Source organism: Micromonospora parastrephiae (assembly GCF_016802865.1).
Taxonomy (GTDB): Bacteria; Actinomycetota; Actinomycetes; order Mycobacteriales; family Micromonosporaceae; genus Micromonospora; species Micromonospora parastrephiae.
Window position 1 is genome coordinate 1 of the sequence record NZ_JAEVHM010000007.1, and the last position, 55,636, is coordinate 55,636.

The window sequence follows — 55,636 nt, forward strand, 5'->3', positions numbered from 1 at the left end:
CCGGTCCGGGCCGCCGCCGGCGCCGCTGGGCGCGGCGCGGCGCACCGGTTGCCGTCGCGGCGGTCGCCGTCGTCGCGGTCGCGTTGGGCATCAACCAACAGTCGATGAACACGGACACCGGCACCAGCGCCCTGAACCGGCCGGCGAGCGCGCCCGAGGGCGCGGCGGCGCCGGAGCGGTCCGCACCACCGGACCGGCACAACGCAGCGGTACGGACTACAGCCCGCAGACTCTCGGCGAAGCGGGCCGGCCGGCACCGTACCAGGCCACCGGCGCCCCCGGTGACGCCCCCGCCAACCAGCCCGGGACGGACACCGGTGGCGGCCGACGACCCGCGCCGGACGGCCGGAACCAGCTGCTCCGCCTGACCGACGAGGCCGCGCTGACCACCTGCCTGGCCGACGTGGCGACGGAGCACGGTTCCGCCCCACTGGTGGTCGAGGTGATCGACTACGCCGAGTTCCAGGGCGAGCAGGCACTGGTCATCCGGTTCACCGACTCGACCGGGGCCCGCTGGGCCTGGGTGAGCGGCCCGGAATGCGGTGTCCCCGGGTCCGGCTCGGACAGGCGGTATTCGACGCGGGTAGGGTGAATCCACGGTCACCGGTGCGATGACCCTCTGCGTGACCTGACCCACCGGATGCCCGGCTCGGGAATCCCCGGTTCGTACGATGACGTTCTGGAAGTCAGCTGCCGGCACCCCCCAGGCGTCGGCACTCGGATCGGCGTCGGTGCGCACGACGTCGAACACACACAACGCGGGAGACGGCAGTGGACGAGGTCCGCAACCTGATCATCATCGGCTCCGGGCCGGCCGGTTACACGGCGGCGGTCTACGCCGCACGCGCCAACCTGAAGCCGCTGATCATCGAGGGCGTCCAGTCCGGTGGCGCGCTGATGACCACCACCGAGGTGGAAAACTTCCCCGGCTTCGCCGACGGCATCCTCGGCCCCGAGCTGATGGACAACATGCGCAAGCAGGCTGAGCGGTTCGGCGCCGAGTTCCTCACCGACGACGTGACCCGGGTCGAGCTGGTGGACACCGGCGACGCCGGTTCCGGTGCGGTGAGCACCGTCTGGGTCGGCGAGACCGCGTACCGGGCCCGCTCGATCATCCTCTCCACCGGGTCGGCCTGGCGTCCGCTGGGCGTGCCCGGCGAGCAGGAGTACCTCGGCCACGGCGTCTCCGCGTGCGCCACCTGTGACGGGTTCTTCTTCCGCAACCAGCACATCGTCGTCGTCGGCGGCGGTGACTCGGCGATGGAGGAGGCCACGTTCCTCACCCGTTTCGCCGATACGGTCACCATCATCCACCGGCGGGACTCGTTCCGGGCCAGCAAGATCATGGCCGACCGGGCGCTGAGCAACGAGAAGATCAAGGTCGAGTGGAACAGCACCGTCGAGGAGATCCTGGGCGACGACGGCAAGGTCACCGGCGTACGGGTCCGCAACGTGCACACCGGCGAGACCAAGGTGATGGACGTGACCGGCGTCTTCGTGGCCATCGGTCACGACCCACGCAGCGAGCTGTTCCGTGACCAGGTCGAGCTGGACGACGAGGGCTACGTGAAGGTTCAGGCCCCGAGCACCCGCACCAACGTGCCGGGTGTCTTCGCCGCCGGCGACGTGGTCGACCACACCTACCGTCAGGCGATCACCGCGGCCGGCACCGGCTGTGCCGCCGCGCTCGACGCCGAGCGGTTCATCGCGACGCTCAGCTGAAACAAGGAACACATCCCGGAGGAGGGGCATAGTGGGAAATACCAAGGCGGTCACCGACAAGAGCTTCGTCGCTGACGTGCTGCAGGCCGACAAGCCGGTTCTGGTGGACTTCTGGGCCGAGTGGTGCGGTCCCTGCCGCAAGGTCTCGCCGCTGCTTGAGGAGATCGCCGGCGAGATGGGCGACCGGGTCAGCATCGTCAAGCTGAACATCGACGAGAACCCGGAGACCGCCCGCGCCTACCGGGTCATGTCCGTGCCGACGCTCACCGTGTTCAAGAACGGCCAGCCGGTGCAGTCGATCGCGGGCGCCAAGCCGAAGGGCGAACTGGTCCGACTCATCGAATCGGCGCTCTGACCAGCAAAACATCACCGAACCCCGTACCCCGTCAGTGGGTGCGGGGTTCGGTGTTTCTGGGCCGGAGCTGCCGGCGTTTTTCCCGGCCCGAGCCCCCTCGCCGCCCCGGACCGCATAGCCTCAAGCCGAGGCCGCCGCCCGGCCAGCCACCGTCGTGCAGAGGGGGTCGTGCGTGCGTCCGATTCGACCCGGTGACCGGGGACCCGCGGTCACGGAGATCCGTACCATCCTCACCGGCCTCGACCTGCTCGCGTCCACGGCCGGTCCGGACGCCGACGAGTTCGACCTCGACACCGAACGGGCGGTCCGCGCGTTCCAGCAGTCCCGGGGGCTGAGCGTCGACGGCAGGGTCGGGACGGAGACCTGGGGGGCACTGGAAGCCGCCCGCTGGCGGCTCGGCGCCCGCACCCTCTACCACGCGGTCCCCGACCCGCTCACCGGCGAGGACGTCCGGTCGCTCCAGGAGCGACTGCTGGAGATGGGGTACGACGTCGGTCGCGCGGACGCCATCTACGGCATCCGCACCTCCCGTGCGGTGGCGCAGTTCCAGCGCGAGGTCGGGCTCACCCCCGACGGCTCCTGCGGGCCGCACACCATGAACGCGCTGCGCCGGATCGGCCGCAAGGTCGTCGGTGGCCGCCCCCAGTGGCTGCGCGAATCCGACGCCATCCGACAGTCCGGGCCGGCGCTGGTCGGCAAGACCGTCGTCATCGACCCCGGGCACGGTGGCACCGACCCGGGCATGGTGGTGCCGGACGGGCCGCTGCGCTGGACGGAGGCCGACCTGGTGCACGACCTGGCCAGCCGGCTGGAGGGGCGGCTCGCCGCGTCCGGGGTGCGGGTGCAGCTGACCCGGGGTCCGGCGCCCGACAGCTGCCTACCGGACACCGACCGGGCGCTGCTGGCCAACTCGCTCGGCGCCGACGTGTTCATCTCGCTGCACCTCGACGGGCACGCCAACCCGGACGCGGAGGGCGTGGCGACCTACCACTACGGCACCGACAACGGCGTGACCTCGGCGACCGGCGAACGTCTGGCCGGGCTGGTGCAGCGGGAAATCGTCGCGCGGACCGGGCTCCGGGACTGCCGTACGCACGCCAAGGCGTGGGACCTGCTGCGGTTGACGCGAATGCCGGCCGTCCGCGTCGAGGTCGGCTACCTCACCTCGCCGACGGACCGCGCCCTGCTGGTCGACCCCCGGTTCCGCGACCGGGTGGTGGAGGCGATCGTGGCCGCGGTGCAACGGATGTACTACCCGATCGAACGGGACGTGCCGACCGGCTCGCTCGACGTCAGCGAGCTGCGGGCGGTGGTGACCACCTGATCCGCCGCCGGGCGGCTCAGCCGCCGGTGGAGCGGGTCGCCGGAGCGGGCCTGACCGGACGGAGCAGGGTCTCCGGGCTCATCGAGCCGAGCAGCTTCTCCAGCGCGTACTCGACGTCGGACTTCCAGCTCAGGGCGGTGCGCAGTTCGAGCCGCAGCCGGGGGAACCGGGGATGCGGACGGACGGTTTTGAACCCGACGGAGAGGAAGAAATCGGCGGGCGCGACACAACCACCCGCAGGGTCGTCGGCGTCTCCGAACTTGGCGTCGCCGAACGCCTCGATCGCCTTGATCCCCCGCTTGGTCAGGTCCCGGGCGACGCCCTGCACCAACATCCGACCCAGCCCGCCGCCCGCGAACGCGGCCACCACGTTGGCGGTCATCAGCAGCGCCGCGTCGGCGGAGACCGGCGACGTGGGAAAGGCCATCGAGCGGGGCACGTAGGCGGGCGGGGCGTACATCACGAAGCCCGCCGGCATGCCGTCGACGTACGCGAGCTTGCCGCAGGAGCCCCACTCCAGCAGGGTCTGGGAGACCCACGCCTCCTTCTCCAGGCCCGGGTCGCCGGCGGCGCAGGCCCGGTCGGCGGAGACCGGATCCAGCTCCCAGTAAACGCACTGCCGGCAGGGGCGAGGAAGGTCCTCCAACGTGTCGAGGGTCAGGCTGACCAGACGTCGCGACATATGGCGCATCCCCACAATAGGCTCGGCGGTGAGACCGGCACGCAACGACAGCGCCGCCTTCCTGTCCCCGACGAGCGATCGTACGCCGCCGATCGGCGGTACGGGAGGGGACGCGCAGATCGTCACCGCGCCGAGGGACGGGTCCGGGATGTGGACGATCCGTCGCCGTGGGCCGGCACGGTGGCCGGAGGCGACTAGGATCGACAATCGGTGTGCCCGCCGCCATGGTCGCCTTCGTGCGGGGTACCCGGGACGGGAGCCACCCGAGCAGCGATCGAGGTGAGGTCATGACCGGCACGACACTCGACGACTACACCGACCGGTACGCCCGGCGGGTACGCGGGATGACCGCCTCCGAGATCCGAGCACTCTTCGCGGTGGCCAGCAGGCCGGAGGTCGTCTCGCTCGCCGGTGGAGCGCCGTACATCGCCGCCCTGCCGCTCGACGCGGTCGGTGAGATGCTCGGCCGGCTCGGCTCCGAGCACGGCGCCACCACCCTCCAGTACGGCATCGGCCAGGGCACCCTGGAGCTGCGCGAGCGGATCTGCGAGGTGATGACGCTCTCGGGGATCGACGCCGGCTGCGGTGCGTCCCCGGAGGACGTGGTCGTCACCGTCGGCGGGCAGCAGGCCCTGGACCTGGTGGCCCGACTCTTCCTCGACCCGGGTGACGTGGTGCTCGCCGAGGGTCCGACCTACGTCGGCGCGCTCGGAGTGTTCCAGGCTGCCCAGGCGCAGGTCGCGCACGTACCGATGGACGCCGACGGGTTGATCCCGGAGGCGCTGGAGACGGCCATCGCCGACCTGGCCCGCGCGGGCCGGCGGGTGAAGTTCCTCTACACGATCCCCACCTACCAGAACCCGACCGGTGTGACGCTCAGCGAGGAACGCCGGGAACGGGTGCTCGACATCTGCGAGCGCGCCGGCCTGCTCGTCGTCGAGGACGACCCGTACGGCCAGCTGGGGTTCGAGGGTGAGGCCCCGGCCCCGCTGCGGGCCCGCCGCCGCGACGGGGTGTTCTACCTGAGCACGTTCTCCAAGACGTTCGCGCCGGGTCTGCGGGTCGGCTGGATCCTGGCGCCGCACGCGGTCCGCGACAAGCTGGTCATCGCCAGCGAGGCGCAGATCCTTTGCCCCAGCGGCTACGCCCAGGCGGCCGTCGCCACCTACCTCGGCACGATGCCGTGGCGGCAGCAGCTCAAGGTCTACCGCGAGGTCTACCGGGAACGTCGGGACGCCCTGCTCGACGCGATGGCCGACCTGATGCCCGAGGGCACCAGCTGGACGACGCCGGCCGGCGGTCTCTTCGTCTGGGCCACCCTGCCCGACGGGCTCGACTCGAAGGCGATGATGCCGCGCGCGGTCGCCGCCCGGGTCGCCTATGTGCCCGGCACCGGCTTCTACGCCGACGGCACCGGCACCGACACCATGCGGTTGAACTTCAGCTTCCCGCCGCCGGAGCGGATCCGCGAGGGCGTCCGCCGGCTGGCCGGTGTCATGGAGCAGGAGATCGCGATGCGCCGGGTCTTCGGTGCCGTGGGCGGCGGCGCCGCAGGTCGGCGCGGCCAGGCCGGCTCCGACGTGCCAGGTCCCGACTTGGCATGATGCCGGCATGGGTACGACAGCTGCCGAGCGCCTCCTCGTGACCGATCCCGCCGTCTCGGCCGACCTGCGTGTGCTGGTGCTCGCCGGCGGGCTCTCCTACGAGCGGGATGTGTCGCTGCGCTCGGGCCGCAGGGTGCTCGACGCGCTGCGTGCCGTCGGCGTGGAGGCGGAGCTGCGCGACGCCGATGTGGCGTTGCTCCCGGCCCTCGCCGCCGACCCGCCGGACGCCGTGGTGATCGCACTGCACGGCGCGACCGGTGAGGACGGCTCGCTGCGCGGCGTGCTGGATCTGTGCGACATCCCGTACGTCGGCTGTGACGCCCGCGCCTCGCGGCTCGCCTGGGACAAGCCGTCGGCCAAGGCGGTGCTCCGCGAGGCGGGCATCCCCACCCCGGACTGGGTGGCCCTGCCGCACGACCGGTTCTCCGAGCTTGGCGCGGTGGCCGTCCTGGACCGGATCGTCGACCGTCTTGGCCTGCCCGTGATGGTCAAGCCGGCGCAGGGCGGGTCGGGGCTGGGTGGTGCGGTGGTCCGGGACGCCGCGGCGCTGCCCGCCGCGATGGTGGGCTGCTTCGCGTACGACTCCACCGCGCTGGTGGAGCGCTACGTGCCCGGCATGGACGTGGCGGTCTCCGTGGTCGACCTCGGCGACGGCCCGCAGGCGCTGCCGCCGGTGGAGATCGTGCCCCGCAACGGCGTGTACGACTACGCGGCCCGCTACACGGCCGGACGGACCACGTGGCACGCGCCGGCGCGGCTGGACCCGGAGGTGGCCGCCACGGTCGCGGACGTGGCGCTCGCCGCGCACACCGCCCTCGGCCTGCGCGACCTGTCCCGGGTCGACGTGATCGTGGATGCTGCGGGTCAACCGCACGTTCTGGAGGTCAACGTCTCGCCCGGCATGACCGAGACGTCGCTGCTGCCTTTGGCCGTGCAGGCGGCTGGTCTGGACTTCGGTCGGCTCATCGGTTCCCTGGTCAGCCGGGCCGCTGCCCGCCTCACCACGTCCTGACCATCTCGCCGCACCCGGCTCGCCCCGCCCGTCGCTGCTGCTGACGTCGAGGTTGGCGGCCGCACGTAGGGTGCCACCGCCAACCTCGCTTGGTCAGCGACCGGAAGGTGCGTCCTCTACGGCGCCGCTGCCGGGCTGAGTGTCTTCGGCCGCCGTCGTGCCGGCGTCCCGGTCGCGGGCAGCCGGGCTCCAGGTTTCGTCCCCCGGTTCGGAGTTCGAGTCGACGCGTTGGGTGGTTTCCTGCCCGTCGTTGGCGCGTTCGGTGGCCTTGCCTTCGGGGTCGATCTCTTCGGCGCCCCTGTCTTGGAGCGTGCCCTGTTCGGTGGCCCGGTTCCGAAGGTCGGCCCGTGCACCGGCGTCCTCGTCGGTGTCGGTTGGTGAACCGGCGGCGTCCGCCGTTGCCGAGCCGCGGGCGGCTGCCGAGTCGGCGGCGGTGGCCGCCGTCGGCGAGCGACGATCGGCGTGGACGGTGGCATTGGTTGCGGCCCGGGTGACCGTGCCGCCCCGACCCGCGTCGCCGTCGCCGCCGTCGCCGCCGTCGCCGCCGTCACTGCCGGCGGCTCCGATCGTCGGGTCGGGCGTCGGCTCCGGGATCTCCTCGGCCGCCTCGATCACCGAGACGGCCTCCGCCTCGGCGGCGGCGTGCGCCGCGGCGGACTGGGCGAGCAGGCTTGACGGCGCCTGCCATTGGATGCGGGGCGGCTCGGCCAGCGGCCGGCCGCCGAACTCCGCGAGCCACGCGGCGACGAGCGCCAGATTTTCCCGCCACTGCGCCTCGGAGATCGGCGGCAGGATCGAGTCCCACAGAGACAGGAACGTGCCGCGCAACTGGAGCCGGCCGTACGGCCGGGCCAGGAACCACATGTGCAGGTGCGCCGAGCCGTCGCCCCACCGGTTGACGTGCACCCGGGCGACGCCGTCCAGCGACCGGATGGCCCGCTCCAGACGGACGGTCATCACGCCCAGCTCGGCGGCGAGCAGGTTCGGCAGGTCGCCCAGGTCGAGGTGGGTCCGCGATTCGAGGATGAGCACCATGGGGAGGCCGGTGGGCCGGTCCATGGCACGCACCCGCCACCGCTCTCCGACCCAGATGTAGGCGTCGTCTGGCGCGTTGCAGGCGGTGCATTCCCGGAGGCCCTCGCCCTTGCGTGGCGGTTCGACCGGGACGGGGTCGTCAAGCTGCTTCACACGCAGGTCACCCTCGAAAGGGAACGAGGGCCACTGGGTGAAGTCCGGGACTGAGGGAGGGGTGTCGTGCACGACGCTGACCCTAACCGAGTCTGGCACCGCTGTCCCTACCCGATCGTTCGCCGGTGACGGACCGGATCAACGTTCACCGTCGATCGGTCTCCGGGTCACCGCCCGCCGATCGAGCGATATCCACAGGCTGCCGAGATCGCCAACACAGGCCGTCATCCACAGGCTGGCACCCGCTTTCACGCGGCGTTTCACGTGAAACGGGGGGTGCCTGTGGACAACCGGTGTGGATAACTTTCCGGCCCCTCGTTCGTTGCGCGCCGCACGCCGATCCGATGCGCTGCGGGCTGATGGCGACGCGGATCTTCTCGATCACCCGGCTGCCCGCGGCTCCCCGTGCCCGCCGGCTCTCCCGCCCTTTGGCCACCGCAGTGGTTGCCTGTCGAGCTGCCCCCAAAGTGGGGGCGGTCGGCCCTCGGACGTTGGAGGGGCACACCGCCACGAGCGCAACGCGGTACGACATGTCGCAGCGCCGGAAGGGCTCGGCCCACGCACGTCCCTCCGTGCCCACCCGCCCGTGGATCCGGTCCGACTGGACTCGCCCCGCAATCCAGTGCGCGACACCAGGCAACGAGAGGCCGCGATTCTGCGCGGTCGACCGCAATCCCGCCGGCGGGCCCACGGGCCGGCAGAAGACTGCTGAGCGGGGCGCGCGGCCCTTTCCCGGTACTCCTCGGATGGCCACAGGCGTGGGAGTTCCCGGGGCGGATCGCCGTTTCACGTGAAACGACGGTCCCGGGGGAGGCGCGCGCGCCCGTGGTCGGGCGCGATGACGTCCTGCTCCCGACCCCGGTTTCACGTGAAACGGGCTCCGGACGTCAGACAAAGAACGGCCGCGCTCCCGAGGGGAGCGCGGCCGTGAGCGGCGGGGAGCGGTCAGTCCTCGCTCTCCTCCTGCTGCACTCCGATGATTCCGACGATCCGCTCCAGGTCGTCGACCGTGGCGAACTCAATCGTGATCTTGCCCTTGCTCCGGCCGATGTCGACCTTCACCCGGGTGTCGAAACGATCGGACAACCGGTCGGCGAGGTCGGAGAGGGCGGGCGCGTGCGGCTTGGGTCGACGCTTCGCGGCCCCCTTCGCCGGGCCGTCGTTCAGCGTGAGGGCCACGATCTCCTCGGTCGCCCGGACGGAGAGGCCCTCGGCCACGATTCGCAACGCCAACTGCTCCTGGGCCTCCGACTCGTCGAGGCTCAGGAGGGCGCGGGCGTGACCCGCCGAGAGGATCCCAGCGGCGACCCGGCGCTGCACCTGCGCCGGCAGGTTCAACAGTCGGATGGTGTTGGAGATCTGCGGGCGGCTCCGGCCGATCCGGCGGGCGAGTTCCTCGTGAGTGGCGCCGAACTCTTCCAGCAACTGCTGGTAGGCGGCGGCCTCTTCCAACGGGTTCAGGTTTGCCCGGTGGATGTTCTCCAGCAACGCGTCGCGGAGCATGGCGTCGTCACGGGTGTCCCGGACGATCGCGGGAATGTTCTCCCGACCCACCGCCTGAGCGGCCCGCCAACGCCGCTCGCCCATCACCAGCTCGTACTTCTCGTCGTCGAGCTGCCGGACGACGATCGGCTGGAGGAAGCCGACCTCCTGGATCGAGGTCTTCAGCTCCTCCAGCGCCTCCTCATCGAAGACCTGACGGGGCTGCTTCGGGTTCGGCACGATCGCGTCGACCGGGATCTCGGCGAACCGGGCGCCGGGCACCGGGCTGAGCGCCAGCTCGGCCTCCACCGGCGGAGCGGCCGAGACCATTGCCGGGGTCGGCGCGAGGGTCCCCTCGTCATCGACGGGCTCGTTCTCCGGCTCGGCCGTCACGGTGCCGACGCCGTTCACCGGCCCGGTCGGGATGAGCGCCCCCAGGCCCCGACCCAGACCGCCCCGAGGACGGTTCTTCATGCCACGCCTCCCAGCGACTGTTCCGCACTACGCATTCCGGCCCACCGGCTCCTTGACGCCCCGCTCGGCGATCTCCTGGGCAGCCTCGAAGTAACTCGTGGCTCCCCGCGAACCGGGATCGTAGGTCATCACCGACTGGCCGTAGCTGGGTGCCTCGGAGACCCGGACGTTGCGGGGGATGACCGCCTGGAGGACCTTGTCGCCGAAGTGGTTCCGGACGTCCTGCTCGACCGCGTCTGCCAGCCGCGTACGGCGGTCGTACATGGTCAGCAGGATCGTGGAGACGTCGAGCTTCGGGTTGAGGTGTTGGCGCACCAGGTTGATGTTGTTGATGAGCTGGTTGAGCCCCTCCAGGGCGTAGTACTCGCACTGGATGGGGATCAGCACCTCCTGCGCGGCGACCAGCGCGTTGACCGTGAGCAGACCGAGGGAGGGCGGGCAGTCGATGAAGACGTAGTCGAAGTGGCCCGGGTAGGCGGCGATGGCCCGGTCGAGACGTGATTCACGAGCCACGACCGACACCAGCTCGATCTCCGCGCCGGCGAGGTCGATCGTCGCCGGTACGCACCACAGGTTGGGGATGCCCTCGACAGCCTGCGCGACCTCGGCCAGCGGCACGCTGTTGATGAGGCAGTCGTAGACGTCCGGGATGCCGGTGTGGTGCGGGACGTTGAGCCCGGTGGAGGCGTTGCCCTGCGGGTCGAGGTCGACCACGAGCACCCGGTTGCCGTGCAGGGCGAGCGCCACCGCAAGGTTGACCGTGGTCGTGGTCTTGCCCACGCCGCCCTTCTGGTTGGCGACGCACATGACCCGGGTCCGGTCCGGTCGAGGCATGGTCACCTCGCCACTGGGGTTCAGGATCTGCACGGCGCGCATCGCCTCCATAGCCAACGGTGGGTCATCCTCTTCGCGCGTCGGGGTTTCACGTGAAACGTACGTGGGATCGGCGGCCACTGCCGCCAGCGACTCGGCCGAAGCGACCGGCGCGTCGGCGGCCACCGGCGTGGCGTCCCGAGCGGCCGCCGCAGTGGGCTGATGCGGTACCGCCGGCTCGAAGCGGACCGCCGCGGCCGTGTTCCGGCGGCCCGACACGGGTCGCACGTCGGCCGCGTTCACCGGCCGGTTGAGCCCTTCGGAGGCCCGCTGTACAGCCGCCGGATCCGTGATCTCCGGTCCGATCGGTTGGCCCGCCTGATCGTCGCGCGAGGCCAACGGATCGCTGTCCGCCGGTCGGGGCGACGACCCGGGCGCGCCGGGCGACCAGCTCGGGTAGTCGGTTTCACGTGAAACAGGGTCGCTGGTTGACCCGGTCACGCGTGGATCGTCGTACCTGCCGTCGTCATGCACCTGTCATCCCTGCCCGCTTCGGATGGTCGGTCCGCGCCTCGGTCAACTTGGCCGCACCCGCGCTCGCACCCCGGAGCGTACGGCCCCTGGGGAGCGGTCGGAGACCCGCGACGTCCGCCGCCCGCTCCACACTATCGACGCGCGGTCAGCCTACGGCGGACGGGCGTGGCCGGTCCACGTCGGGTTCTCATACCCTCGTTCCATCCGTACCGGTACAACGAGGCAACCCACCGGCCGGACGCCCGATGGCGCAAAGCGTCAGCGACGGCGAGCGCGTCCACCCCGGGACCGCTTACCGGCGGCCGGGCGGGCCGGGCCGACCATCCGCTCGCGCACGATCTCCACGACGGTTGTGGGCGGGTCGATGACCCCGACACCGCAGAGGTGCACGGTGGGCTGTCCACCGCCGACCCGCGACACCACGTCGGCGTGCTCCTCGATCTCCGCCGCGGCGATGATCCCTTGAGCGCCAGGAGGCGGCCGCCGCGCACCGCCAGAGGCAGGCTCCAGGTCGCCAGACGGTCCAGGGGTGCGACCGCGCGGGAGGTCACCACGTCCCCGCTGATCGGGTCCCGACCGCTCGACCCGCTGGCCGCCTCGTCGGCCCGACCACGGAACACCCGCACCGATCTGGTCAGGCCGAGCCGCTCGACGACCTCGATGAGGAACGACGTCCGTCGGGCGAGCGGCTCGATCAGCGTGACCGTCAGGTCGGGGCGCGCGATGGCCAGGACCAGGCCGGGCAGGCCAGCGCCGGAGCCGACGTCGAGCACGGTCGCGGCGGTCGGGATCCGCTCGGCGACCGCGGCGCAGTTCAGCAGGTGCCGGTCCCAGATCCGGGGCGCCTCCCGGGGGCCGATCAGACCGCGGACCACCCCGTCGGTGGCCAGCAGTTCGGCGTACGCGGCGGCCAGGTCAAGTCGGTCACCGAAGAGGGTCAGCGCCGCCGGTGCGAGTTCGGACGGCAGCGCGGCGTCGGCCGGCGAGGGGCCGTCGCCCGGAACCGAGCCGGTGTCGGTGTCGCCGGGCCGGACAGCGGACGGCCCGGGCGGCGGACCGCCCGGGCCGGTCACGGCGTCGGCCGTGGCGTCGTCGTGTGTCACCCGGTCAGTCCGCCGGCCGTACGACGATGCGCCGGTTCGGCTCGACACCCTCGGACTCGCTCTCCACGCCGGACATGGCGTTGACAACGTCGTGCACGCACTTGCGCTCGAACGCGGACATCGGCTCCAGCCGGACCGGCTCGCCGTACTCCTTGACCTTCTCGACGGCGTTCTTGGCGACCGCGGCGAGTTCCTTGCGGCGGTTCGCCCGGTAGCCGCCGACGTCGAGCAGCAGGCGGCTCGGAGTTCCGGTCTGCCGGAAGACAGCGAGCCGGGTCAGCTCCTGGAGAGCCTCCAGGGTTGCCCCACGCTGGCCCACCAGGTTCTGCAGACGTGCGCCGACCACCTCGACCACCGGGCGGCCGCCGGCCACCAGCTCGTCGATGTCGCCGTCGTAGTCGAGGATGTCGAGAAGCCCCTCGACGTAGTCGGCCGCGATCTCGCTTTGCCGGAACAGGTCGCCCTCGCCCGTGGCCTTCTTCGCGCGGCCGCCGGCGCTGGCCCCGGTGTCGTCGGACTCCGCGTCGTCGGACTCCGCGTCGTCGGACTCGGTGTCGTCGTCGGTCTCGAGGTCGGTGTCGTCGTTCACCGCGAGCGGTGCGGTCTCCTCCTCGTCCAGGGACTGCTCGACGCGGGGGATGCTGGTCTCGGTCACGGTCTCATCTCCGTACTCGCTCGGCCGGACCGTCGGGTCCGACTGGTTTCCCGGGGCCGGCGGGAGGTCGCCGGTGCCCACGGGCACGTCTGTACGGGCAGTGTCGCCCGTGGCCGCGTCATGCGCGGTCGGTTCCGTCCGGCGCCGGCCCTACGGCGGCTGCGCGGTGCGGAACGGGCCGCCGCCGGTTGCCCGACGACGGCCCGGACGAGTCAGCCCTGCCGCTTGGCGGGGCGGCTCTTCTTCGGGTTGGTCGGCTTGGCGCCCGGCTTCGGGCCCGCCACCTTGGGCGCGGTCGCCTTGACCGGCGCCGGCGGGGCGGCCTTGCCGCGCCCGAACAGACCGGCGGACCTGGCGGGCTGCACCGGGCTGCGGGTGGCGGCCGGGGCGGTGGCCTTCTTGGCGGTCACCGGCGGCGGGAACTTCCGCAGGACCCACTGCTGCTGGCCGAGGGTGAAGAGGTTGTTGGTGACCCAGTAGATGATCACGCCGATCGGGAAGATCGCGCCGGAGATCAGCAGCGACGCGGGGATGCCGTAGAGCATCAGTCGCTGGATCATCCGCTGCTGCGGGTCCTCCGCCCAACCGGTCTTGAGGATCATCTGACGGCTGGTCAGGTAGGTGGTCGCGATCATCACCAGGACCAGGACACCGGCAATGATCTTGACGGTGGTGCCGTTGGCGCCGAGGCTGGCCAGCTCGTCGGCCGTGGAGCCGAACTTGCCGGCGATCGGGGCGGTGAAGAGCTTCGCCTGCGAGGCGCTCTGGAACTGGTCGACCGTCCAGCCGTAGAGGGTTTGGTTCTGCTTGTCCGGGTCGAGTCGGCGCAGCACGTGGAAGAGGCCGAGGAAGACCGGGATCTGGAGGAACATCGGAAGGCAGCCCATCAGCGGGTTGGCCTTTTCCTTCCGGTAGAGCTCCATCATCTCCTTCTGGAGCGTCTCCCGGTCACCCTTGTGCTTCTCCTGCAGCTCCTTGACCTTGGGTTGGAGCGCCTGCATCGCCCGCTGCGACTTGATCTGCTTGACGAAGACCGGGAACAGGATCACCCGGACGGTGACCACCAGGAAGATGATGGACAGGATCCAGGCGAAGTTGGTGCCGATCACCGAGCCGACGGGCACCCCGATGGCGTCCCACGCCGAGTGCCAGGTCAGCAGGATCCACGAAATCGCGTAGTAGATCCAGTCGAGACTCAGACTCAATTCGGGGCTCCAGTCACATCAGCACGTCGGCGGCCGCCCGGCTCCGGCACCGGGTCATGTCCACCAGGGTGAAAGGGGTGGCAGCGCAGCAACCGCCGGACCGCCAGGGCGGTTCCCCGGAGCGCGCCGTGCCGGGCGACAGCCTCCTGGGCGTACGCACTGCACGACGGGTAGAACCGACAGCGGGCCGGCAGTGCCGGACTTATCCACCGACGGTACGCGATGATGGGCGCGATCAGCACCCTGGCCGCACCGGTCGGCACAGCGCTCCGGTCACCGCTCATCGGGGCCGCCGCTCGCGTGGCGAACGCGCGACCGCGATGGCGGCGTCCAGGTCGGCGGCGAGCCGCGGGTACGACGCCTCGGCTGCCGCGGGAAGCGCCCGTACGACGAGGGTGCTGCCGACCGGCAGTGCGGCCAGCCGCTCCCGGACCAACGCCCGCAGTCGCCGCCGCACCCGGTTGCGGACCACCGCGTTGCCGACGGCCTTGGACACGACGAAGCCGGCGCGGGTCGACGCGGAGGGCTGCTCCGCGCCAGCATCCCGCGCCGGCTCCGGCGAGGTCACTGTGCTGGGGTCGGTGGTCGTCGGCACGGTCAGGTGGACCACGACGGCGCCTCGTCCGGCGCGCCGGCCACCGCGGACCGCTGCGGCGAAGTCAGTGCTGCGCCGCAGTCGCTGTGCGGCGGCCAGCACGACTGCACACGTTTCCCGGACCGGCCCGGTCGGCTCAGGCCGACAGGGTGGTGCGACCCTTGGCACGACGGCTCGAGAGGATGGCACGGCCGGCACGGGTGCGCATGCGCAGCCGGAAGCCGTGGGTCTTCGCGCGCCGGCGGTTGTTCGGCTGGTAGGTGCGCTTGCTCACGTCAGGCTCTCCGTTTTCGTACGCGCCCCGCGCGACGGGATCGCCGGGGTCGTGGGGTGGTCCAGGCCACCTCGACGGTGGCCACCGATCGGTGCTGTCCGGCGGAGCGGGACCTCGGCGATGCGGGGATGCGACCGCGGACAGCAAGCACCCATCACCCTAGCAGAGGGCGAGAGAGCAGCCGCTCCAGCCTACGCAGGGGGGCAATGACCGTCAAACACCTCGCGACCGCCGACAACGGGGCCCGGGCGAAGGGACGCGCCCGGGCCCGAAGGGGCGGTTTTCGCTGATGCCGACAAGGGCGCCTCAGCGCCGCCGGTTGATGGCGCAGGGACAACGCTGTTACCGTGCCCGATTGCGGTGAGCGTCGGAAGCTCCGGTCGTCGCGCAGGCAAGACCGGACAAGGTAGTGAATCGTTCGGCACGGTGAACCCGCTTCAGCGCCCGTTCAGGCAGGGGGCAGGTCCCACCCGCGTCCGACGGGCGGCCACCATCGGTCTGCACACAGGTTGTGGATAACCTGTGGACGACCACCGGTCGACCGTCCGGGTGGGTGATGTTCCACCCGCGAACGCGGCGGGCCCGGGACGGCCGGCTGGCAGACAGCGGCGGCCGGGAGCAGAGGCGAGGGGGTGGCACGACGGTGGCCGGTACGACCGACCTTGCCGCGGTGTGGTTGGCGGCGACCGACGAGCTCGCCGACGAGATCATCTCCGCCCAGCAGCGCGCCTACCTCCGACTGACCCGGCTACGGGCGATCGTCGAGGACACCGCGCTGCTCTCCGTTCCGGACGCGTTCACGCGGGACGTGATCGAGTCGCGGCTGCGTCCGGCCATCACCGAGGCGCTCACCCGTCGGCTCGGCCGACCGATCCAGGTGGCGGTCACCGTGCGGGTGGCCGAGGACGCCTCCGGCCGCCCGGCCGGCACCGTCTACCGCAGCACCCCGGAGCCGGGGTCGGTCGACATCGACGGTTCCGCCGGACCGCTCGACAACGAGCACCTGGGTCGGCCGCCCGCCGACCCGGTCATCCCGGACCAGCAGCGCGCGGCGTACGCCGCGGAGCCCAGCGCCCCGCCGCCACCCGCCGGCCCGCCTCTCGCGCCGACGACCGAGGGGCACCGGTCGGGGCTGATCCCGGCGAGCCGAGACGGACAGGAGGCGCTCTTCAGCGCGTCGTTCGTCGAGCCGCTGCGCTCGCCCCGTCCGGGGCCGGAGCGGCGCGGCTACGACGAGCAGGCCGCACGCCTGGACCCGCCCGGCCCGGACACCCGGCCGTACGAACCCCGCTACCGCGAGGAGGCGGCGTCGCCACGGGACCAGCACGTGATCCGCGCGCTGCCCCGCGACAGCGGGACGGACAGCGGCCCGGGGCGTAGCGGTGTCGACCATCGGGCCGGGGGCCGGGACGACCGCCGGCTGCCGGGCGCCGACACCGGCGGCAACCGGCTCAATCCGAAGTACATGTTCGAGACGTTCGTCATCGGCTCGTCCAACCGGTTCGCGCACGCGGCGAGCGTCGCGGTGGCCGAGTCGCCGGCGAAGGCGTACAACCCGCTGTTCATCTACGGCAGCTCGGGGCTGGGCAAGACGCACCTGCTGCACGCGATCGGGCACTACGCCACGACGCTCGGCAACGCCCGCTCGGTGCGGTACGTCTCGACCGAGGAATTCACCAACGACTTCATCAACTCCCTCCGGGACGACAAGACCAGCGCGTTCCAGCGGCGCTACCGCGACGTCGACATCCTGCTGATCGACGACATCCAGTTCCTGGAGAACCGCGAGCGCACCCAGGAGGAGTTCTTCCACACCTTCAACACGCTGCACAACGCCAACAAGCAGATCGTGATCACCTCGGACCGCTCCCCGAAGCAGCTGGCCACGCTGGAGGACCGGCTGCGGACCCGCTTCGAGTGGGGCCTGCTCGCCGACATCCAGCCACCGGACCTGGAGACGCGGATCGCGATCCTGCAGAAGAAGGCGGCGCAGGAGCGGCTCTACGCCCCGCCGGACGTGCTGGAGTTCATCGCCTCCCGGGTGTCGAACTCGATCCGGGAGTTGGAGGGCGCGCTGATCCGGGTGACCGCGTTCGCCAGCCTGACCCGGTCGACCGTCGAGCTGTCGCTGGCCGAGGAGGTGCTGCGGGACTTCATTCCGGACGGCGCCGGCCCGGAGATCACCGCGGACCAGATCATGGTCTCCACGGCCGACTACTTCGGGGTGAGCCTGGAGGACCTGCGTGGCCAGTCCCGCTCCCGGGTGCTGGTCAACGCCCGGCAGGTGGCCATGTACCTGTGCCGGGAGCTGACGGAGCTGTCGCTGCCGCGGATCGGGCAGGCGTTCGGCGGCCGGGACCACACCACGGTCATGCACGCCGACCGCAAGATCCGGCAGCAGATGGCGGAACGGCGCTCGCTCTACAACCAGATCGCCGAGCTGACCAACCGGATCAAGCAGAACACCTGAGGGGTACGCCTGCCGCCACGGCGGCACGATGCTCGGGACACGCCCGGCCGGAGATCCGGCCGGGCGTTCTTTTTCGTCGTCCGGCGGTCGTCCGCTTGACCCTCGATCGAGGTCCAGACCACAGCATGGAGGCCGTGACCGCCTCGACCGCCACTCGTTGTCCACAGCTCGTTGTCCACCGGCGGTGGATAACTACGGTCCGTCCACCGCCGGTTACCCACAGGCTGTGGAGAAACCCTGTGCACGACGCTGTGGACGCCTGGGGACAACCATCACGTTGTCCACCGATGATCATCGCCCTGTGTACGAGCTGTTGAAGGTTCTGGGGATGACGGCAATGGTGATCTTCTTGGCGATCCACAGGCTTGGGGAGAAAGTCGGTGGATTACCGGTGGACAACCGGTGGACAACGGTGGACAACCGGCCGTCGAAGCCGGGCTGTGGACACAGGAGGCGGTTGTACCCCCGGTTCTCCACAGCCAAATCACCGGTGGATAACCTGTCTGAGCTGCGTGAACTTGAGTTCTCCACAGTTTGCACAGGTGCGATGAAGACGATGAGTTATCTCTTCTAAGAGAACAAAAACCAATCATCACCGTTGGGCTTTCTGTGGATCGGGCCGAACGCTGCCGGAGCAGACGTCAGCACCGACACGATCCACGGGGTCGGGCGCACAGCCGATGTCCCCGCGCCCTAAGGTGCGATGGGTACCCGCACGGTCGGGCGGGACGGTAGGCAGCGGTCGGCATGAGAGAGTTGTCGCTGACGTCGACGCGGAGGCATTGATGAAGTTCCGAGTGGAGCGCGACGCGCTCGCCGAGGCCGTGGCGTGGACCGCGAAGAGCCTGCCGAACCGGCCATCCGTACCGGTGCTCGCCGGGGTGATGCTCCGCGTCACCGATGGCAACCTGCGGGTCTCCGGGTTCGACTACGAGGTCTCCAGCCAGGTCACCGTCGAGGTGCAGGGTGACGCCGACGGCGCCGCGCTGGTCTCCGGTCGCCTGCTTGCCGAGATCACCAAGGCGCTGCCCGCTAAGCCGGTGGACATCGCCGCGGTCGGCGCGCACCTGGAGCTGGTCTGCGGCAGCGCGCGGTTCACCCTGCCCACCATGCCGGTGGAGGACTACCCCGCACTGCCCGAGATGCCGCAGAGCGCCGGCACGGTCGACGCCGCCTCGTTCGCCACCGCCGTCGCCCAGGTGGCCATCGCCGCCGGCCGCGACGAGACGCTGCCGATGATGACCGGCGTCCGTGTCGAGCTGTCCGGCAGCACCCTGTCGATGCTCGCCACCGACCGCTACCGACTCGCGATGCGCGAGATCCAGTGGCGTCCGGACGACCCCGAGGTGAGCATCAACGCCCTGGTGCCGGCCCGCACCCTGAACGACACCGCCAAGGCGCTCGGTCCGCTGGGTGGCGAGGTCACCCTCGCGCTCGCGCAGGGCGCAGCCGGCGAGGGCATGGTCGGCCTGGCCGGCGGCACCCGGCGTACCACCAGCCGGCTGCTGGACGGCGCCAACTACCCGCCGGTGCGCTCGCTCTTCCCGGCCACTCACAACGCCGAGGCCCGGGTGCCGGTCAGCACCCTGATCGAGGTGGTCAAGCGGGTCGCGCTGGTCGCCGAGCGGGCCACCCCGGTGCTGCTGAGCTTCAGCGCCGATGGTCTGGTCGTCGAGGCCGGCGGCTCGGAGGAGGCGCGGGCCAGCGAGGCGATGGAGGCGACCTTCACCGGGGACGCCCTGACCATCGGCTTCAACCCCCAGTACCTCATCGACGGCCTGGCCAACCTCGGCTCGCAGACCGCCGTGCTCTCGTTCGTCGACGCCTTCAAGCCCGCGGTGATCTCACCCGCCGGCGAGGATGGCGAGGTCATTCCGGGGTACCGGTACCTCATCATGCCGATCCGCGTGTCCCGCTGATCGCGCCCAGCAACACCCAGATCCACGGAGGTAGAAACACATGCAGCTCGGCCTGGTAGGACTCGGCCGGATGGGCGGCAACATGCGCGAGCGGTTGCGGGCGGCCGGTCACGAGGTGGTCGGTTTCGACCACAACGCGCAGCTGAGCGACGCGGCGAGCCTCGCGGAACTGGCGGACAAGCTTGACTCCCCGCGCGCGGTGTGGGTCATGGTGCCCGCCGGCGTCACCGACGCCACCATCGACGAACTCGCCGCGGTGCTCGGCGAGGGCGACATCATCATCGACGGCGGCAACTCGCGGTTCAGCGACGACGCTCCCCGGGCCGAGCGGCTCAACGAGCGCGGCATCGGCTACCTCGACGTGGGCGTCTCCGGTGGTGTCTGGGGCCGGCAGAACGGCTACGGGCTGATGGTCGGCGGTGCCCAGGAGCACGTCGACCGGCTCATGCCGGTCTTCAACGCGCTCAAGCCGGAGGGCGAGTTCGGCTTCGTGCACGCCGGGCCGGTCGGCGCCGGGCACTACTCGAAGATGGTGCACAACGGCATCGAGTACGGCCTGATGCACGCCTACGCCGAGGGTTACGAGCTGCTCACCGCCTCCGAGCTGGTGACGAACGTGCCGGGCGTCTTCAAGTCCTGGCGTGAGGGCACCGTGGTCCGTTCCTGGCTGCTCGACCTGCTGGACCGGGCCCTCGACGAGGACCCGGAGCTGGCCGATCTGAGCGGCTACACCGAGGACACCGGTGAGGGCCGGTGGACGGTCGACGAGGCGGTCCGGCTGGCCGTCCCGCTGAACGTCATCACCGCCTCGCTGTTCGCCCGGTTCGCCTCCCGGCAGGACGACTCACCCGCCATGAAGGCCGTCGCCGCACTGCGCCAGCAGTTCGGCGGTCACGCCGTCCACAAGCGCTGAGCGGTATCCACACCCTGTGTACGTCCACCGGCTGGAACTGGTCGACTTCCGCTCCTACGAGCGGGTCGCCGTCGACCTCCAGCCGGGGGCGAACGTCCTGACCGGCGCCAACGGCGTTGGCAAGACGAATCTCGTCGAGGCGCTGGGCTACGTGGCGACCCTGGATTCGCACCGGGTCGCCACGGATGCGCCACTGGTGCGGATGGGCGCCACCTCGGCGGTGATCCGCTGCGCGGTGGTGCACGACGGGCGGGAACTCCTCGTCGAGCTGGAGATCGTGCCGGGCAAGGCCAATCGGGCCCGGCTGGGCCGGTCTCCGGCTCGACGGGCCCGGGACGTGCTCGGCGCGCTGCGGCTGGTGCTCTTCGCTCCCGAGGACCTGGAGTTGGTCCGGGGTGACCCGGCCGAGCGTCGCCGCTACCTGGACGACCTCCTGGTCAGCCGCCAGCCCCGGTACGCGGGCGTGCGGGCCGACTACGAGCGGGTGGTCAAGCAGCGCAACGCCCTGCTGCGCACCGCGTACCTGGCGCGCAAGACCGGCGGGTCCCGCGGCGGTGACCTCGGCACCCTCGCCGTCTGGGACGCCCACCTGGCCCAGCACGGCGCGGAGCTGCTCGCCGGCCGGCTGGAGCTGGTCGCCGCGCTCACCCCGCACGTCGCCAAGGCGTACGACGCGGTGGCTGCCGGTCGGGGCGCGGCGAGCATCGCCTACCGCCCGTCGATCGAGCTGGCCGAGCCGACCACCGACCGGGCCGCGCTGGCCGAGGCGCTGACGGCGGCTCTGGCCGCGTCCCGTTCGGCCGAGATCGAACGGGGCACCACCCTGGTCGGCCCGCACCGCGACGAGTTGGCGCTGACCCTCGGTCCGCTGCCCGCCAAGGGGTACGCCAGCCACGGCGAGTCCTGGTCGTTCGCGCTCGCGCTGCGGCTGGCCGGCTACGACCTGCTGCGCTCCGACGGCATCGAGCCGGTGCTGGTGCTCGACGACGTCTTCGCCGAGTTGGACACCGGGCGCCGGGAGCGGCTGGCGGAGCTGGTCGGCGGGGCGAGTCAACTGCTGGTGACGTGCGCTGTGGACGACGACGTGCCGGCCGCCCTGCGCGGCACGCGCTACCAGGTCGGCGAGGGGACGGTCCGCCGTGTCGGATGAGCCACGCACCAACCGGGGCGACGCCGGGCGCAACGGCGACGAGACCAGGGCGGGTACACCAAGACCGGGGGCAGCGGGCGCCGACGGCGGGGTGCAGCCGGAGGCGGCTGCCGGACCGGAGCTGGCCAGGGCGGTGCTCGACGCGGCGCTGTCCCGCCGGCAGGCGGCGGCCCGCGCACGGCGTACCCCCGGCGGTGGTGCTGGTGGCGACGGTGCCGGCGGTTCGGGGCGGCGGCTGCGCGGCTATTCCGGCCCGGGCCCCGACCCCCGCGACCCGCAGCCCCTCAGCGCGGTGCTGAACCGGCTGGTCAAGGCGCGCGGCTGGCAGCAGCCCGCGGCCGAGGCCACGGTGTTCGGCGCGTGGGAGCGGGTGGTCGGCGCGGAGGTCGCCCAGCACAGCCGGCCGGTGAAGCTGGAGAACGGCGAGCTGACCGTGGAGGCCCGGTCGACCGCGTGGGCGACGCAGCTGCGGCTGCTGGCCGGTTCGCTGCTCAAGCAGATCGCCAGCGAGGTCGGCCACAACGTGGTGCGCAAGCTGCACATCCACGGCCCGGCCGCGCCGTCCTGGCAGAAGGGGCCGCGTCGGGTGCGTGGCCGTGGGCCGCGCGACACCTACGGCTGAGCGGGCGGGTCAGCTCCGCCGGTCGGCGCGCCTGCGCTCGCGCTGTTCCCGGGTGTAGCGCTTGCGCTCGGCCAGGTCGCGCTTCCACGCTTCGCGGGCCTCGGCCGAGCCGCCCTGGATCGCGCCCTTTACGCACTGGAAGAGCAGGTCTGCTTCGCCCTGTCGGTGGCGGCGCGCAGCGTCGTGGCCGTCTACCGGCCGCTGTTGGAACCGATGGGCCTGACCCATCCGCAGTGCCTGGTCATGCTGGCGCTGTGGCAGCGCGCGCCGCTGTCCGGCCGTGACCTCAGCCGCCTCCTGCAACTCGACCCGGGCACCCTATCACCCCTGCTCAAGCGTCTCGAAGCGGCTGGCTACCTGCGCCGCGAGCGCGACGCAGCCGACGAACGCAGCCTCGCGGTCACACTCACCGCCAGCGGGACGGCGCTCCGCAGCCAGGCGGAACGGATCCCGGCCGCCATCGTCCAGCGGCTCGGGCTGCCGATCGAGGACCTGCAACAGCTGCACGCGGTGCTCACCCAGGTGATCGCCGCGGCCAACCGCCCCGGCGACCCGTCCGCCCCGCAGGCCGGGGCCGCCGGTCAGGCGTCCGCGTAGACCGCGAAGCCGCGCTCGGCGCAGCGCCGGTAGAAGGCGGCCAGCACGCCCAACTCGGCGCAGGTGAAGTTCCACTGCGGCGGGTCGCCGCTCTCGTCGCGCAACGCGTCGAGCCGGCTCTCCAGCCACCGCAGCTGCTGCTCGGCCAACCGGCCGTCGCCGAGCAACGCGCGCAGCACGACGCTCACCGACTCGAAGGTGACGGCCTCGCCGTACTCGCGGTGACCGGTCACGAACCGCTCGATCCCGCCGGCGATCCAGGCGCAGCCGTCCGGGTCGATGACCGGGTCCTCGTCCTCGGCGGCGGCATCTGTGGCGTACAACACACCTTCCAGACCGAGTAGAAGGTCCACCAGTTCGGTGTACGCGGTCGCCCGGACTGTGCCGGTCTTCGCGATCAGCTCGGCAAGCGCCGCCGTCGGCGCGGAGATTCGCGGCACGTCGACGATCTCGCCGAAGTCGACGAACTCGGCCGGCGCGACCGGATCGTAGAAGCGGCCGGTCCGCGGCCAGTGCACCGCGACGTTGTCCAGCCCCATCTGTCACCTCTTAAAGAGCACGTGTCGGGTCGATCGGGTCGATCGTCCCGGTTCCGGCCGGTAAAGATCAAGGGCGGTTCCCGGGCGCCGCAAACGTACGGCACGGGCGGGCTGGCCGCGACCCCCGACCCGCCCGGGCGCGGGTCAACCCGTCCGGGGACGGCGCGTGCGATCGGAGGCTGGCGTGTGGGGGGAGTCGCGGGCAGCGGGGTTCTGCCGGCTATGGACATCTCAGCCGCCTCGTTGAGGGTGCCGAGTGGTGGTTCTGTCCTCCACGCACAGTAGGATTGACGGTGAGACGAAGACCCGGTGCGGAGCGAGGGACGGGGCCGGTGGCCCCAGGATCATTCTCCACGTCGGGTCGAGCCGATCGCGATCCGCGGGCAACCGCGGCGACCGGCGCGTTCGACCCGCTGTCCGGAGGTCTCCGGCACCGGTCCGCGCGCCGACGTCGCGTCCTGTCCGCCGAACCCGCGCCCGACGCGCCCTACCCGGCGTGGACGACGCGAGAAAGTGGCCGAGGGTGGCAGCGCAGGACAAGCAGGAGTACGGCGCAGAGTCGATCACCGTTCTCGAAGGGCTGGAGGCGGTCCGTAAGCGGCCCGGTATGTACATCGGGTCCACCGGCGAGCGTGGTCTGCACCACCTCGTCTGGGAGGTCGTCGACAACGCGGTGGACGAGGCGCTGGCCGGATACTGCGACACCATCGACGTGGTGCTGCTCGCCGACGGCGGCGTCCGGGTCACCGACAACGGCCGCGGCTTCCCCGTCGACCTGCACCCGAAGCTCAAGAAGCCGGGTGTCGAGGTCGCGCTGACCGTGCTGCACGCGGGTGGCAAGTTCGACGGCAAGGCGTACGCGGTCTCCGGCGGTCTGCACGGTGTCGGCGTCTCCGTCGTGAACGCGCTCTCCACCCGCATGGCAGTGGAGATCCACAAGTCCGGCTCCGTGTGGCGGCAGCAGTACAACAACTCCAAGCCCGGTCCTCTGGACAAGGGTGAGACCACCGACCGCACCGGTTCGGCGGTCTCCTTCTGGCCTGACCCCGACGTCTTCGAGACCGTCGACTTCGATTTCCAGACCATCTACCGTCGTCTGCAGGAGATGGCCTTCCTCAACCGCGCGCTGCGCATCCACCTGCTCGACGAGCGGGTGGCCGAGGAGGAGGACGGCCGGCAGCGCGAGGTGACCTTCTTCTACGAGGGCGGCATCTCCGACTTCGTCCGGCACCTCAACGCCTCGAAGAACCCGATCCACAAGACCGTGGTCGAGTTCGGCGCCGAGGAGGAGGGCATGTCGGTCGAGATCGCCATGCAGTGGAACGAGTCGTACGGCGAGTCGGTGTACACCTTCGCCAACACGATCAACACCCACGAGGGCGGCACCCACGAGGAGGGCTTCCGGTCCGCGCTGACCAGCGTGGTCAACCGGTACGGCACCGACAAGAAGCTGCTCAAGGGCGACGAGAAGCTCTCCGGCGAGGACATCCGCGAGGGACTCGCTGCGATCATCTCGGTCAAGCTGGCCAACCCGCAGTTCGAGGGTCAGACCAAGACCAAGCTCGGCAACACCCCGGTGAAGAGCTTCGTGCAGCGGGTCTGCAACGAGTGGCTGGTCGACTGGTTCGACCGCAACCCGGCCGAAGCCAAGATGATCATCACGAAGGCGTCCCAGGCGGCCCGCGCCCGGATCGCCGCGCAGCAGGCGCGCAAGCTGGCCCGGCGTAAGTCGCTGCTGGAGTCCGGCTCGATGCCGGGCAAGCTGGCCGACTGCCAGTCCACCGACCCGCGCGAGTCCGAGGTGTTCATCGTCGAGGGCGACTCGGCCGGTGGCTCGGCCAAGCAGGGCCGGGACCCGCGGACGCAGGCGATCCTGCCGATCCGCGGCAAGATCCTCAACGTGGAGAAGGCCCGGATCGACCGGGTGCTGAAGAACAACGAGGTCCAGGCGCTGATCACCGCGCTGGGCACCGGCATCCACGACGACTTCGACATGGAGAAGCTGCGTTACCACAAGGTGGTGCTGATGGCCGACGCGGACGTCGACGGCCAGCACATCCAGACCCTGCTGCTCACCCTGCTGTTCCGCTTCATGCGTCCGCTGGTCGAGCTGGGGCACGTCTACCTGGCCGCCCCGCCGCTCTACAAGATCAAGTGGAACAAGAAGGGCGACGACGCGCAGTACGCCTACTCCGACCGAGAGCGGGACGGGCTCATCGCGCTGCGCCAGCAGAAGAAGCCGAACGCCAAGCCGGACGACATCCAGCGGTTCAAGGGCCTCGGCGAGATGAACTATCCCGAGCTGTGGGAAACCACGATGAACCCGGCTACGCGTACCCTGCGTCAGGTCACGCTCGACGACGCGGCAACCGCCGACGAGTTGTTCAGCGTGCTGATGGGTGAGGACGTCGAGGCGCGCCGGTCGTTCATCCAGCGCAACGCCAAGGACGTCCGGTTCCTGGACATCTGACGGACCTCGGCGGATCGGCCGGGTAGCCCCCGGCCGATCCGCTGGTCCACAGAGTTATCCACAGCTTGGCCGGTATCCACAGCCGTTATCCACAGCACGAAAACGACTCTGAGTCTGATAAGGGTATACAGTGACCGATTCCCCCGAGTCCACACCGAACGAGCCCGAGGTCCCCGCCGAGGCCATCGCCGCGGTGGTCGCGCACGACCGGATCGAACCGGTCGGGCTCGAGGTGGAGATGCAGCGCTCCTACCTCGACTACGCGATGAGCGTCATCGTCGGTCGCGCGCTGCCGGACGTCCGGGACGGCCTCAAGCCGGTCCACCGCAAGATCCTCTACGCGATGTTCGACTCCGGCTACCGGCCGGACCGCGGCTACGTGAAGTGCTCCCGGGTCGTCGGCGACGTGATGGGTCAGTTCCACCCGCACGGCGACTCGGCGATCTACGACGCTCTGGTCCGGATGGCGCAGCCCTGGTCGCTGCGCTACCCGCTGGTGGACGGCAACGGCAACTTCGGCTCGCCCGGTAACGATCCGGCCGCCGCCATGCGTTACTGTCTGACCGGCAATGTCCGGATTCGTGCCGCTGAGGGCAGCGTGCGGATCGCGGACGTGGTGGCCGACGCCGCGCCGTCCAGCGAGACCGACATCGACCTGAAGGTCCGCGACCGCAACGGCGACCTGGTCCGCGCCTCGAAGTTCTTCCATTCTGGCGAGCACCCCACGCTGCGGCTGCGCACCCGCGAGGGGTACGAGCTGACCGGCACCCACAACCACCCGGTGCTCTGCCTGGTGGACGTCGCCGGCGTGCCGACCCTGCTGTGGAAGCTGCTCGCCGAGATCTCCCCCGGCGACCGGGTGGTACTCCAGCGCAGCGTGCCGGACGAGATCGGCTACCCGATGCTGGAGCACGTCGAGGCCGCCGTCCTCGCAGGCGCCTTCGTCAGCGAGGGGTGGGTCTCCCCGGGTCGTGCCGGATTCAACAACATCGACCGCGAGTTCTTCGTCCGCGTCCTCGCCGCCTACGACCTGGCCGTGGGTGGTCCGCGCTACGTCAGTGAGCGAGTGATCGCCTCCGGAAGCAACCTGCACGAACTCGACGTCCAGGACCTCACCGCCCTGCGTACGAGCCTCCTCGGCGACCTGGTGGGGGCGCGCAGCGCCGCGAAGTTCGTTCCCGAGTTCGTCTGGCAGGGTCCGGCCGCGGTGAAGCGGGCGTTCCTCCAGGCGCTGTTCGAGGGCGACGGTTCGTCGTCGCTGCTGCCGCGCAACACCATGCAGATCTCGTACTCGACGCGTAGCGAGCGCCTGGCGGCCGAGGTACAGCAGTTGCTGCTGGAGTTCGGCGTGATCAGCCGGCAGACCCGGTACGACGACGGCGAGATCAAGGTGGTGGTGACCAACCGCCGCGACGCCCGGATCTTCGCCGCGCACGTCGGTTTCCTCGGCCGCAAGCAGGCCAAGCTGGAGGCCGAGCTGGCCCAGGTGCCGGCGAGCAGCACCGCGCTCTCCAGTGACCACGTGCCGCTGGTCGGCAACTTCATCCGTGAGCACGGCGCGCAGCGCTGGACGGAGCGCGACTGGCTGCGTCGGCACAACGTGGACCGCGTCGAGCGGTGGGAACGGGACCGCGACGAGATCGCGGCCCGGATCACCAACACCGAGGTGCTCGACGTGGTCGAGCCGTTGGTCGACGGGCGCTTCTACTACGCCGAGGTGGCGCAGATCACCGACGCTGGTGTGCAGCCGGTCTACAGCGTCCGGGTCGACACCGACGACCACTCGTTCGTCTCTGACGGTTTCGTCAGCCACAACACCGAGTGCAAGCTCGACCCGCTCGCCATGGAGATGCTGCGGGACATCGACGAGGACACCGTCGACCTGCAGGACAACTACGACGGCCGGGCCAAGGAGCCCACCATCCTGCCGTCCCGGATCCCCAACCTGCTGGTGAACGGCTCCGAGGGCATCGCGGTCGGCATGGCCACCAAGATTCCGCCGCACAACCTGCGCGAGATCGGCGCGGCGGTGCAGTGGTGCCTGGAGCACCCGGAGGAGGACGAGGAGACCACCCTCGAAGCCCTGCTCGGCATCGTCAAGGGACCGGACTTCCCGACCCACGGCCTGATCGTCGGCACGACCGCCATCCAGGACGCGTACCGCACCGGTCGCGGCTCGATCCGGATGCGGGCCGTGGTGGAGGTCGAGGAGGACAAGCGGGGCCGGCCCTGCCTGGTCGTCAGCGAGTTGCCGTACCAGGTCAACCCGGACAACCTGGCCGAGCGGATCGCCGAGCTGATCAAGGAGGGCAAGCTCGCCGGGATCGCCGACATCCGCGACGAGTCCTCCGGTCGTACCGGCATGCGGATCGTGCTCGTACTCAAGCGCGACGCGGTCGCCAAGGTGGTGCTGAACAACCTCTACAAGCACACCCAGCTCCAGGAGACCTTCGGCGCCAACATGCTGGCCCTCGTCGACGGGGTGCCACGCACGCTCAACCTGGCCCAGTTCATCCGCTACTACGTCGAGCACCAGATCGACGTGATCCGCCGGCGGACCGCGTTCCGGCTGCGCAAGGCCGAGGAACGGGCGCACATCCTGCGCGGTCTGGCCAAGGCGCTGGACGCGCTGGACGAGGTGATCGCCCTGATCCGGCGGTCGCCGACCGTGGACGACGCCCGGCAGGGCCTGATCCGGCTGCTGGAGATCGACGAGATCCAGGCGACCGCGATCCTGGACATGCAGCTGCGCCGCCTCGCCGCCCTGGAGCGGCAGCGGATCGTCGACGACCTGACCAAGCTCGAAATCGAGATCGCCGACCTCAAGGACATCCTCGCCAAGCCGGAGCGGCAGCGGAGGATCGTCTCGGAGGAGCTGGGCGAGATCGTCGCCAAGTGGGGCGACGAGCGGCGTACGCAGATCATCCCGTTCGACGGCGAGGTCTCGATGGAGGACCTCATCGCCCGCGAGGACGTGGTCGTCACGATCACCCGGACCGGGTACGCCAAGCGGACCAAGGTCGATCTCTACCGCTCGCAGCGTCGCGGCGGTAAGGGCGTCAGCGGCGCCACGCTGCGGCAGGACGACATCGTCAGCCACTTCTTCGTCTGCTCGACGCACGACTGGATCCTGTTCTTCACGAACAAGGGGCGCGTGTACCGGGCCAAGGCGTACGAGCTGCCGGAGGCCAGTAGGGTAGCCAAGGGCCAACACGTGGCCAATCTGCTCGCCTTCCTACCCGACGAGCAGATCGCGCAGATCATCGAAATCCCGAACTACCAGGTAGCCCCCTATCTGGTACTGGCCACGAAGAACGGCCTGGTGAAGAAGACGCGGCTCGAGGAGTTCGACTCCAACCGTTCCGGCGGCATCATCGCGATCAACCTGCGCGATGAGGACGAGCTGGTCGGTGCTGCTCTGGTGGCGCCGGAGAACGACCTGCTGCTGGTCTCCAAGAAGGCGCAGGCGATCCGGTTCAACGCCTCCGACGAGGCGCTGCGGCCGATGGGCCGTGCCACCTCGGGCGTGATCGGCATGCGCTTCACGGACGACGACGTCCTGCTCGCCATGGAGGTCGTTCGGGAGGGCCTGGACGTTCTGGTGGCGACGAACGGGGGATACGCGAAACGTACCCCGATCGAGGAATACCCGGTGCAGGGCCGGGGAGGTAAGGGCGTGTTGACTGCGAAGATCACCGAACGGCGCGGTGGTCTGGTTGGCGCGGTGGTGATCGACCCGGACGACGAACTCTTCGCGATCACCAGCAACGGTGGTGTCATCCGGACTCCGGTGAAGCCTGTACGCCGTACGCGTGACCGGAACACAATGGGGGTCAAGCTGATGGACCTCCCGGACGGCGTGACTATCGTGGCGATTGCTCGCAATGCCGACGAGCCTGACGAACAGGACTAGTTGAATGACGGAGACACAGGCGAAGTCGGGGAACACGGGGACCTCGGCCAACCCGGTCGACGAGGAGGCCGCCAAGGGCGGCACACCAGCGACCGGCCGCGCGGCCGTGGGCCGGGCAACGGTCCCCGCCGACGCGCCTGCCCCGAAATTCACCCGGGCTCCCGGTATGACACCCCCACCGGAGCCCGGCGAGGACAGCGGGCCGGGCGACAACACCGAGACGGCTGGTGCCGAGGCCCCGACGTCCGCGGTCACGCCCCCGGCAACGGCGGCGACGCCGGCCCGCCCGACGACCACACAACCGATCAGTGCCCGGCCCGGTCAGGCGACGTCCGCCGGGACCACCGGCACCCAGCCCCGGATCACGCCCGGCATGACCCAGCCGGACGCGGGGCGGGGCGGCGGTACCGGCCGGCCAGCCAGCGGCGGTGGGCTGCCGCCGGGCATCGGTAACCCGTCGGCCGTCGGGGCGGCCCGGGTCGGCGACGCGGTACGCGCTGCGCGTACCTCGGTCAGCTCGGCCGCGTCCCGCGGGCCGCGCCGGGCCCGGCTGAACCTCAAGCGGATCGACCCCTGGTCCGTGATGAAGTTCGCGTTCGCCGTGTCGGTGGTGCTGTTCATCGTCGTGGTGGTCGCCACGTCGGTGCTCTACCTGGCGTTGGACGCGATGGGCGTGTTCCAGAGCGTCAACGACAGCCTGAGCGACCTGGTCAACGCCGGCGGTGGGCAGAGCACCAACGGCTTCCAGATCACCGCCAAGGGCGTCATCCTCAGCTCGGCGCTGATCGGCCTGGTCAACGTGGTGCTGTTCACCGCGCTGGCCACGCTGGGAGCGTTCGTCTACAACGTCTGCGCCGACCTGGTCGGCGGGATCGAGCTGACCCTCGCCGAGCGGGACTGAGTGATCGGGACGCCGGGGCACCGCGGAAAGCGGTCGCTCCGGCGTCCCGTACTCGGGTAGGTTTTTGCAGGCGGCGACGGCCCGGCTCGCAAGCACGGACCCCGATTTGGGGCCGGCTCGGCAGATGGGTTAATCTTGCTCGTCGCAACGCGGGGCTATAGCTCAGTCGGTTAGAGCGCAGAGCTGATAACTCTGAGGTCGATGGTTCGATTCCATCTAGCCCCACCGCATAACGTCCGACGGTAGTCGAGCGCAAGGGGTCGCCCCATGTTCAAGAAGCTGCTGATTCTTGCCGGCGTCGTCGGCGTGGCCGCCGTCGTCTACAACAAGGTCAAGGCCTCGAACGACGAGCGTGCCCTGTGGCACGAGGCGACCACCGCGCCCGACCTGCGCTGACGTCCGGCCCGGCGGCGAACGATCGGCGGCGCCGCCCACGGGGCCCTAGCTCAACTGGCAGAGCACTGCCTTTGCAAGGCAGGGGTTAGGGGTTCGAGTCCCCTGGGCTCCACCAGCACTTTCCTTGGTTGATCTCGCTGTCGAGTACAGCCAGGTGGTCACGCCGTTGCCTCCTTTTCCCGTACGCGATCGATGGCCGAAGCAGCCCGACGAGCACGCGCCGGCGGAACGTGGCCGTAGGTGTCGGCCGTCATCCCGATCGTGGAGTCGCCCGGCAGTTCCATGATGTTCATCGCCGGGTCCTGGGCCCAGCCACGACGAACGCCGCTGGCCGCTGCACCCAGCTCACTGAGCCGATGTGTCGAATCGCATCACCTGCTTGACGAATCCGTCCCAGCACATGCACGACAGCCGGCCTTGGTTCCTCGGTCGTCCTGGTTGGAGTCGGTGACATCTGAGTGCCTGCGGGCGCACTCAAATTCCGGCAGCGAACGAACCATCGCCGCCAAGACGCCATGCGCGAGGGGAAGGCTGCCCAGCTCGCTGATCCCGACCCAGGCGATGTCGTCATGCTCGTCAGGTGCACGGTTGGTCGGAGAGCCAACCCAGTCTCCAACTTGCCAGACGCCCACGTGAAGAGCGTCCTCACCACTGCCGGCATGCAAGACGCCCAACCGTGAAGCGGACTCCGCCACGATGTGAACACCGAGCTCCTCGTGCATCTCACGCGCGAGGGCCTGTAGTTCCGACTCACCCGCTTCGACCTGCCCCCCGGGCAGATCCCAAACATCTGGGTATGCCCGTTTGGTCGGCCTGCGGTGTACTAGCAGAACCGCGCCATTTTCAACGAGTGCGCCTGTGACAACGACATGCATGGCGGGATTAGAGCACGGGGATAGGACAAGCTCGCCCCAGCCGAAGGGGACGCCTACGCGTCCGGATCTGCCGCCATGACAGCGGTGATGATCTCAGTAGGATGCTGAGATGTCTCGGCCAGTGATCTTCGATCTCTTCCATACCTTGATTCACGGGGCCGACGAGGAGCGTGACCGGGTAGTCGGCGAGATGGCGGTCATGGTCGGGTTAACTCCGGCCGAGCTGGTCGCCGCGTACCACGCCACCTGGCGGGACCGACTGGTCCAGTGGGACGTGGAGGAGACCATCCGCATCCTCGCTGGACGCCTCGGCGGCACACCAACCAACGAACAGGTGACACGGGCCGGTGAGCATCGGCGAGCCCTCGGACGCCGGGTGCTGGACAGCGTCTCCACCGCCACCTTGGACGTGCTCGACGCGCTACGCGGCGACGGGCATCCGCTGGCCCTCATCAGCAACGCCACCTCGGACACTGCCGAGGCATGGCCGCAGAGTCCGCTCGCCCACCGGTTCGATGTCGCGGTCTTCTCCTGCGATGTCGGGCTGGCCAAACCCGACCCGGCGATCTATCACCTTGCTGCCGAGCGCCTGGGTGTCAGGCCGGCGGAGTGCGTCTTTGTTGGCGACGGCGCAGACGGTGAGCTGGCCGGGGCGGCAGCGGTCGGTATGACCGTCTTCCGGACCACGGAGCACAACGACACCGACCCGGGCTGGGGCGGGCCGACTTTCCCTGCCCTGGGCGACCTGCCCGGCATGCTCCGAGAGCCGTTCAAGGTCATGGAGCCGGCCGAGTAGAGCGGTCAGTACAGCCATTCGTACAGCCGAGCCCGTCGACGGACACCGTCCGGGGTCGACGGCAGGCGACACGCTTGAGCCCGCTCGTCCAGACCCCTCACAGGTCAGCCGCACGATGCCGACGAAGCTCATCTCCGTGCGGGAGGCCAGCTCCCTCGCCACGGGGATCCCCCGGCGGGACGGCGGGCGGATCGTCGGGTGATGACGACGACGCGGATACTCGCCTGGCGCCGAGCGGCCCTCATCTTCTCGGTGGGCTACGGCCTGCTGCGGCTCTACTGGGCGGCCGGTGGTCGCTGGGGCTGGACGGCGTGCGACCGTACCGACTCACCCACCGCGGCCGAGGCCGCCGACGGGTGCGGCGCGGCCCAGGTGCCTCACCTTCCGTTTCTCCAGGGGTGGGGCGCCGTGCTGCTCAGTGGGCTCCTCATCGCCACGGCGGTGTTCGCCGTACGACGGAGCGGTCGCCCGGCGTCGGTCGCCGCTGCTGCGGCAGCCGTCCCGCTGGTGGTCCTGGCGTTCCCCGCGCATCTGCTGTTCCAGGTGCCTGCGGGGCTGGCCGGCCGCCCGCTCGACTGGCGCGACGTCGCGGCACGCCTCCTGCTGCTGACCGGCGGACTGATATTCGGGGCGGCCGCGACGGTGCCCGCCCGGTGCTCGCACCCCTCTTTTGAAGGTCCGCGAGCGGTGCCGATCTGGGCTCGCCGGTGGGCGTACGCGGGATTCCTCGTGCCGGTCCTCGGCTTCTCGGTGCCACACGCGCTGTGGCTGATGGGCGTGCCGTTCGGCATTTCGGCGGAGATGATCCGCGCGGTCAGGGACGACCTGAGCTGGACCATCGGACTGTCGATAACCCTGGCGCCACTGGCCGGTGGCGTGCTCACCCTTGGGCTGGCGCAGCGCTGGGGCCAGGTCTTTCCGCGCTGGCTGCCGATCCTGAGCGCCCGCCGTGTGCCCCGGGCGCTGGCGCTCGTCCCCGCCACCGTGATCGCGTTGGCGCTGGTCGCGTACGGCCTGATCGGGATCTGGGTGATCGGGTCGGGACTCGCCGAGGGAACCACCAGTTGGTCGAAGCTGGCGGACGGTTGGGTGGCGGCCGGCACCGTGCTGGTCTTCCTCGCCTGGGGCTGCTGCCTGGCGGTCGCCACGTACGGGTACCACCGGGCCACCGTGTCGACCTGCGTGGCGTGCGATCCGTCGCCGATGCACCCGGTCCGCGCCAACTGATGTCTAGCGTGCCGAGCGCGGTCCGGACATGATCTCCGGATGGATGAGATTCGGACGCCGGTCACCATGCAGCTGTACTGCCGGGTGGAGGTGCTCGTCACCGATCCCGCGGCGGTCATCGATCTCGCGGTTGGCGACCTCCGGGCGGCCGACATCGACTGGTCCACGGAGGAGGACGACCTCGAAACGGCGGTCGAGGAGCTGCGGGGGGATCTCGCGACCTCTCTGGCGGGTGTGGTGGACATCAGCCAACTCGGCGAAGACATCCCGGGGGTGGAGTTTCGCGGCGGTCTCTGCTGGGCGGAGCAGGGACCGGCCCGGGACCCGTTTCGCCCGGCAGAGGGGTGAGGGCGGGACTTGCGGCATGGTCGGCATCGACCGGGGTAGAGGGAAGGCACCACACCCCCCGGAAATGAGGTTCAGACCAATGCCGACCGCACGCGAGATCATGACGAACGACGTGACCTGTGTCCGCGAGCAGGACGACCTGATGTCCGCCGCCAGACGGATGGCCGAGCTGGGGGTCGGTTCGCTCCCGATCTGCGGTGACGACAACCGGCTGAAGGGCATGCTGACCGACCGCGACATCGTGGTGAAGGTGCTGGCGGAGGGTCGTGACCCGGCCAAGGTGACCGCGGGTGAGTTGGCTCAGGGCGAGGTGGTGACCATCGGCGCGGACGACGACGCGGCCGAGATCCTGCGCACCATGGGCCAGCACAAGGTCCGCCGGCTGCCCGTGATCGACGGTCACGAGTTGGTGGGCATCGTGGCTGTGGCCGACGTGGCACGCGCCCTGCCCGAGCGTCCGGTTGGTGACCTCATCGAGGCCATCTCCGAGCGCAGCTAACCGTCGCACCTGTCATTGATCGCCGCCACCGGTTCGCCGGCGGGCGGCGATCGCGATGTCCGGTGACCCGCGCCGGCCGCCCGACAGGTCGTGGTGCGGTGGGTCGACGAAACCCGCGGGCGACGGTCAGGCGGGCGGGGTGAGGGGGAGGGTCTCGCCGCGGGCGATCGTGCGTACCTGCTTCACCCAGCCGCGCTGACGGGCCTCGTCGACGAAGTGTGCCAGCGGGGATCGGAACACCGGGTAGTCGTCGTAGTGGATCGGCACGGTCAGCTTCGGCCGCACCAGCTCCACCAGGTCGGCGCCGTGCTGGGCATCCATGGTGAGCAGGATTCCGGCGACCTTCGTGCCGCCGAGGTGGATCAGCATCGCGTCGATGTCCGGGTACCGCTCGGGAATGGCGGTGAGCAGCGGCTCGTTCAGCGTGTCCCCGGTGACGTACAGCCGGAACTCGCGCTGACCGGCGCGCTCCACGTCGATCATCGTGCCCATCACGTCGGGCAACAGCCGGTCCACGGCCCCCGGGCCGTGCTTGCCGGGCATCGAGGTCAGCCGCACCGTCGTACCGTCGCGGTGCAGCTCGCGGGACGACCAGGTCGGCAGGCCCTCTGCGGCCCGGAAGCCCCAGCGGCGCAGCTTGCGCTCCGCCGCGGGGGTGGTGACGATGGGCAGCGCGCGGTCCAGTTCCCGGCGGGCGACCCGATCGAAGTGGTCACCGTGCAGATGGGAGAGGACCACCGCGTCCAGCTCGGGGAGTTGGGCGATCCGCAGCGCGGGGTCCGTGCGGCGGCGCGACCACAAACCCTTACCCAGGTACGCCCGTTGGCCCCGATGCAGGAAGTTCGGGTCGGTCAGCAGGGTGAACCCGCCCAGTCTCAGCACCGTCGTCGCGGTGCCGACGAACGTCACCTGTGGTTGCTCCGCCATCGCGCTCACCTCCTCCCCGCTGCGGTACCCCCGCTGCTGCCGGCCAAGCGGAGTGACGCGGGTCAGTTCTCGGAACCGTGCGGTCCGTCGTCGTTCGCCGCTGCCTTCCCGGGCTGCCCGGCGGTGGGTCGTGCCTGCGGCAGGTGTTCCATCAGCTTGGTGAGCGCGCCGTTGGCGAAGGTGGCGCCGAGCGCCGACCCCGCACCGATGGTCCAACCGACCGGCCCGAGTGGTGTGCAGCCGAAGAACTGGCTCAACCCGGGGGTCTGCACCACCGCGACCAGTGTGCCGAGCGACGTCGCCGTGGACACCAGGACGGCCGGGCTGGTGCCGCCGGCCAGGATGGTTTGGCCGAGCTGGGTGCCGACCAGGGAGACCAGCGCGATGGTTCCGGCGCGCCGCCGGCGGCCGGTGTACCGGGCCAGCGTCCAGCCTGCGGTAGCGCCCAGCGTGGTCGCCGCCGCCCGCAACCCGATCTCCCGACTGAGGGTTTCGCCCAGGGACACGTCCGGGCCCTCCAGCAGCAGGCGGTCGGTGCGGTCCGACGCGGGCGGCCGGACGGCGATGGCCAGCGCCGGCGCCAGGTCGGTGAGCAGGTTGACCAGCAGCAGCTGCCGCCCGGTGAGCGCGGAGCGGCCGGTCGCCGCGGCGGTGAGCACACTGAACGCGATCTCGCCGAGGTTGCCGCCGACCAGGATGCTGAGCGCGTGCCGCACGGACGACCACATCGCCCGCCCCTCGACCAGGGTGGCATGATGGTTTCCAACCGGTCGTCGGTGACCACCAGGTCGGCGGCGGCGCGCGCCGCCGGGGTGCCCCGCTGGCCGAGGGCGATGCCGACGTCGGCCAGCCGGATGGCCGGGGCGTCGTTGGCGCCGTCGCCGGTCATCGCCACGGTCCGCCCGCACTTCTGCAGAGCCTGGATGATCCGCACCTTGTGCGCCGGGGTGCAGCGGGCCACCACGTCGGTGCCGGCCAGCCGCTCGGCGAGCGCCTCGTCGTCCAGTTGGTCGAGCTCGCCGGCGGTGACCACCCGCTGCTCGTCGTGCTCGCTGATGGTGGAGGCGATCGCCTCGGCGGTGGCTGGATGATCTCCGGTGATCATGATGGTGTGCACGCCGGCCTGCCGGATCCGCCGTACCGCCGGCGCGGCACTTTCCCGGACCCCGTCCGCGAGGGCCAGGAAACCCACGAAGGTCAGATTCTGGACGTCCCCGTCGGTCACCTTCGGGTCGTCGACCTGGCATTCGGCGACGGCCAGGATCCGGTGTCCCGCCCCCGCCCGGTCGGCCAGCATCCGCTGCAACTCGGCGCGGCCAGCGTCGTCCAGAGGCTCCTGGCGGCCGTCGGTGCGTCGCGTCGCGCAGCGCGGCAGCACCGTCTCCGGGGCACCCTTGACGCTCAACAGCAAATGACCCTCCGTCTCCCCGACGCTCGCGTGGTAGCCACGGGACGGCTCGAACGGCAGCCCGCCGGCAGCCCGCCAGCCCGCGGCACCGGTCCGCTCCACCACCCCGGCCGTCGCGGCGCCCCGGCGAACGGCACGGTCGGTCTGCAACGCCAACTGCTCCGGATCGGCTGCGGCGGGAGTGGCACGCAGCGCGGCGGCCAGGGTCATCCGCAGCCGGTCGTCCAGACGGTCCAGCGGGTCGTACCGGTCGCCGACGCCGTCACCGACCCCGGCGAGCAGCAGCTTGCCCTCGGTGAGGGTGCCGGTCTTGTCGAAGCAGAGCACATCCACCCGGCCCAGCGCCTCGATGGTGCGCGGGTTGCGGACCAACGCGCCGTGCTCGGCCAGCCGCCGTGCTGCCGCCAACTGCGCCGCGCTGACCAGGAACGGCAGCCCCTCCGGCACCGACGCCACGGCGAGGTTCGACGCGGTCGCGGCCGTCTCGGCCAGCGGTACGCCCCGGAGTAGACCCGCGCCGGCCACCGCCACCGCCGAGCCGGCAGCCAGCGGGATGGCGGCGCTGGTCAACGACCCCAGCCGGGCCTCCACGCCGCTGGTCGGTGGCGCCTGGCGGACCAACGCGAGGCTGCGCCCGGACTCCGTGTCGGCGCCGGTCGCCACCACCACGGCCGTTCCGTGCCCGGCGGCGACCGTGGTGCCCTCGTACAGCATCGAGTGCCGGTCGGCGATGGCGGCCGCGACCACCGCCCGGTCGTTTTTCGCGACCGGCAGTGACTCTCCGGTCAGCGACGACTCGTCCGCCTCCAACCCCACCGACTCGATCACCCGACAGTCGGCGGGCACCGAGTCACCCGACTCCAGGACGATGACGTCCCCCGGGACCAGGTCCTCGGCGGCGACCACCCGTTCGGCCCCGTCGCGGCGGACCCGGGCGGTCACCGCCGAACGGGACAGCAACTCCGCCAACGACCGTTCCGTGTTGCGTTCGTGCACCGCCCCGATCAACGCGGATCCGCCGACCACGCTGCCCACCAGAGCGGCGTCGACCAGCGAGCCGAACGACGCGGAAAGCACCGCCCCGGCGGCCAGCACCGGGGTCAACGGGTTGGACAACTCGTCCAGGAAGGCGCGCAGCAGACCACCGCCTGCCGGAGTGTCACCGCCGTTCGCACCACGTCTGTCGTGTCGACGCTGCGCCTCCGCGCTGTCCAACCCGTCCGGCCCGGTGCCCAGATGGCCGAGCACGGTACGGACGGGCATCAGGTGCCAGGCGGTCGCCACCGGCGCCGGAGTGCCCGACCGGTCGTGCAGCCGGCTGGCCCGCCAGACCCCGTTGGCGAAGGCCAGCCCGGCCGCGCTGTTGACCGCGGCGAGCGCCCGGTGCGGCAGTTGGGTCGGTGGGGCGGTGAACACCCCCAACGCTCCGAGACCCGTGCCGGCCATGGACAGCCGGATGTTCTGCCGAGCCGTGCGCCGGGCCACCCCGGCCGCCTCGATCACCAGGGCCACCACCCGCAGGTCCGCACCGACCAGCAGGTGCGCGCCCCACGGTGGCAGCTCGTCCGGGTCGGCCAGTCCGAGGCCGCAGTCGGACGCGCCGAGCGCCTTCCGGTCCGCGGACACGAGCATCACCACCGCGCCGTCGCGTTGCAGCGCGCGTACCGACTCGGTCAGCTGTCCGCCGCCGGGCAGCATCGCGTCGGCGAAGCCGTACCGCTGCTCGTCGCCGCCGGCCACGACCACTCGCAGACCGGCCTGGCGGGCGGCGACGGGAGGCCGTCGACGCCCGGCGCGGGCTCCGGCTCGACCCGCAGCAGCGCGGCGAGCCGGTCGCCGTGGGCCAGGCCGAGCAGCTGACCGCCGGCCGTGCGTAGCCGTTCGTCGTCGGGGATTTCGCCGGTCGGCAGTTGGTCCGGGGGCCCGAGCCGCCAGCCGTCCGCCGACTTCGACCCGGCCGGATCGGCCGGGTCGAACAGCGCGAAGGCCCGCTCCGCCACCTGGTCGACGTCCATTCCGGTCGCAGGGGCGAGGTCGGCCAGGACGCCCCGGTCCGAGCCGAGCACCGCGGCGTCCAACACCAGGGTGTCGATCCGGTCCAACTCGCGCAGCACGCTGCGGTCCATGGCGATCACCCCGCGTCGGGCGAGCATCCGGCCGAGCTGGGCGGCGTACCCCTCGCGTCCGCTGCCGGGTGCCTTGGGCAGCGCGGACAGGCCCAGGGCGGTGGCCCTCTTGGGGCCGGCGAACGGCACCGCCGCCGCGCCGGCGGCCACGCCCGCAGCGAGCATGCGGTTGACGTACCGCTCGACCGGACCGTCCGGCTTCGGTCGGGGCCGGTTGATCGCCGGCCAACGGGCGGTGGCGCGTTCCGGGTCGCCGGTCAGCCGTGGCTCGGCCTGCTCCCACGCGGAAAGTTGAGCCCGCGCCTCGCTCCACTGCACCATCCGCTGCGCGCCGTCCAGAACGATCCCGGTCCAGCGGCCGGTCAGGCCCTGCACCACCGCCTCGGCCAGCGGAAAGATGATGTCGGCGCGGGGATCGGAGCGCAGCCGTTTGCCGATGAACGCGTGCAGCTTCGGTTGGAGGTCGACCGCCGAGAGCAGGCCGGCGACCTCGCCGGGTACCGGTGCGAACGGCAGGACCCGGATGGCGGCGGAGAGGGTCAGGCCCAGCGCGTCGGAGGCCAGCGCGCCGAGGGTGCGCGGGGTCCGTGGCCCCTCCTCCGGTGGATGCGGTGGCGGGATCTCCGGGTCCGGCTCGTGGTCACAGGTGTTTTCGATCCGGCTGATCGTGGCGATCAGGTCGCGCAGTTTCGGCTCGGGCGCCTGCACGGCGACGACCACCCGGCCGGACGGCGCGTTCACCCGCGCCCAGGCCACGCCGGGCAGCCTCTCCAGCGCGCCCTCCACCTGCCGGGCCAGCCGGTCGCCGCCGTCCTGGCAGACGCCGTGCACCTCGATGTGGTGCCGGCCGGGTCGCGACCAGACCCGACGGCGGGCCAGCCCGGCCTGTCGGGCCAGCCGGGTCGCCGCCGACCCGACGGTCCGCGACGCCTCACCGACCAGGTGCGGCACACCGATGGACGGCAGGATGCGTCCGGCAGCGCGACCCGCCGCCGTCATCGAGGCGTACGGCTGGACGGACGCCGGCCCGGCTCCCTGTTGATGCTGGTGCTGACCTCGGCCATCTCGCCCTCCCACCGCCTCACGTCCGGCGGCCTGGCTTCCCGACCTGCCATCCGTTATGCCCTCCGCGCAGCGGAAGTTTCCGGCGTCGTCGGCGCATGGACGAGGCGGGCGGTGGAATCCGGCAGCCATCACCGGACATGGGGAGGCCGGAATGAGCACGCTCACCCGACATCTGAACGGGCCGCGGGAGAACGTCAGGATGTACAGCCGGCGGATGGACCTGCCGATGCTGGGTGAGGTGGCCATGCCCCCACCGGACAAGGTCGCCTACTACGCGGGGCTCGGCGTGCTCGCCGCACTCCAGGTCATCGAGTGGCCGATCGCCCTGGTGATCACCGCCGGGCATCTTCTGGCCGACCAGCATCTGTCGGGACTGGTGAAGGGCGTCGGGGAGGCGCTCCAGGAGGCCTGACGAGAGCTGGGTCACCGGAGATTGACTTGAATCCGGGTTGAGGTCGCAGGCTCGGTCCATGCCGACCACAGCCGCCACCGCCGTACCGGCCGTGCCGGGTCTGTTCGCACCACGGCTGAGGGCGATGACGGTGGGCAGCGTCGCGTTGATCTCGCTGCTCGCGTTCGAGGCGCTGGCGGTCGGCACGGCGATGCCGACGGTGGCCCGCAGTCTGGACGGGCTGGCGTTGTACGGGATCGCCTTCGGTGGCCCGTTCGCCACGAATGTGCTGGCCATGGTGGTGTCCGGTATCTGGTGTGACGCCCGGGGGCCGCGCGGGCCGATGTGGCACGGGGTCGCCTGGTTCGTGGCGGGGCTCGTGATCGCCGGGACCGCTCCGGTGATGGGTGCGCTGGTCGTCGGCCGGGTGGTGCAGGGCTTCGGCTCCGGGCTCCTCGCGGTGGCGCTCTACGTGATCGTCGGGCACGCGTACCCGCAGGACCTGCACCGGCGGATCTTCGCCGCGTTCGCGGCGGCGTGGGTCGTACCGTCGCTGGTCGGGCCGGCGGTGGCCGGCCTGATCGTGGAGCACCTGGGCTGGCGGTGGGTCTTCCTGGCGGTGCCGGCGGTGGCCGTGCCGGCCGTTCTGCTGATCCACCCCGGCCTGCGGTCGCTCGGCCAGTCGGCGCGACCCGGTTGCCGGCTGGTGCGGCGGCCCGGATCGGTTGGGCGTGCGGGGCGGCGGTGAGCGCCGCACTGCTGCACATCGGGGGACAGCAGCGCGGCGCGACCGCTGTGGCGCTGATCGCGCTGGCCGTGACCGGTCTGCTGGTGTGCGCCCCACGCCTGCTGCCGGCGGGGTTCCTCCGGGCGGCCCGCGGCCTGCCCACCGTGATCGGGCTGCGCGGCCTGGCCTCGGCGGCGTTCGTCGGCGCCGAGGTGGTCATCCCGTTGATGCTCTCCCGGGAACGGGGCCTGTCGCCGACCGCTGCCGGGCTGGTTCTCACCGTCGGCGCGCTGGCCTGGTCCGCGGGCTCGTGGATTCAGGGCAGGATTCCGGTGCCGGCGTCCCGGGCCAGCCTGCCCCGCGTCGGGCTGAGCTGCATCACCGTCGGCACCGCCACGGTGGCGTTGTCGGTCCGACCCGAGCTGCCGGTGGCCGTCGCCGTGCTGGGCTGGGCGGTCGCCGGTCTCGGCATGGGGCTGCTCTACCCGTCCCTGTCCGTGCTCACCCTGGAGCTGTCCGCGCCGGGTGAGCAGGGCCGCAACAGTTCGTCCCTGCAACTGGGCGACTCGCTCTTCGCGGCGACCGTGCTCGCGTTGACCGGGGCGGTCCTGGCCGCCGGGAGCACGCCCGGCCCGGCCAGCTACGCCGTCACCCTGGCGGTGGCAGCTGGTCTGGCGTTGCTCGGCGCGTTGTTGGCCGGGCGGGTGGTGGGCGGGAACCCATCCCCGGCCGGGTGATCCCCCGGATTCGGTGACGTCCGGACCGCGGTCGGGCCGGAGGATGGCGGGGCGATGAGCTTCCTGACCGTCCTGCCGCTGGCCGTGGTGATGGTCGCCGGGACCCAACTGGTCGTGGCGGTTTTCCTCGCCTCGTCGGATCGGCCGCCGGCGGCGTCCGTGGGCTTCCTCGCCGGAGCCGGACTGGTGGTCACGGCAGGGGTGACGGTGAGTTGGCTGCTGGCCCGGCTGGCGGGTGGTCTGGCCGCCGACGCCGGTTCCATCGCCGGGAAGGTCGACCGCGGTCCCGCCATCGACCTGGTGGTGCTCGCCCTGCTGGTCAGCCTGGCGCTCGTGGTCTGGGTACGGCGGAACCGGTCCGGCCCGCCGAAATGGCTGGGAAGCATCGGGCACGCCGATCCCCGCTGGGCGCTGCGGACGGGAGCGCTGCTCTTCGTGGTGACGCCCACCGACGACCTGACCATGGCGGCGGTGGGTGCGAGCGTGGCCAGACACGATCTGCCGTGGTGGCATCTGATGCCGTTCGTGCTGCTCACGGTGCTCCTGCTCGCCCTGCCGCTGCTGGCGTTGCTGCTGCTCGGAGCGGAGGCGGCGCACGTGCTGGCCCGGATGCGGGGGTGGGCGGAGAGGCACGCCTGGATCGTCAGCGAACTCGTGATCGCGTTCTTCGCCCTGCTGACCGTGCTGGACCTGATCCGTTCCGGGTGAGCCGCCGCACGACCGGTCACGGAGCACAGCGCCGTTGCGTCAACGGCGGGTGGGCCGACGACAACCGTCGGACGAGCGGCACGCATCGCGGCAGGACAGGAGGACGGAATGAGGATTCTGGTCACCGGGGCGGGCGGCCACCTGGGTCGCGCGGTGCTGGCCCGGCTGCGCGACGACGGGGTCACCGTCCGGGCCACCAGCCGGCAGCCGCGTACCGGCTCCGGGGTCGAGTGGGTGGTGACGGACCTGGCGACCGGCGACGGCCTGGACGAGGCGGTGTCCGGGGTGGATGCCGTGCTGCACCTGGCGTCGTCGCCGCAGGGCGGGCAGACCTACCAGGTGGACGTGCTGGGCACCCGCCGGCTCGTGGTGGCCGCCGGCTCGGCCAATGTGGGCCACATCGTCTACATCTCGATCGTCGGAGTGGACCGGGTGCCGATTCCGTACTTCCGGCACAAGCTGGCCGCCGAGCAGGTGGTCGCGGCCGGTCCGGTGCCATGGTCGGTGCTGCGGGCCACCCAGTTCCCGCAGTTCCTCGACGACCTGCTGGCGTCCAGCGCGCGGTTGGGGCCGGTGGTCGGTGACCGGGCGGTGCTCGCCCAGCCGGTCGACCCGGGCGAGGTGGCGGCCCGGCTCGCGGCCCGGCTGGTCGCCGGCCCGCTGGGTGGCATCGAGGAGTACGGCGGGCCGCAGGTGCTCCGCTTCGACGAGGCGGTCCGGGCCTGGCGGAAGGCCCGGGGTTCACGCCGACCGTTGTTGCCGGTGCGGACTCCCGGCCGGCTCGGGCGGGAGCTGCGCGCCGGTGGACTGGTCACCGAGGCCCTGCCGCGGGGCGTCCGGACCTGGGCCGACCACCTTGCCGACACGTACGGGGGAACTCCCCGGAGATGAGAGGTGCAACCGTTCACGTTCGTCTTACGGTGACCGCATGTTCGCAGTCGTCACCACGGTGATCCTCTACGTCTTCGGCTTCGTCTTCCTCTACGGCGTGATCCGGTTGGGTGTCCGGCACGCGCTGGAGGACCTGGAGCTCCAGCGGGCCAGAGCCCGGCGCGAAGAGGAACTGGCGGCTTCCCGCGACCGTTCCTTCATGCGCGACAACGCGTTCCTCGCGGGCAGTTGAGCAGCGGTTCGGAGGTGGCGGCGCGGGGCGGCGCGGGTGCCGCCGAGCGGTCCAGCGTGGCGGGTGCGAGGATCGCACCCGTGATGGGAACGCTGAAGACCGAACCCGCCCGAGCCCGCCTCGACCTGCTCGCCCCTCCCGTGGCGGAGGCCATCGCGCAGTGGCCCGCCGAAGCGCCGGTGGACGTCGACGACGTGCTGGTCGCCCCGATCGACGCCGAACTCGCGGACACCGCCGCGTTCTGCGCCGCGTACGAGGTGGGGCTGGACGTGTCGGCCAACTGTGTCGTGGTGGCCGGCAAGCGCGAGGGTGTCGTCCGCTACGCGGCGTGCATCGTCCTGGCGACCACCCGGGTCGACGTGAACGGGGTGGCTCGTCGTGCGCTGGACGTGCGCAAGGCCAGCTTCGCGCCGATGGACGACGCGGTCGAGTTGACCGGTATGGAGTACGGGGGCATCACCCCGATCGGGCTGCCGGCGCAGTGGCCGATCCTGGTGGACGCGCGGGTTATCGCCACGCCCCACGTGATCATCGGATCCGGTGTACGCCACAGCAAGATCGCGCTCCCGGGGCCGGCGCTGGGCGCGCTCCCCGGCGCCCAGGTGGTGGAGGGCCTGGCCAGACCGGCCTGACCAGGCATCCTCATCGATACCGTTGCACGTGAAACATCACAACGGTCGATGTGGTCAGCGAGTTGCGGCCTCGCGCTGCTCGACCTCGGCGAGTGCGGCGAGCAGGGTCTGCGTCTCCTGGGCGCCGGACACCGCGTACTTCCCGGCCAGCACGAAGGTGGGCACGCTGGTGATGCCGAGGCCCCGGGCGGCGGCCAGGTCGGCGGTGATGTCGGCGGTCCGTTCGTCGGAGTCGAGGAACCGGCGTACGTCGGTGGCGTCCAGGCCGACCTCACCGGCCAGGGTGGCCAGGGACTCCCGGGAGCCGATGTCGACGCCCCGGGCGAAGTGCGCCTGGTAGAGCGCCTCCACCATCTCGGCGGCCCGACCGTGGTCCGTGGCGTACGAGACCAGCCGGTGTGCGTCGAAGGTGTTGGCGATCACCGCCCGGTCGAAGTCCAGGCGCAGCCCGTCGCCAGCCGCGACCGCGGTCACGTGGTCGAGCATCTGCCGGGCGCGCTCCGGTCCGCCGAACTTGGCGCCCATCGCCTCCACCAGCGGGCGGGGCTCCGGCACCGGCGACGGGTCGAGCTGGAACGGCCGGTAGCGGACGGTCACCTCGCCGTCGTAGCTGGCGAGAGCCTGCTCCAGCCGGTGCTTGCCGAGGTAGCACCACGGGCAGACGAGGTCCGCGTAGATGTCGATCTCCATGCCGGGTGGCAACTGCCCGATCAGGCGAGTTGTTCCCGGACCTGCCGCTTGAGTCGGCCCAGGATCGCGGTGCCGCCGCGTACCCGCAGCGGACTGATCGCCTGCGCCAGGCCCATCCGCTGGTAGAGGTCGTCCGGCACGGCCAGCACCTCCTCGGCGCTCGCGCCCTCCAGCCCTTCGGCGAGGATACCGGCGAACGCCCGGGTGGTCGGCGCCTCGGGCGGGCAGTCGAAGAGCGTCTCCACGGTGCCCTCCGGCGTCACCCGGGCACGCAGGAAGAACGCCGTCTGGCACTCCGGCACCTGCTCCATGCCCTCGCGCTCGGCGGCGCCCTCGGGTAGCGGCGGGATGGCGTCGGCGTACTCCAGGAGCATCTCCAACACCAGGTCGCGCGGCGCGGCGGCGAACTCGTCGACGATCTCGGCCAGTCGGGCCGGCATGTCAGCCATGTGTCGAGGCTACCGCCGGCCGTGAGCGGGCAGGCCGGCGGCGCGCACCGCGCCGGGGCGCCACGGCGCGTTCGTCACGCCGTCGGTGACTGTTCGCTGATCTCGCTGAGTGCGCTGGTCGGGTCGAGTTGCATGGCCAGGTCACCGAGCGAGACGATCCCGACGAGCTTGCGGTCGCTGTCGCAGACCAGCACCCGGCGGATGCCCCGGTCCCGCATCAGCGCCGCCGCCTCGCCCGCCGTGCAGTGCTGCTCGATCATGACGACCTCGCGGGTGACGATCGAGCCGATCGTGGTGGCCGCCGGCGAACTGTTCTCCGCCACGGCCCGCACCACGATGTCCCGGTCGGTGAGCATGCCGGCGAGACTGGCGCCGTCGGTGACGACCACGTCGCCGATGTCCGCCTCCTTCATCACCCTGGCCGCCTCGTCCAGGGTCGTCTCCGCCGGCAGGTAGACCACCTGCTTGGTCATCACATCGCTGACCCGGTAACCGGTCATGAGAGCCTCCGAAGCGCTTGCACCCGATCGAACTGCACTACCCCGTGACGCGGCGGCTACACCAGGTTCCCACGCTCCCGGCGCACCTCGTCGACGATCCGCTCGACCAGACCGTCCACCGGCAACTCCGCCCGCTCGTCGCCGGCCCGCTCGTGGCGGCGAACGCAGCCGACGGCAACCATCGGTGCCCATGGTGGCGTCTGGAGTGGCACCAAGCCCTTGCACACTGACACAAGGATCGGATCGTGTGGACCCGCTGCTGAGTGAGTTCGACTCGTTCGTCCGTACCCGCACGCCGGCGCTTCTGCGCTCGGCCTACCTGCTCACCGGCGACCAGCACCTGGCCGAGGACCTCGTCCAGTCGGCACTGGCCCGGACACACCGGTCATGGAACCGGCTGCACCACAGTGGCAACGCCGAGGCGTACACCCGCAAGACCATGTACCACCTACAGGTGTCCTGGTGGCGCCGCCGTCGGGTCCCCGAGTCGATGCCGGGCGACCTGCCCGAGCCACGCGGAGGCGGCTCGGCCCCCGACCACGCCCACCAGACCAGCCTGCGCCTCACCCTGCGGGCGGCGCTGGCGAAGCTCTCCCCGAAGCAACGCGCCGTGCTGGTGCTGCGGTTCTTCGAGGACCGCACGGAGGCGGAAGCCGCCGACCTGCTCGGTGTGACGGTCGGCACGGTGAAGAGCCAGACGGCGAAATCCCTGGCCAGGTTGCGCGCCGTCGCGCCCGAGCTCGCCGAGCTGTACGTCCTGGAAGGGAGCACCCGATGAACGACCAGCGCCTCCGGCTCGACCTGACCGCCCTGGCCGACGAGGTCACCTCGGTCGACCTGCGGGACCGTACGCTGCGCACGTCCCGCCGGCTCGGCATCCAGCGCGCCGTGGCCACCTCCGCCGCCGCTCTGGTGCTGATCGCGGCGGCGACCGGCACCGCTCTCGCCATCCGGCCGAACCAGTCCCCGAACCCGCTGCCGGCGGACACCCCGTCGGTCACCGCGTCGCCCAGTCCGACGCGGTCACCCAGCCCGACGCCGTCCACCAGCACCAGCGAAGTCCCCGGTGCTCCGCCCAGCGGCGGGTCCAGCGCCGACACGTCTGCCGGGCAGTTCGGGAAGCTCTTCTACGGCCCCGCCGAGGTGACCGGCGCGGAGACCTCGAACCTGCGCTCCTGGCGCCCCGGCAGCAACCCGGTACGGCTGCTGGCGCTGCCCGAGATCGCGTTCAAGGGCAACGTGGGCGTCTCGTCGGACGGGCAGCGGGTGGCCTGGGTGGACAACAGCAACGACCTCTTCGTCTCCGACGCCGACGGCTCCGACAAGCACCTGCTGCGTTCGGATGTCGATCCGTACTGCATCACCGCGGTCTGGTCGCCGGACGGGCGGCAGTTGCTGTTTCGCGAGTTGAAGGCGACGGGTGGGTCTGGCCGGTTCGGCGTGCTGGACACGCGCTCGGCGGAGAAGACCGTGCGCTGGTGGTCCAGCGAACCTGCCGCCTGCCATGCCCTCTGGTCGGCCGATGGTCAGACCATCGCCATGAACACCGACACCGGAGTCACGCTCTACGGCACGGACGGCACGAAGAGGCGAGTCCTCCCCGGCTTCTCCCCTGACGGATGGCGCACCAACGACGTCGTCAGTCTCTCGCCGGACGGCTCCCGGATCGCCCTGCTGCGGCACAAGGCGGTTGGGGACGCCGGCGACGTCGCTCGCGACCTGCGGGTCAACGTGGTGCTGGACACCCGCAGCGGCAAGCAGGTCACGTTGCCGTTGGGTGGGCGCACGGTGCGGCAGGTCTACTTCCAGTCCGACGGCTCCACGGTCGTACGGGTGCAGGCCGGCAGCGGGTACGCCGTGCTGCTGGTGGACGAGGACGGCAAGAAGGTCTCCGAGACCGCCGAGCCGGCGAGTCTGAAGGACATGCAGATCCTGGCCGCCGTGGGCTGACGATCGGCACGGCGCAGGGCGGGTCATCCTCGGGTGGCCCGCCCTTTTCTGCGGTCTGCGCACCGATCATCGGGACAGCGTTCATCACCATCGGTGAACGGCGGAAATGGTTGCCGGCTCAGACGGATCCGACTGTCGGATAGCGGCGCCCGACGGCGGCAACTCACCACGACCAGAGGCTCGTCTTGGGTGGTGTCAAGCTCGCTCACCTTCCACAAAGGATGGACACGATGAACCTCGGCCCCTTCACCCGCACCACCCGTACCGCGTCGGCCCGCCGTTCCCACGCACTCGGCGGTACGGCCGCCCTGCTGTTCCTGGCGTTCGGTGCCGCGGCCTGCGCTGCCGCCGGCCCGGACGTCGCGGCGGCTCCGGCCGGGACCGGCTCCGGCACCGCCGGTTCCGCACCCGGCGGCACCTTGGCCGCCGGTAAGGGGGGCTCCGTGGCGGACGCGAACCCTGCCGCCCTGCCCGCCGTTCCGGCCCGCCCGCCCACGCGGTCGACGCAGTGGCCGCAGCTGACCTGGTACTCCGCGCAGGAGACTGGTCAGGAGCAGAACGACCCGGCCCGGATCTGGCGGCGTACCCCTGGTGGGAGCTGGCAGGTGGTGCGCACGGGCCGCCCCGAGAACGGCAGGGCCACCAGCCCGCTCGCCGTCTCGCCGGACGGCCGACGGGCAGCCTGGGTTGAATCGTCCGCACGTCGGCTGGTCATCAGCGGGTTCGACGGCACCGAGCAGCGTGCCATTCCAACGCAGGGCCAGCAGACCTGCGCGCCGAGCTGGCTCGACTCCGGGCGCGTGCTGTACGGCCTGGGCCGGGAGAAGGACTGGACGCTCATCGCGATCAACGCTGACGGGACCGGCCGGAAGGTGCTCGCCACCCACGAGGCGAAGTGTCCGACGGTGTCCGGTGGATGGATCGCCCAGTTCACTGACCGGACGGTGAGCATCCGTGACGAGCGCGGTGCCGGGCGTTCGATCAGTCCGCGCGTTCCGACCGGCCTCGTCATCGACGGGGTGGTGGCGATCTCCCGCAACGGCCGGACGCTGGTGATCAGCACCCACGTGCCCAACGCCGGGGGCTGCGGCTGCGGCTGGCAGTTCCGCAACTACCGGCTCGACGCCGCCAGTGGCACGGTCACCGAGTTGGTGCCGCTCGACCCGGCGTGGACCGAGCCGACCGGGCACGGCCAGGCCATCGACGGCGTCGTCCTGGCCGATGGCGGCCTGGTGGTCCAGGTCAACACCGCGACGCCGGCCAGTGACGCGCCGGCGTACCGGCTGGTCCGGTACGCCGGCGATGGCCGGGTGCAGGCGAGCGCCGCGGTGCCCGCCGGCCAGCCGTGGGGCGGCCTGCTGGGTTGAGCCACCGGTGCACCGCCACCGGGTAGGGGGACCGGCCACTCACGGGGGTGGCCGGTCCCTCCGGTCGTTCGGCATGATCCACTCGACATCGCTGATATCGCGGTATCCGAGGCTGCGGGATACCCCGATATCGGCGATCTTGCGCCGATCGTGTGAGCGCGGGAGCGGCCGAGATCGGCTCTGCCCAATGACCTCCGCCACGTCGTCGAATCGGGGCGCCGCAGGCCGTGCCCCCGGTGAAAGACTGGTCGCCGCAGGCAACGGGTGGCGTGAGGGAGGCGCGGGTGCGCTGGCGCAGTTTTGTCGCGGTCGGGGACAGCTTCACCGAGGGTATGGACGACGCGTACCCCGACGGCACCTACCGGGGCTGGGCGGACCTGGTGGCGACCCGGCTCGCCGCCGAGGCGGGCCCGGACTTCCGGTACGCGAACCTGGCCATCCGGGGCCGGCTCTTTCCCAGCGTGGTCGCCGAGCAGGTGCCCTCCGCCGTGGCGATGAAGCCCGACCTGATCAGCTTCGCGGCCGGTGGCAACGACGTGCTGCGTCGTACCTTCGACCCGGACACGCTGGTCTCCCGCTTCGACGAGGTCGTGCGGCAGCTGCGTTCGGGCGGCGCGGACGTGTTGCTGTTCCGGTTCGCCGACGTGATGGCCCGGCTGCCCGGCCAACGCCTCGTCGCCCCCCGCGTCCAACTGCTCAACCAGGCGGTCGGCGAGACCGCCGAGCGGCACGGCGCCATCATGGTCGACCTGTACGCCGACGACACCTTCCTCAACCCGATGCTCTGGAGCACCGACCGGCTGCATCTCTCCGCGGCCGGGCACCGGCGGGTCGCCGGGCAGGTGCTGAACGCGCTCGGGGTGGGCTGTGACGAGGAGTGGCTGATGGTCCCGCCGCATCCGGCGCCGTCGCCGTGGCTCGCCGCCCGCGCCGCCGACCTGCGTTGGGCCGGGCGGCACCTCGCCCCGTGGATCAAGCGCCGGCTGACCGGCCGGTCCTCCGGCGACACGGTGACCGCCAAGCGCCCGCTACTCGGACCGATCGTCGACTGAGGGTGCGCACTCTGCACACCGCGCCGTTGCTGCGGCACACGCCCGACGGCGAACCGGTGCCGGACCACGCCGTGCTGGTCGACGGCGACCGGGTCCAGGCCGTGGGCCCGTTGGCCGAGCTGATCGAGGCGTACGCGGGTGTCCGGGTCCGCCGCTGGCCCGGCACGCTGGGGCCGGGCCGTCGTACGACGCTCCGCTGCCGGCGGCGCCCACCCCACGCGAGCGGGTGCACGCGCTGCTGCGCCAGGGGGTGACGGCGGTGCTGGTGGAGCACCTCGCCGATCCGGTGCTGCGGGCCGCCGTCGACCGGAGTGACCTGCTGGTGCTGCCCACACCCGTGGTGCCGACACTGCATCCGGGCGGACGCGCCGACCTTGCGGTGCACGGCGCCGACGGCATGTGCCTGGTGACCGTGGTGGCCGGTCGGATCGCCCACCGCCGGGCCTGACTCCACGTCACGTGGGCTGCGTCGCATCCGATGGTCGGTTGGCGGGCGTGCATCCGGCGTACCTTGGGGATCATGTCTGTGCCCAACGATCCTGATCCCCGCCTCCAGTCGTACGCGGACCCTCAGCGGCTGGTCACCACCGAGTGGCTGGCCGAGCACCTGGGCGACGAGGGCCTGGTGGTGGTCGAGTCCGACGAGGACGTGCTGCTCTACGAATCCGGTCACATCCCGGGTGCCATCAAGGTCGACTGGCACCTGGAGCTCAACGACCAGGTGACCCGGGACTACCTGGACGCGAAGAGCTTCGCCGAGCTGTGTGCCGCGAAGGGCATCGGCCGGGGCGACACCGTCGTCTTCTACGGCGACAACTTCAACTGGTGGGCCGCGTACGCCCTCTGGGTTTTCTCACTCTTCGGCCACGCCGACGTGCGGCTGCTCGACGGCGGCCGGCAGAAGTGGATCGCCGAGGGGCGCGAGTTGACCCGCGACAAGCCGGCCCGCCCCCGCGCCGACTATCCGGTGCCGCTGCGCGACGACGCGCCGCTGCGGGCCTACCGCGAGCAGGTGATGGCGCACATCGCCGCCGGCCGGCCGCTGGTCGACGTCCGGTCGCCGGGTGAGTACACCGGCGAGATGCTGCACATGCCGGACTACCCGCAGGAGGGCGCACTGCGGGGTGGGCACATCCCGGGTGCCGTCAGCAAGCCGTGGAAGTCCGCCGCCAACGCCGACGGCACGTTCAAGTCCGCCGACGAGCTGCGCGCCATCTACGCCGACCAGCTCGGGCTCAGCCCGGACGACGACGTGATCGCGTACTGCCGGATCGGTGAGCGCTCCAGCCACACCTGGTTCGTGCTGCGACACCTGCTGGGCTACCCGCAGGTCCGCAACTACGACGGCTCGTGGACCGAGTGGGGCAACCTGGTCCGGGCGCCCGTCGTGAAGGGCGACCAGCCCGGCGGTCTCGCCGCCTGAGCCGCCGAACGTCCCCGCGCGTCCGTGACGGGCGCGTGGGGACTGTGGTCAGCCGGCCAGCGCCACCACGCCGCGCAGGTCGCGGACGATGCCGGTGATCTCGCCGGTCTCCGGATTCCATCGCGCCAGGCCGGCCGGTTCCAGGCGGAGCAGCACCGCCCCCGTGTTGTCCCAGCCCGCAGCAGCCGGTGCTGGTGGTTCTCCACGAAGGCGAGGTAACCGTCGCGGCCGTCGTTCGCCGTCGGTGCCATCCGCCCCCCTTCCGGCCGTCACGTCGCGCGTCACCTGGCAGACGCACGGGAAGGCGGAAAAGGTTGGGTCAGTTTCCCGGTCGTCCGGTGAGGTAGCGCTGAAGGGTCGGCCCGATCCAGGAGACCAGTTCCTCCGGCTCGACGTCCACCATGGGCGGCAGGCGGACGATGTAGCGGGTGAAGGCGAGGCCGAGGATCTGACTGGCCACCAGGCCGGCACGTCGGGCGGTCACCGTCTCCCCGGTGCCGGATGTGGCCACCGCAGAGGCGAGCTGGTCGGTGAAGATGCCGCGCATCCGTTCGGCCGCGCCCGGATTGGTGCTGGCGGCCCGCAGCAGCGCGACGAGCGTCTCGTCGCCCTCCCAGCGGGCGAGGAAGTGCCGGACCAGCGTCTCACCGAGCCGCTCGGACGGTACGACGGTCAGGTCGGGCAGACGTAGGTCGAACTCGGCCGCCGCCGCGAAGAGCCCCTCCTTGCTGCCGTAGTAGCGCATGACCATGGACGGGTCGATCCGGGCGTCGGCGGCGATGGCCCGGATGGTGGCGCGTTCGTACCCGTCCGCCGCGAACCGTTCCCGAGCGGCCCGCAGGATCGCCGCCCGGGTGGCGTCGGAGCGGCGGGGCTGGGTCGGGCGGGCGGGTGCTGCCATGTCAACGACCGTAGGCCAACACTTGTTGACACGCAATCGACACCCTTCTACTGTTGCCAACAAGTGTTTGCCAACGTCCGTTGGCAACAGTCGCTCCGGAGGTGGCCATGCTGCCCACGAGTACCGACGTCCTGGTGGTGGGCGCGGGTCCCACCGGCCTCGCCACCGCGCTGACACTTGCCCGGCGCGGGGCTGAGGTGACAGTCCTCGACCAGGTCGCCGACCCGCCGAAGACCTCCCGCGCGGCCGTCGTGCACGCGTACACCCTGGAGGTGCTGGACCGGGTCGCGCCGCAGCGCCGCTGGTCGCCCAGGGGCTGCGGGCGCCGCGCTTCACGGTCCGCGACCGCGACCGGCTGCTACTGGCGGTCCCGTTCCACGAGCTGCCGTCCCGATTCCCCTACGCGCTGCTGGTCTCCCAGGCCGTCACCGAGCAGGTGCTCACCGACCAGTTGGCCGACCTGGGCGTCCAGGTGTGGCGGCCGTGCCGGTTGACCGGTCTGAGCCGCACCGCCGACGGGGTACGCGCGCAGGTCGACGGCGCCGAGCTGCGCGCCCGGTACGTGGTCGGCGCGGACGGCCTGCACAGCACCGTCCGGCAGGCGGCCGGCATCGGCTTCACCGGCCCGAGCGACGAGGAGTCCTTCGTGCTGGCCGACGTACGCGTGCACAGCGTGCTGCCCCGCGACGAGGCGGCGCTGTTCCTCGCCCGCCCCGGGCCGCTGGTCTGGGCGCCGCTGCCGGACGGCGTGGTCCGGATCGTCGCCGCGGTGCCGACGGCACCCGCCGAACCGGATGCGGCGTACCTCCAGGCACTGCTCGACGAGCGCGGCCCGGCGCGGCGACCAGACCGGGTGACCGAGGTGCTGTGGGGTTCCCGGTTCCGGGTGCGGCACCGCATCGCCGACACCTTCCGCGCTGGTTCGGTACTGCTCGCCGGGGACGCCGGACACGTGCACAGCCCCGCCGGCGGTCAGGGCATGAACCTCGGGATCTGCGACGCCGTGGCCCTCGGCACCGCGGTGGCCGACGTGTTGGACGGCGGACCGGAGACGGCGCTCGACGAGTACAACGCACGGCAACGCCCGATGGCCGAGGACGTGCTGAGCTTCGCCGCCGGGCTGACCCGGCTGGCCACCACCTCCCCGTCCCGCCGGCCGGCCCGCGACGTGCTGCTCCGACTGCTCGGCGCCGTGCCACCGGCCCGGCGGCGGATCGCGCTGCGCCTGTCCGGGCTGTCCCACCGGGAACCGACCACCGACTAGGGCGTGTCCTGTCGATCTTGTAGTGGTTGATCGTTGACCATGTGCCGGTGATCGTCGTGGTGAACTGACCGATGAGGCGTAGGCGGTGATAGCGCCGCTGCTTTCCGAACCGGGCAGCAGTCAGGGGCGGTGGTGGGATCACCGTCAGGTCATCAACGGGATCTTGTGGAAGTTGCGCACGGGCGGGCCGTGGCGTGACCTGGCCACCCGCTACGCCAAACGCACAACGCTCTACCGGTCCAGCCTGGTCCTTATCGCTGCCGTCATCTGGCTTCATGATCGACAGAACAGACCCTAGGCGAACCGCGCGACCCCGATGAGTGTGAGTGAGCAGCCCGCATCGCTAACCGCGCTGCGGCAGACCGGCCGAATGCTCACCGAGGCCGAGTGCCATCTGTACACATCAACTAGATGACGCTTTCGTTCCGAGGTCGACTTGTCGCTGCGACGATACGCCAGGTGACAGAGGAGGCGACGTGGCGCGGCGGAAGCGAGAGCAGGTCCGTAACCGACATCCCGGCCGCGTTCTTAGAAGCCAACCGGTGGACCTGGAGACTCCAGCGCCGGTGCCATGGTGGAAGAAACCGATCACCTGGGTGATCACCGTCTGCCTGACCATGGTCGGCGCTGTGATCACAACCTACGGCACCGACATGGCCAAGGCGTTCCTCGGAGAGAGGGCTGCGCCCGAGGCGGTCGCAGAACGCGCCGCCCAGAAATCGCCCCTCATCGTTGTGGATCAGAGCCGCGTCGTTGACGTCGCCCGCAGCTTCGTCTTGCCCCAGTCACCATCTGACGGCGCGTTGCAGGATTGGGACCGGTCACGCAGTGATATGCCCACCCAGCGGTGGCTCAACGACCAAGGCGCCGTGGACGTAGGGACTTCGTACTGGCAGATCACCTTTCAGGGCACAAGGACCGAGGTCGTGGAAATCGTCAACATCCGGCCGGTCCTGGAGGACGGCCGCTGCGCGCCAGCAATTGCGGGAGTCCTCGTGGAGAACGCTACCTCCGGGGCCACCGACAAGATTCCCCTCACTGTCGCCATTGACCGGCCCAACCCCCGACTGCTGATCAACGACGGTAGCGGCGACGCTGGCAAGCCATTCTTCGATCTGAAGAAAATCAGTCTTCCCCGCAAGGAGAAGAACGTCGTGGTCGTCAGCGCTACGACCAGCGGCCCCTATTGCCGCTGGCGGCTGGCCGTCGAGTACTTGGCGGACGGCCACCGTGGCGAGATGATGGTCAGCGCCCCAGAAGACCGCCCGTACGCCGTGACCGGAACAGTGTCATCCGACAAGTATTCGGATGTGTTCATCGCGAGCCTGTGGCAATGCGGAGAGCCTCGGAAGCGCCTGAGCGGCCCGGAGTACCTTAAGCTTCAGAACGGTGACCGAAGTGTCTGCGGCTGAGCTGAGAGCCGCCGCTCGAACGGTCGTAGCAATCGGACTTGCTCTCCTCGCAGCGTCCTGCACGGGAGCCCCTTCAGATGCGATGGCCGAGAAGAGCCCCGCTGCTTCGGACATGCCCGCCAAGGTT

56 protein-coding genes, 2 tRNA genes and 4 pseudogenes (1 of these 62 cut by a window edge) are annotated in these 55,636 nt (G+C 71.0%); 42 read left to right on the forward strand and 20 right to left on the reverse strand.

Annotated elements, in window-relative coordinates:
* The 4 genes and pseudogenes from JNW91_RS03160 to JNW91_RS03175 form a co-directional block, all read left to right on the forward strand.
* A pseudogene (locus JNW91_RS03160) lies at window positions 1–592 on the forward strand (hypothetical protein); the annotation flags it as partial.
* 179 nt (window positions 593–771) lie between these two features.
* On the forward strand, window positions 772–1,722 hold the full coding sequence (trxB, locus tag JNW91_RS03165) for a thioredoxin-disulfide reductase (RefSeq protein ID WP_151487682.1): 951 nt from the start codon (window positions 772–774) through the stop codon (window positions 1,720–1,722).
* A gap of 31 nt (window positions 1,723–1,753) precedes the next feature.
* Window positions 1,754–2,077, forward strand: coding sequence for a thioredoxin (trxA, locus tag JNW91_RS03170; RefSeq protein ID WP_053651673.1), 324 nt, complete (start codon window positions 1,754–1,756; stop codon window positions 2,075–2,077).
* 172 nt (window positions 2,078–2,249) lie between these two features.
* A complete protein-coding gene (locus tag JNW91_RS03175; RefSeq protein WP_203173449.1) occupies window positions 2,250–3,401 on the forward strand; it encodes an N-acetylmuramoyl-L-alanine amidase in 1,152 nt (383 codons plus the stop codon).
* A gap of 16 nt (window positions 3,402–3,417) precedes the next feature.
* Here JNW91_RS03175 and JNW91_RS03180 read toward each other — a convergent pair whose 3' ends face one another.
* Window positions 3,418–4,083, reverse strand: coding sequence for a GNAT family N-acetyltransferase (locus JNW91_RS03180; protein WP_074315552.1), 666 nt, complete (start codon window positions 4,081–4,083; stop codon window positions 3,418–3,420).
* Window positions 4,084–4,370: 287 nt separating this feature from the next.
* Here JNW91_RS03180 and JNW91_RS03185 point away from each other — a divergent pair, with 287 nt between their 5' ends.
* On the forward strand, window positions 4,371–5,687 hold the full coding sequence (locus JNW91_RS03185; RefSeq protein WP_203173450.1) for an aminotransferase-like domain-containing protein: 1,317 nt from the start codon (window positions 4,371–4,373) through the stop codon (window positions 5,685–5,687).
* Between the two features lie 7 nt (window positions 5,688–5,694).
* A complete protein-coding gene (locus JNW91_RS03190; protein WP_203173451.1) occupies window positions 5,695–6,699 on the forward strand; it encodes a D-alanine--D-alanine ligase family protein in 1,005 nt (334 codons plus the stop codon).
* A gap of 93 nt (window positions 6,700–6,792) precedes the next feature.
* On the opposite strand, the gene JNW91_RS31745 is transcribed toward JNW91_RS03190, so the two are convergent.
* The 9 genes and pseudogenes from JNW91_RS31745 to rpmH all read right to left on the reverse strand — a co-directional run bounded on the left by JNW91_RS31745 (window position 6,793) and on the right by rpmH (window position 15,022).
* Entirely contained in the window at window positions 6,793–7,734 is a 942-nt protein-coding gene (locus tag JNW91_RS31745; protein WP_238424283.1) for a hypothetical protein, read from the reverse strand.
* A gap of 1,098 nt (window positions 7,735–8,832) precedes the next feature.
* A complete protein-coding gene (locus tag JNW91_RS03200; RefSeq protein WP_203173452.1) occupies window positions 8,833–9,843 on the reverse strand; it encodes a ParB/RepB/Spo0J family partition protein in 1,011 nt (336 codons plus the stop codon).
* A 27-nt stretch (window positions 9,844–9,870) separates the two neighbouring features.
* A complete protein-coding gene (locus tag JNW91_RS03205; RefSeq protein WP_309244205.1) occupies window positions 9,871–11,190 on the reverse strand; it encodes a ParA family protein in 1,320 nt (439 codons plus the stop codon).
* A 258-nt stretch (window positions 11,191–11,448) separates the two neighbouring features.
* Window positions 11,449–12,158: pseudogene (rsmG, locus tag JNW91_RS03210) on the reverse strand (16S rRNA (guanine(527)-N(7))-methyltransferase RsmG).
* Between the two features lie 139 nt (window positions 12,159–12,297).
* Entirely contained in the window at window positions 12,298–12,912 is a 615-nt protein-coding gene (locus JNW91_RS03215; protein WP_238424285.1) for a Jag family protein, read from the reverse strand.
* A gap of 248 nt (window positions 12,913–13,160) precedes the next feature.
* Window positions 13,161–14,147, reverse strand: a complete 987-nt coding sequence (yidC, locus tag JNW91_RS03220; RefSeq protein ID WP_203173497.1) for a membrane protein insertase YidC — start codon at window positions 14,145–14,147, stop codon at window positions 13,161–13,163.
* Window positions 14,148–14,149: 2 nt separating this feature from the next.
* Window positions 14,150–14,437, reverse strand: a complete 288-nt coding sequence (yidD, locus tag JNW91_RS03225; RefSeq protein ID WP_203173454.1) for a membrane protein insertion efficiency factor YidD — start codon at window positions 14,435–14,437, stop codon at window positions 14,150–14,152.
* Window positions 14,434–14,850, reverse strand: coding sequence for a ribonuclease P protein component (gene rnpA, locus JNW91_RS03230; RefSeq protein ID WP_203173455.1), 417 nt, complete (start codon window positions 14,848–14,850; stop codon window positions 14,434–14,436). Before rnpA ends, yidD begins: the two co-directional genes overlap by 4 nt.
* 34 nt (window positions 14,851–14,884) lie before the next feature.
* Window positions 14,885–15,022: a 50S ribosomal protein L34 gene (gene rpmH, locus JNW91_RS03235; protein ID WP_007453904.1), complete on the reverse strand. Its 138-nt coding sequence runs from the start codon at window positions 15,020–15,022 to the stop codon at window positions 14,885–14,887.
* Between the two features lie 556 nt (window positions 15,023–15,578).
* Here rpmH and dnaA point away from each other — a divergent pair.
* The 6 genes from dnaA to JNW91_RS03265 all read left to right on the forward strand — a co-directional run bounded on the left by dnaA (window position 15,579) and on the right by JNW91_RS03265 (window position 22,096).
* On the forward strand, window positions 15,579–17,492 hold the full coding sequence (dnaA, locus tag JNW91_RS03240; RefSeq protein WP_238424275.1) for a chromosomal replication initiator protein DnaA: 1,914 nt from the start codon (window positions 15,579–15,581) through the stop codon (window positions 17,490–17,492).
* 301 nt (window positions 17,493–17,793) lie between these two features.
* Window positions 17,794–18,066 (forward strand): hypothetical protein, encoded by a 273-nt coding sequence (locus JNW91_RS03245; protein WP_203173457.1) that lies wholly within the window; start codon window positions 17,794–17,796, stop codon window positions 18,064–18,066.
* Window positions 18,067–18,277: 211 nt separating this feature from the next.
* On the forward strand, window positions 18,278–19,411 hold the full coding sequence (dnaN, locus tag JNW91_RS03250) for a DNA polymerase III subunit beta (protein ID WP_203173458.1): 1,134 nt from the start codon (window positions 18,278–18,280) through the stop codon (window positions 19,409–19,411).
* Window positions 19,412–19,451: 40 nt separating this feature from the next.
* A complete protein-coding gene (gene gnd / locus JNW91_RS03255; protein WP_203173459.1) occupies window positions 19,452–20,324 on the forward strand; it encodes a phosphogluconate dehydrogenase (NAD(+)-dependent, decarboxylating) in 873 nt (290 codons plus the stop codon).
* A 16-nt stretch (window positions 20,325–20,340) separates the two neighbouring features.
* A complete protein-coding gene (gene recF / locus JNW91_RS03260; protein ID WP_203173460.1) occupies window positions 20,341–21,474 on the forward strand; it encodes a DNA replication/repair protein RecF in 1,134 nt (377 codons plus the stop codon).
* Window positions 21,464–22,096, forward strand: a complete 633-nt coding sequence (locus JNW91_RS03265; RefSeq protein WP_407664240.1) for a DUF721 domain-containing protein — start codon at window positions 21,464–21,466, stop codon at window positions 22,094–22,096. The genes recF and JNW91_RS03265 overlap by 11 nt, the downstream gene beginning before the upstream one ends.
* 9 nt (window positions 22,097–22,105) lie before the next feature.
* On the opposite strand, the gene JNW91_RS31750 is transcribed toward JNW91_RS03265, so the two are convergent.
* The gene (locus JNW91_RS31750) at window positions 22,106–22,324 is read right to left on the reverse strand and encodes a hypothetical protein (RefSeq protein WP_238424276.1); all 219 of its coding nucleotides are present in this window, start codon (window positions 22,322–22,324) and stop codon (window positions 22,106–22,108) included.
* On the opposite strand from JNW91_RS31750, the gene JNW91_RS03270 reads away from it, so the two are divergent.
* Window positions 22,232–22,693 (forward strand): MarR family winged helix-turn-helix transcriptional regulator, encoded by a 462-nt coding sequence (locus JNW91_RS03270; RefSeq protein WP_238424288.1) that lies wholly within the window; start codon window positions 22,232–22,234, stop codon window positions 22,691–22,693. The two genes, JNW91_RS31750 and JNW91_RS03270, sit on opposite strands and share 93 nt — an antisense overlap.
* Here the strand turns inward: JNW91_RS03270 and JNW91_RS03275 are convergent.
* The gene (locus JNW91_RS03275; protein ID WP_203173461.1) at window positions 22,678–23,232 is read right to left on the reverse strand and encodes a hypothetical protein; all 555 of its coding nucleotides are present in this window, start codon (window positions 23,230–23,232) and stop codon (window positions 22,678–22,680) included. The genes JNW91_RS03270 and JNW91_RS03275 overlap by 16 nt on opposite strands.
* A gap of 523 nt (window positions 23,233–23,755) precedes the next feature.
* Between JNW91_RS03275 and gyrB the strand changes: the two genes are divergently transcribed.
* The 6 genes from gyrB to JNW91_RS03300 all read left to right on the forward strand — a co-directional run bounded on the left by gyrB (window position 23,756) and on the right by JNW91_RS03300 (window position 31,027).
* Entirely contained in the window at window positions 23,756–25,702 is a 1,947-nt protein-coding gene (gene gyrB / locus JNW91_RS03280) for a DNA topoisomerase (ATP-hydrolyzing) subunit B (RefSeq protein WP_203173462.1), read from the forward strand.
* Between the two features lie 130 nt (window positions 25,703–25,832).
* The gene (gene gyrA, locus JNW91_RS03285; RefSeq protein WP_203173463.1) at window positions 25,833–29,615 is read left to right on the forward strand and encodes an intein-containing DNA gyrase subunit A; all 3,783 of its coding nucleotides are present in this window, start codon (window positions 25,833–25,835) and stop codon (window positions 29,613–29,615) included.
* A gap of 4 nt (window positions 29,616–29,619) precedes the next feature.
* The gene (locus JNW91_RS03290; RefSeq protein ID WP_203173464.1) at window positions 29,620–30,516 is read left to right on the forward strand and encodes a DUF3566 domain-containing protein; all 897 of its coding nucleotides are present in this window, start codon (window positions 29,620–29,622) and stop codon (window positions 30,514–30,516) included.
* A gap of 151 nt (window positions 30,517–30,667) precedes the next feature.
* Window positions 30,668–30,741, forward strand: a tRNA-Ile gene (locus tag JNW91_RS03295).
* A 42-nt stretch (window positions 30,742–30,783) separates the two neighbouring features.
* On the forward strand, window positions 30,784–30,912 hold the full coding sequence (locus tag JNW91_RS31755) for a DLW-39 family protein (protein WP_225854086.1): 129 nt from the start codon (window positions 30,784–30,786) through the stop codon (window positions 30,910–30,912).
* A gap of 39 nt (window positions 30,913–30,951) precedes the next feature.
* A tRNA-Ala gene (locus JNW91_RS03300) sits at window positions 30,952–31,027 on the forward strand.
* A 256-nt stretch (window positions 31,028–31,283) separates the two neighbouring features.
* Here JNW91_RS03300 and JNW91_RS03305 read toward each other — a convergent pair.
* Complete coding sequence (locus JNW91_RS03305) at window positions 31,284–31,787, reverse strand: NUDIX domain-containing protein (RefSeq protein ID WP_203173465.1); 504 nt, start codon at window positions 31,785–31,787, stop codon at window positions 31,284–31,286.
* A gap of 109 nt (window positions 31,788–31,896) precedes the next feature.
* On the opposite strand from JNW91_RS03305, the gene JNW91_RS03310 reads away from it, so the two are divergent.
* The 4 genes from JNW91_RS03310 (at window position 31,897) to JNW91_RS03325 (ending at window position 34,657) form a co-directional block, all read left to right on the forward strand.
* Window positions 31,897–32,583, forward strand: a complete 687-nt coding sequence (locus tag JNW91_RS03310; RefSeq protein ID WP_203173466.1) for an HAD family hydrolase — start codon at window positions 31,897–31,899, stop codon at window positions 32,581–32,583.
* Window positions 32,584–32,784: 201 nt separating this feature from the next.
* Window positions 32,785–33,810 (forward strand): hypothetical protein, encoded by a 1,026-nt coding sequence (locus JNW91_RS03315; RefSeq protein WP_203173467.1) that lies wholly within the window; start codon window positions 32,785–32,787, stop codon window positions 33,808–33,810.
* Between the two features lie 66 nt (window positions 33,811–33,876).
* Window positions 33,877–34,158, forward strand: coding sequence for a hypothetical protein (locus JNW91_RS03320; RefSeq protein ID WP_203173468.1), 282 nt, complete (start codon window positions 33,877–33,879; stop codon window positions 34,156–34,158).
* Between the two features lie 79 nt (window positions 34,159–34,237).
* Entirely contained in the window at window positions 34,238–34,657 is a 420-nt protein-coding gene (locus JNW91_RS03325; RefSeq protein ID WP_203173469.1) for a CBS domain-containing protein, read from the forward strand.
* A gap of 126 nt (window positions 34,658–34,783) precedes the next feature.
* Here the strand turns inward: JNW91_RS03325 and JNW91_RS03330 are convergent, their stop codons facing one another.
* Window positions 34,784–35,584: an MBL fold metallo-hydrolase gene (locus tag JNW91_RS03330; RefSeq protein ID WP_203173470.1), complete on the reverse strand. Its 801-nt coding sequence runs from the start codon at window positions 35,582–35,584 to the stop codon at window positions 34,784–34,786.
* A gap of 62 nt (window positions 35,585–35,646) precedes the next feature.
* A pseudogene (locus tag JNW91_RS03335) lies at window positions 35,647–40,117 on the reverse strand (HAD-IC family P-type ATPase).
* A 217-nt stretch (window positions 40,118–40,334) separates the two neighbouring features.
* On the opposite strand from JNW91_RS03335, the gene JNW91_RS03340 reads away from it, so the two are divergent.
* From JNW91_RS03340 to JNW91_RS03365, 7 genes are all read left to right on the forward strand, one after another.
* Window positions 40,335–40,595 carry a hypothetical protein gene (locus JNW91_RS03340; protein WP_203173471.1) on the forward strand — a complete coding sequence of 87 codons (261 nt, stop codon included), beginning with the start codon at window positions 40,335–40,337 and terminating at the stop codon, window positions 40,593–40,595.
* 58 nt (window positions 40,596–40,653) lie between these two features.
* On the forward strand, window positions 40,654–41,322 hold the full coding sequence (locus JNW91_RS31760; protein ID WP_238424277.1) for an MFS transporter: 669 nt from the start codon (window positions 40,654–40,656) through the stop codon (window positions 41,320–41,322).
* The gene (locus JNW91_RS31765; RefSeq protein WP_238424278.1) at window positions 41,319–42,038 is read left to right on the forward strand and encodes an MFS transporter; all 720 of its coding nucleotides are present in this window, start codon (window positions 41,319–41,321) and stop codon (window positions 42,036–42,038) included. Before JNW91_RS31760 ends, JNW91_RS31765 begins: the two co-directional genes overlap by 4 nt.
* A 54-nt stretch (window positions 42,039–42,092) precedes the next feature.
* On the forward strand, window positions 42,093–42,746 hold the full coding sequence (locus JNW91_RS03350; RefSeq protein WP_203173472.1) for a GAP family protein: 654 nt from the start codon (window positions 42,093–42,095) through the stop codon (window positions 42,744–42,746).
* 108 nt (window positions 42,747–42,854) lie between these two features.
* Window positions 42,855–43,637: an SDR family oxidoreductase gene (locus JNW91_RS03355; RefSeq protein ID WP_203173473.1), complete on the forward strand. Its 783-nt coding sequence runs from the start codon at window positions 42,855–42,857 to the stop codon at window positions 43,635–43,637.
* A gap of 37 nt (window positions 43,638–43,674) precedes the next feature.
* Window positions 43,675–43,869, forward strand: coding sequence for a hypothetical protein (locus JNW91_RS03360; RefSeq protein ID WP_203173474.1), 195 nt, complete (start codon window positions 43,675–43,677; stop codon window positions 43,867–43,869).
* A gap of 83 nt (window positions 43,870–43,952) precedes the next feature.
* Window positions 43,953–44,501 (forward strand): YbaK/EbsC family protein, encoded by a 549-nt coding sequence (locus JNW91_RS03365; protein WP_203173500.1) that lies wholly within the window; start codon window positions 43,953–43,955, stop codon window positions 44,499–44,501.
* A 54-nt stretch (window positions 44,502–44,555) separates the two neighbouring features.
* On the opposite strand, the gene JNW91_RS03370 is transcribed toward JNW91_RS03365, so the two are convergent.
* The 4 genes from JNW91_RS03370 to JNW91_RS33040 form a co-directional block, all read right to left on the reverse strand.
* Entirely contained in the window at window positions 44,556–45,191 is a 636-nt protein-coding gene (locus JNW91_RS03370) for a DsbA family oxidoreductase (protein ID WP_203173475.1), read from the reverse strand.
* A 20-nt stretch (window positions 45,192–45,211) separates the two neighbouring features.
* Window positions 45,212–45,640, reverse strand: coding sequence for a SufE family protein (locus tag JNW91_RS03375; RefSeq protein ID WP_203173476.1), 429 nt, complete (start codon window positions 45,638–45,640; stop codon window positions 45,212–45,214).
* 74 nt (window positions 45,641–45,714) lie between these two features.
* Window positions 45,715–46,140, reverse strand: coding sequence for a CBS domain-containing protein (locus JNW91_RS03380; protein ID WP_179781533.1), 426 nt, complete (start codon window positions 46,138–46,140; stop codon window positions 45,715–45,717).
* Between the two features lie 56 nt (window positions 46,141–46,196).
* Entirely contained in the window at window positions 46,197–46,322 is a 126-nt protein-coding gene (locus JNW91_RS33040; RefSeq protein WP_255544956.1) for a hypothetical protein, read from the reverse strand.
* A gap of 65 nt (window positions 46,323–46,387) precedes the next feature.
* Between JNW91_RS33040 and JNW91_RS03385 the strand changes: the two genes are divergently transcribed.
* The 7 genes from JNW91_RS03385 (at window position 46,388) to JNW91_RS03410 (ending at window position 51,932) form a co-directional block, all read left to right on the forward strand.
* Window positions 46,388–46,918 carry a SigE family RNA polymerase sigma factor gene (locus tag JNW91_RS03385; RefSeq protein ID WP_203173477.1) on the forward strand — a complete coding sequence of 177 codons (531 nt, stop codon included), beginning with the start codon at window positions 46,388–46,390 and terminating at the stop codon, window positions 46,916–46,918.
* Window positions 46,915–48,090, forward strand: coding sequence for a TolB-like translocation protein (locus tag JNW91_RS03390; RefSeq protein ID WP_203173478.1), 1,176 nt, complete (start codon window positions 46,915–46,917; stop codon window positions 48,088–48,090). The genes JNW91_RS03385 and JNW91_RS03390 overlap by 4 nt, the downstream gene beginning before the upstream one ends.
* Window positions 48,091–48,320: 230 nt before the next feature.
* A complete protein-coding gene (locus JNW91_RS03395; RefSeq protein WP_203173479.1) occupies window positions 48,321–49,457 on the forward strand; it encodes a TolB-like translocation protein in 1,137 nt (378 codons plus the stop codon).
* Between the two features lie 284 nt (window positions 49,458–49,741).
* The gene (locus JNW91_RS03400; protein ID WP_203173480.1) at window positions 49,742–50,509 is read left to right on the forward strand and encodes an SGNH/GDSL hydrolase family protein; all 768 of its coding nucleotides are present in this window, start codon (window positions 49,742–49,744) and stop codon (window positions 50,507–50,509) included.
* A gap of 2 nt (window positions 50,510–50,511) precedes the next feature.
* Window positions 50,512–50,763: an imidazolonepropionase-like domain-containing protein gene (locus tag JNW91_RS31770; RefSeq protein WP_238424280.1), complete on the forward strand. Its 252-nt coding sequence runs from the start codon at window positions 50,512–50,514 to the stop codon at window positions 50,761–50,763.
* Between the two features lie 5 nt (window positions 50,764–50,768).
* A complete protein-coding gene (locus JNW91_RS31775; protein ID WP_238424281.1) occupies window positions 50,769–50,957 on the forward strand; it encodes a hypothetical protein in 189 nt (62 codons plus the stop codon).
* 72 nt (window positions 50,958–51,029) lie between these two features.
* Window positions 51,030–51,932, forward strand: coding sequence for a sulfurtransferase (locus JNW91_RS03410; protein WP_203173481.1), 903 nt, complete (start codon window positions 51,030–51,032; stop codon window positions 51,930–51,932).
* A gap of 319 nt (window positions 51,933–52,251) precedes the next feature.
* Here JNW91_RS03410 and JNW91_RS03415 read toward each other — a convergent pair whose 3' ends face one another.
* Complete coding sequence (locus JNW91_RS03415) at window positions 52,252–52,833, reverse strand: TetR/AcrR family transcriptional regulator (RefSeq protein WP_203173482.1); 582 nt, start codon at window positions 52,831–52,833, stop codon at window positions 52,252–52,254.
* 107 nt (window positions 52,834–52,940) lie between these two features.
* Between JNW91_RS03415 and JNW91_RS33045 the strand changes: the two genes are divergently transcribed.
* The 5 genes and pseudogenes from JNW91_RS33045 to JNW91_RS03435 all read left to right on the forward strand — a co-directional run.
* Window positions 52,941–53,327 carry an FAD-dependent oxidoreductase gene (locus JNW91_RS33045; protein ID WP_255544957.1) on the forward strand — a complete coding sequence of 129 codons (387 nt, stop codon included), beginning with the start codon at window positions 52,941–52,943 and terminating at the stop codon, window positions 53,325–53,327.
* Complete coding sequence (locus tag JNW91_RS03420) at window positions 53,270–54,097, forward strand: FAD-dependent monooxygenase (protein ID WP_309244206.1); 828 nt, start codon at window positions 53,270–53,272, stop codon at window positions 54,095–54,097. The genes JNW91_RS33045 and JNW91_RS03420 overlap by 58 nt, the downstream gene beginning before the upstream one ends.
* Before the next feature lie 85 nt (window positions 54,098–54,182).
* Window positions 54,183–54,332, forward strand: a pseudogene (locus JNW91_RS33050) (transposase); the annotation flags it as partial.
* A 307-nt stretch (window positions 54,333–54,639) separates the two neighbouring features.
* The gene (locus JNW91_RS03430) at window positions 54,640–55,509 is read left to right on the forward strand and encodes a hypothetical protein (protein WP_203173483.1); all 870 of its coding nucleotides are present in this window, start codon (window positions 54,640–54,642) and stop codon (window positions 55,507–55,509) included.
* A gap of 82 nt (window positions 55,510–55,591) precedes the next feature.
* A protein-coding gene (locus tag JNW91_RS03435) for an RsiV family protein (protein ID WP_203173484.1) crosses the window boundary here: on the forward strand, window positions 55,592–55,636 show its 5' portion. The gene runs 651 nt beyond the window's last position; only the first 45 of its 696 coding nucleotides appear in the window; the start codon lies at window positions 55,592–55,594; its stop codon lies off the right edge, out of view.

What these genes read in the sequence shown, in the direction of transcription:
- JNW91_RS03190 (WP_203173451.1), top strand. Translation starts at nt 5,695, where the DNA reads ATGGGTACGACAGCTGCCGAGCGCCTCCTCGTGACCGATCCCGCCGTC.
- JNW91_RS03320 (WP_203173468.1), top strand. Translation starts at nt 33,877, where the DNA reads ATGCAGCTGTACTGCCGGGTGGAGGTGCTCGTCACCGATCCCGCGGCG.
- JNW91_RS31745 (WP_238424283.1), bottom strand. Translation starts at nt 7,734, where the DNA reads ATGGTGCTCATCCTCGAATCGCGGACCCACCTCGACCTGGGCGACCTG.
- yidD (WP_203173454.1), bottom strand. Translation starts at nt 14,437, where the DNA reads ATGAGCGGTGACCGGAGCGCTGTGCCGACCGGTGCGGCCAGGGTGCTG.
- JNW91_RS03355 (WP_203173473.1), top strand. Translation starts at nt 42,855, where the DNA reads ATGAGGATTCTGGTCACCGGGGCGGGCGGCCACCTGGGTCGCGCGGTG.
- JNW91_RS31755 (WP_225854086.1), top strand. Translation starts at nt 30,784, where the DNA reads ATGTTCAAGAAGCTGCTGATTCTTGCCGGCGTCGTCGGCGTGGCCGCC.
- JNW91_RS03290 (WP_203173464.1), top strand. Translation starts at nt 29,620, where the DNA reads ATGACGGAGACACAGGCGAAGTCGGGGAACACGGGGACCTCGGCCAAC.
- JNW91_RS03390 (WP_203173478.1), top strand. Translation starts at nt 46,915, where the DNA reads ATGAACGACCAGCGCCTCCGGCTCGACCTGACCGCCCTGGCCGACGAG.
- gnd (WP_203173459.1), top strand. Translation starts at nt 19,452, where the DNA reads ATGCAGCTCGGCCTGGTAGGACTCGGCCGGATGGGCGGCAACATGCGC.
- JNW91_RS03410 (WP_203173481.1), top strand. Translation starts at nt 51,030, where the DNA reads ATGTCTGTGCCCAACGATCCTGATCCCCGCCTCCAGTCGTACGCGGAC.
- JNW91_RS03415 (WP_203173482.1), bottom strand. Translation starts at nt 52,833, where the DNA reads ATGGCAGCACCCGCCCGCCCGACCCAGCCCCGCCGCTCCGACGCCACC.
- JNW91_RS03360 (WP_203173474.1), top strand. Translation starts at nt 43,675, where the DNA reads ATGTTCGCAGTCGTCACCACGGTGATCCTCTACGTCTTCGGCTTCGTC.
- JNW91_RS03305 (WP_203173465.1), bottom strand. Translation starts at nt 31,787, where the DNA reads ATGCATGTCGTTGTCACAGGCGCACTCGTTGAAAATGGCGCGGTTCTG.
- JNW91_RS03380 (WP_179781533.1), bottom strand. Translation starts at nt 46,140, where the DNA reads ATGACCGGTTACCGGGTCAGCGATGTGATGACCAAGCAGGTGGTCTAC.
- JNW91_RS33045 (WP_255544957.1), top strand. Translation starts at nt 52,941, where the DNA reads ATGCTGCCCACGAGTACCGACGTCCTGGTGGTGGGCGCGGGTCCCACC.
- JNW91_RS03315 (WP_203173467.1), top strand. Translation starts at nt 32,785, where the DNA reads ATGACGACGACGCGGATACTCGCCTGGCGCCGAGCGGCCCTCATCTTC.
- JNW91_RS03365 (WP_203173500.1), top strand. Translation starts at nt 43,953, where the DNA reads ATGGGAACGCTGAAGACCGAACCCGCCCGAGCCCGCCTCGACCTGCTC.
- JNW91_RS03375 (WP_203173476.1), bottom strand. Translation starts at nt 45,640, where the DNA reads ATGGCTGACATGCCGGCCCGACTGGCCGAGATCGTCGACGAGTTCGCC.
- JNW91_RS03325 (WP_203173469.1), top strand. Translation starts at nt 34,238, where the DNA reads ATGCCGACCGCACGCGAGATCATGACGAACGACGTGACCTGTGTCCGC.
- JNW91_RS03395 (WP_203173479.1), top strand. Translation starts at nt 48,321, where the DNA reads ATGAACCTCGGCCCCTTCACCCGCACCACCCGTACCGCGTCGGCCCGC.
- dnaN (WP_203173458.1), top strand. Translation starts at nt 18,278, where the DNA reads ATGAAGTTCCGAGTGGAGCGCGACGCGCTCGCCGAGGCCGTGGCGTGG.
- dnaA (WP_238424275.1), top strand. Translation starts at nt 15,579, where the DNA reads ATGTTCCACCCGCGAACGCGGCGGGCCCGGGACGGCCGGCTGGCAGAC.
- JNW91_RS31760 (WP_238424277.1), top strand. Translation starts at nt 40,654, where the DNA reads ATGCCGACCACAGCCGCCACCGCCGTACCGGCCGTGCCGGGTCTGTTC.
- JNW91_RS33040 (WP_255544956.1), bottom strand. Translation starts at nt 46,322, where the DNA reads ATGGTTGCCGTCGGCTGCGTTCGCCGCCACGAGCGGGCCGGCGACGAG.
- JNW91_RS03200 (WP_203173452.1), bottom strand. Translation starts at nt 9,843, where the DNA reads ATGAAGAACCGTCCTCGGGGCGGTCTGGGTCGGGGCCTGGGGGCGCTC.
- JNW91_RS03310 (WP_203173466.1), top strand. Translation starts at nt 31,897, where the DNA reads ATGTCTCGGCCAGTGATCTTCGATCTCTTCCATACCTTGATTCACGGG.
- JNW91_RS31750 (WP_238424276.1), bottom strand. Translation starts at nt 22,324, where the DNA reads ATGGGTCAGGCCCATCGGTTCCAACAGCGGCCGGTAGACGGCCACGAC.
- JNW91_RS03185 (WP_203173450.1), top strand. Translation starts at nt 4,371, where the DNA reads ATGACCGGCACGACACTCGACGACTACACCGACCGGTACGCCCGGCGG.
- JNW91_RS03180 (WP_074315552.1), bottom strand. Translation starts at nt 4,083, where the DNA reads ATGTCGCGACGTCTGGTCAGCCTGACCCTCGACACGTTGGAGGACCTT.
- JNW91_RS03275 (WP_203173461.1), bottom strand. Translation starts at nt 23,232, where the DNA reads ATGGGGCTGGACAACGTCGCGGTGCACTGGCCGCGGACCGGCCGCTTC.
- JNW91_RS03330 (WP_203173470.1), bottom strand. Translation starts at nt 35,584, where the DNA reads ATGGCGGAGCAACCACAGGTGACGTTCGTCGGCACCGCGACGACGGTG.
- JNW91_RS03340 (WP_203173471.1), top strand. Translation starts at nt 40,335, where the DNA reads ATGAGCACGCTCACCCGACATCTGAACGGGCCGCGGGAGAACGTCAGG.
- JNW91_RS03350 (WP_203173472.1), top strand. Translation starts at nt 42,093, where the DNA reads ATGAGCTTCCTGACCGTCCTGCCGCTGGCCGTGGTGATGGTCGCCGGG.
- JNW91_RS03370 (WP_203173475.1), bottom strand. Translation starts at nt 45,191, where the DNA reads ATGGAGATCGACATCTACGCGGACCTCGTCTGCCCGTGGTGCTACCTC.